At 58.9% G+C, this 49,763-nt stretch carries 42 protein-coding genes, 1 tRNA gene and 2 pseudogenes; 18 read left to right on the top strand and 27 right to left on the bottom strand.

Annotated features, from left to right (window positions below; all coding sequences use genetic code 11):
* Positions 1-115: 115 nt before the first annotated feature.
* Positions 116-314: pseudogene (locus ABRP93_RS07725) on the bottom strand (hypothetical protein).
* On the opposite strand from ABRP93_RS07725, the pseudogene ABRP93_RS07720 reads away from it, so the two are divergent.
* A pseudogene (locus ABRP93_RS07720) lies at positions 262-986 on the top strand (integrase core domain-containing protein). The pseudogenes ABRP93_RS07725 and ABRP93_RS07720 sit on opposite strands and share 53 nt — an antisense overlap.
* Positions 987-1,081: 95 nt before the next feature.
* Here the strand turns inward: ABRP93_RS07720 and ABRP93_RS07715 are convergent.
* Positions 1,082-1,155, bottom strand: a tRNA-Gly gene (locus ABRP93_RS07715).
* A 63-nt stretch (positions 1,156-1,218) separates the two neighbouring features.
* On the opposite strand from ABRP93_RS07715, the gene dcd reads away from it, so the two are divergent.
* Together dcd and ABRP93_RS07705 are read left to right on the top strand one after the other, a co-directional pair.
* Positions 1,219-1,788 carry a dCTP deaminase gene (dcd, locus tag ABRP93_RS07710; RefSeq protein ID WP_034659548.1) on the top strand — a complete coding sequence of 190 codons (570 nt, stop codon included), beginning with the start codon at positions 1,219-1,221 and terminating at the stop codon, positions 1,786-1,788.
* A gap of 36 nt (positions 1,789-1,824) precedes the next feature.
* Positions 1,825-3,147, top strand: coding sequence for a UDP-glucose dehydrogenase family protein (locus ABRP93_RS07705; protein ID WP_349887536.1), 1,323 nt, complete (start codon positions 1,825-1,827; stop codon positions 3,145-3,147).
* On the opposite strand, the gene ABRP93_RS07700 is transcribed toward ABRP93_RS07705, so the two are convergent.
* From ABRP93_RS07700 to ABRP93_RS07660, 9 genes are all read right to left on the bottom strand, one after another.
* Entirely contained in the window at positions 3,144-4,271 is a 1,128-nt protein-coding gene (locus ABRP93_RS07700) for a YibE/F family protein (protein ID WP_349887537.1), read from the bottom strand. The genes ABRP93_RS07705 and ABRP93_RS07700 overlap by 4 nt on opposite strands.
* Positions 4,272-4,526: 255 nt before the next feature.
* The gene (locus ABRP93_RS07695; RefSeq protein WP_349887534.1) at positions 4,527-5,756 is read right to left on the bottom strand and encodes a pyridoxal phosphate-dependent aminotransferase; all 1,230 of its coding nucleotides are present in this window, start codon (positions 5,754-5,756) and stop codon (positions 4,527-4,529) included.
* A 55-nt stretch (positions 5,757-5,811) separates the two neighbouring features.
* Positions 5,812-6,462 (bottom strand): DUF1707 SHOCT-like domain-containing protein, encoded by a 651-nt coding sequence (locus ABRP93_RS07690; RefSeq protein ID WP_349887533.1) that lies wholly within the window; start codon positions 6,460-6,462, stop codon positions 5,812-5,814.
* Positions 6,463-6,537: 75 nt separating this feature from the next.
* Complete coding sequence (locus ABRP93_RS07685; RefSeq protein ID WP_349887531.1) at positions 6,538-7,842, bottom strand: cation:proton antiporter; 1,305 nt, start codon at positions 7,840-7,842, stop codon at positions 6,538-6,540.
* A gap of 34 nt (positions 7,843-7,876) precedes the next feature.
* Positions 7,877-10,753 (bottom strand): (Fe-S)-binding protein, encoded by a 2,877-nt coding sequence (locus ABRP93_RS07680; RefSeq protein ID WP_349887529.1) that lies wholly within the window; start codon positions 10,751-10,753, stop codon positions 7,877-7,879.
* A 106-nt stretch (positions 10,754-10,859) separates the two neighbouring features.
* The gene (locus ABRP93_RS07675) at positions 10,860-11,759 is read right to left on the bottom strand and encodes an oxygenase MpaB family protein (protein ID WP_023024174.1); all 900 of its coding nucleotides are present in this window, start codon (positions 11,757-11,759) and stop codon (positions 10,860-10,862) included.
* On the bottom strand, positions 11,759-12,565 hold the full coding sequence (locus ABRP93_RS07670) for an NAD(P)-binding protein (protein WP_349887528.1): 807 nt from the start codon (positions 12,563-12,565) through the stop codon (positions 11,759-11,761). Before ABRP93_RS07670 ends, ABRP93_RS07675 begins: the two co-directional genes overlap by 1 nt.
* A gap of 167 nt (positions 12,566-12,732) precedes the next feature.
* The gene (locus tag ABRP93_RS07665; protein ID WP_349887527.1) at positions 12,733-14,319 is read right to left on the bottom strand and encodes a succinic semialdehyde dehydrogenase; all 1,587 of its coding nucleotides are present in this window, start codon (positions 14,317-14,319) and stop codon (positions 12,733-12,735) included.
* Positions 14,320-14,396: 77 nt separating this feature from the next.
* On the bottom strand, positions 14,397-15,473 hold the full coding sequence (locus ABRP93_RS07660) for an oxygenase MpaB family protein (protein WP_349887526.1): 1,077 nt from the start codon (positions 15,471-15,473) through the stop codon (positions 14,397-14,399).
* 410 nt (positions 15,474-15,883) lie between these two features.
* On the opposite strand from ABRP93_RS07660, the gene ABRP93_RS07655 reads away from it, so the two are divergent.
* The 3 genes from ABRP93_RS07655 (at position 15,884) to ABRP93_RS07645 (ending at position 17,815) form a co-directional block, all read left to right on the top strand.
* Positions 15,884-16,462 (top strand): DUF6230 family protein, encoded by a 579-nt coding sequence (locus tag ABRP93_RS07655; RefSeq protein WP_023024166.1) that lies wholly within the window; start codon positions 15,884-15,886, stop codon positions 16,460-16,462.
* A complete protein-coding gene (locus ABRP93_RS07650) occupies positions 16,452-17,189 on the top strand; it encodes a DUF6114 domain-containing protein (protein WP_023024164.1) in 738 nt (245 codons plus the stop codon). The genes ABRP93_RS07655 and ABRP93_RS07650 overlap by 11 nt, the downstream gene beginning before the upstream one ends.
* A 98-nt stretch (positions 17,190-17,287) precedes the next feature.
* Positions 17,288-17,815: a hypothetical protein gene (locus ABRP93_RS07645; RefSeq protein ID WP_239269257.1), complete on the top strand. Its 528-nt coding sequence runs from the start codon at positions 17,288-17,290 to the stop codon at positions 17,813-17,815.
* 21 nt (positions 17,816-17,836) lie between these two features.
* Here ABRP93_RS07645 and ABRP93_RS07640 read toward each other — a convergent pair whose 3' ends face one another.
* The 3 genes from ABRP93_RS07640 to ABRP93_RS07630 all read right to left on the bottom strand — a co-directional run bounded on the left by ABRP93_RS07640 (position 17,837) and on the right by ABRP93_RS07630 (position 22,085).
* Positions 17,837-19,801 carry an ABC transporter ATP-binding protein gene (locus ABRP93_RS07640; protein ID WP_023024161.1) on the bottom strand — a complete coding sequence of 655 codons (1,965 nt, stop codon included), beginning with the start codon at positions 19,799-19,801 and terminating at the stop codon, positions 17,837-17,839.
* On the bottom strand, positions 19,801-21,543 hold the full coding sequence (locus ABRP93_RS07635; protein WP_023024159.1) for an ABC transporter ATP-binding protein: 1,743 nt from the start codon (positions 21,541-21,543) through the stop codon (positions 19,801-19,803). The genes ABRP93_RS07640 and ABRP93_RS07635 overlap by 1 nt, the downstream gene beginning before the upstream one ends.
* 125 nt (positions 21,544-21,668) lie before the next feature.
* Positions 21,669-22,085, bottom strand: coding sequence for a hypothetical protein (locus ABRP93_RS07630; RefSeq protein ID WP_023024157.1), 417 nt, complete (start codon positions 22,083-22,085; stop codon positions 21,669-21,671).
* Positions 22,086-22,257: 172 nt separating this feature from the next.
* Between ABRP93_RS07630 and ABRP93_RS07625 the strand changes: the two genes are divergently transcribed.
* From ABRP93_RS07625 to ABRP93_RS07615, 3 genes are read left to right on the top strand one after another with little or no spacing between them, the layout of a single operon-like run.
* The gene (locus ABRP93_RS07625) at positions 22,258-23,043 is read left to right on the top strand and encodes a phosphoadenylyl-sulfate reductase (protein ID WP_023024154.1); all 786 of its coding nucleotides are present in this window, start codon (positions 22,258-22,260) and stop codon (positions 23,041-23,043) included.
* Positions 23,043-23,942, top strand: a complete 900-nt coding sequence (gene cysD / locus ABRP93_RS07620; protein WP_349863419.1) for a sulfate adenylyltransferase subunit CysD — start codon at positions 23,043-23,045, stop codon at positions 23,940-23,942. The genes ABRP93_RS07625 and cysD overlap by 1 nt, the downstream gene beginning before the upstream one ends.
* Positions 23,942-25,225, top strand: a complete 1,284-nt coding sequence (locus ABRP93_RS07615; protein WP_349887524.1) for a sulfate adenylyltransferase subunit 1 — start codon at positions 23,942-23,944, stop codon at positions 25,223-25,225. Before cysD ends, ABRP93_RS07615 begins: the two co-directional genes overlap by 1 nt.
* Before the next feature lie 222 nt (positions 25,226-25,447).
* Here ABRP93_RS07615 and ABRP93_RS07610 read toward each other — a convergent pair whose 3' ends face one another.
* The 3 genes from ABRP93_RS07610 to ABRP93_RS07600 all read right to left on the bottom strand — a co-directional run bounded on the left by ABRP93_RS07610 (position 25,448) and on the right by ABRP93_RS07600 (position 28,060).
* Positions 25,448-26,119 carry an LppP/LprE family lipoprotein gene (locus ABRP93_RS07610; RefSeq protein WP_349887523.1) on the bottom strand — a complete coding sequence of 224 codons (672 nt, stop codon included), beginning with the start codon at positions 26,117-26,119 and terminating at the stop codon, positions 25,448-25,450.
* A 46-nt stretch (positions 26,120-26,165) separates the two neighbouring features.
* Positions 26,166-26,888, bottom strand: coding sequence for a hypothetical protein (locus ABRP93_RS07605; RefSeq protein ID WP_239269250.1), 723 nt, complete (start codon positions 26,886-26,888; stop codon positions 26,166-26,168).
* An 86-nt stretch (positions 26,889-26,974) separates the two neighbouring features.
* Positions 26,975-28,060, bottom strand: coding sequence for a hypothetical protein (locus ABRP93_RS07600; RefSeq protein ID WP_349887521.1), 1,086 nt, complete (start codon positions 28,058-28,060; stop codon positions 26,975-26,977).
* Positions 28,061-28,435: 375 nt separating this feature from the next.
* On the opposite strand from ABRP93_RS07600, the gene ABRP93_RS07595 reads away from it, so the two are divergent.
* From ABRP93_RS07595 to ABRP93_RS07585, 3 genes are all read left to right on the top strand, one after another.
* Entirely contained in the window at positions 28,436-28,696 is a 261-nt protein-coding gene (locus ABRP93_RS07595) for a hypothetical protein (protein ID WP_239269247.1), read from the top strand.
* Between the two features lie 334 nt (positions 28,697-29,030).
* A complete protein-coding gene (locus ABRP93_RS07590) occupies positions 29,031-29,285 on the top strand; it encodes a hypothetical protein (protein ID WP_349863431.1) in 255 nt (84 codons plus the stop codon).
* A gap of 176 nt (positions 29,286-29,461) precedes the next feature.
* Complete coding sequence (locus ABRP93_RS07585; protein WP_349863434.1) at positions 29,462-30,052, top strand: nucleosidase; 591 nt, start codon at positions 29,462-29,464, stop codon at positions 30,050-30,052.
* A 57-nt stretch (positions 30,053-30,109) separates the two neighbouring features.
* Here ABRP93_RS07585 and ABRP93_RS07580 read toward each other — a convergent pair whose 3' ends face one another.
* The 6 genes from ABRP93_RS07580 to ABRP93_RS07555 form a co-directional block, all read right to left on the bottom strand.
* On the bottom strand, positions 30,110-31,570 hold the full coding sequence (locus ABRP93_RS07580) for an AI-2E family transporter (RefSeq protein WP_349887520.1): 1,461 nt from the start codon (positions 31,568-31,570) through the stop codon (positions 30,110-30,112).
* Between the two features lie 145 nt (positions 31,571-31,715).
* A complete protein-coding gene (locus ABRP93_RS07575; protein WP_349887519.1) occupies positions 31,716-35,156 on the bottom strand; it encodes a bifunctional proline dehydrogenase/L-glutamate gamma-semialdehyde dehydrogenase in 3,441 nt (1,146 codons plus the stop codon).
* A 602-nt stretch (positions 35,157-35,758) separates the two neighbouring features.
* Positions 35,759-36,433: a response regulator transcription factor gene (locus tag ABRP93_RS07570; protein ID WP_023024139.1), complete on the bottom strand. Its 675-nt coding sequence runs from the start codon at positions 36,431-36,433 to the stop codon at positions 35,759-35,761.
* Positions 36,418-36,573, bottom strand: coding sequence for a hypothetical protein (locus ABRP93_RS07565; protein WP_023024136.1), 156 nt, complete (start codon positions 36,571-36,573; stop codon positions 36,418-36,420). Before ABRP93_RS07565 ends, ABRP93_RS07570 begins: the two co-directional genes overlap by 16 nt.
* A 91-nt stretch (positions 36,574-36,664) precedes the next feature.
* On the bottom strand, positions 36,665-37,843 hold the full coding sequence (locus tag ABRP93_RS07560; protein WP_232208554.1) for a sensor histidine kinase: 1,179 nt from the start codon (positions 37,841-37,843) through the stop codon (positions 36,665-36,667).
* Positions 37,844-38,048: 205 nt separating this feature from the next.
* Complete coding sequence (locus ABRP93_RS07555; RefSeq protein WP_023024121.1) at positions 38,049-38,234, bottom strand: hypothetical protein; 186 nt, start codon at positions 38,232-38,234, stop codon at positions 38,049-38,051.
* A gap of 460 nt (positions 38,235-38,694) precedes the next feature.
* On the opposite strand from ABRP93_RS07555, the gene dnaK reads away from it, so the two are divergent.
* The 5 genes from dnaK to exaC all read left to right on the top strand — a co-directional run bounded on the left by dnaK (position 38,695) and on the right by exaC (position 45,106).
* Positions 38,695-40,557 (top strand): molecular chaperone DnaK, encoded by a 1,863-nt coding sequence (gene dnaK, locus ABRP93_RS07550; protein WP_126319898.1) that lies wholly within the window; start codon positions 38,695-38,697, stop codon positions 40,555-40,557.
* Entirely contained in the window at positions 40,557-41,279 is a 723-nt protein-coding gene (gene grpE / locus ABRP93_RS07545) for a nucleotide exchange factor GrpE (RefSeq protein ID WP_349887517.1), read from the top strand. The genes dnaK and grpE overlap by 1 nt, the downstream gene beginning before the upstream one ends.
* A gap of 97 nt (positions 41,280-41,376) precedes the next feature.
* A complete protein-coding gene (gene dnaJ / locus ABRP93_RS07540) occupies positions 41,377-42,582 on the top strand; it encodes a molecular chaperone DnaJ (protein WP_349887516.1) in 1,206 nt (401 codons plus the stop codon).
* Positions 42,583-42,602: 20 nt separating this feature from the next.
* Positions 42,603-43,139: a heat shock protein transcriptional repressor HspR gene (locus ABRP93_RS07535; RefSeq protein ID WP_023024110.1), complete on the top strand. Its 537-nt coding sequence runs from the start codon at positions 42,603-42,605 to the stop codon at positions 43,137-43,139.
* A 446-nt stretch (positions 43,140-43,585) separates the two neighbouring features.
* Positions 43,586-45,106: an acetaldehyde dehydrogenase ExaC gene (gene exaC / locus ABRP93_RS07530; RefSeq protein ID WP_349863445.1), complete on the top strand. Its 1,521-nt coding sequence runs from the start codon at positions 43,586-43,588 to the stop codon at positions 45,104-45,106.
* Positions 45,107-45,134: 28 nt separating this feature from the next.
* Here exaC and ABRP93_RS07525 read toward each other — a convergent pair whose 3' ends face one another.
* On the bottom strand, positions 45,135-46,313 hold the full coding sequence (locus ABRP93_RS07525; RefSeq protein WP_349868099.1) for an alpha/beta hydrolase: 1,179 nt from the start codon (positions 46,311-46,313) through the stop codon (positions 45,135-45,137).
* A complete protein-coding gene (locus ABRP93_RS07520; protein WP_034659553.1) occupies positions 46,310-46,573 on the bottom strand; it encodes a hypothetical protein in 264 nt (87 codons plus the stop codon). Before ABRP93_RS07520 ends, ABRP93_RS07525 begins: the two co-directional genes overlap by 4 nt.
* A gap of 91 nt (positions 46,574-46,664) precedes the next feature.
* On the opposite strand from ABRP93_RS07520, the gene ABRP93_RS07515 reads away from it, so the two are divergent.
* Positions 46,665-47,480 carry a carbon-nitrogen hydrolase family protein gene (locus tag ABRP93_RS07515; protein ID WP_284831242.1) on the top strand — a complete coding sequence of 272 codons (816 nt, stop codon included), beginning with the start codon at positions 46,665-46,667 and terminating at the stop codon, positions 47,478-47,480.
* On the opposite strand, the gene ABRP93_RS07510 is transcribed toward ABRP93_RS07515, so the two are convergent.
* Entirely contained in the window at positions 47,477-48,715 is a 1,239-nt protein-coding gene (locus tag ABRP93_RS07510) for an FAD-binding oxidoreductase (RefSeq protein ID WP_349887514.1), read from the bottom strand. The two genes, ABRP93_RS07515 and ABRP93_RS07510, sit on opposite strands and share 4 nt — an antisense overlap.
* Positions 48,716-48,772: 57 nt before the next feature.
* Positions 48,773-49,763: NAD(P)-binding domain-containing protein (locus ABRP93_RS07505; RefSeq protein WP_349887513.1), on the bottom strand; the 991-nt coding region annotated here is incomplete at its 5' end.

The raw sequence follows: 49,763 nt of genomic DNA, 5'->3' as shown, positions 1-49,763 counted from the left end.
ATGGCCGTAGCCTTTCCCGCCCGCTTCGACAAATACCTATAAACCTAGCCCCACACACAAACAACTTGACACGCTCCACACAGGTTCTGGGATGCTCCCGGCACGGCGGGCAGGCTTAAGTCCATTGACGAGCCGTGTGCCATGAAACCCCCAACTTTGGAGCTACTGCCTGGCACGCAGCCTGCATCGACATGTTTTCTGCCAGGATGCGATCCTCCACCAAGCGAACGACGCGGTCCTTGGCATCCTGGTCAAATTTTCTTGGCATGTTCCAGATTTTCCCATCTACTCAAACGGAACAAAACCTGGGACACTTCACAGCACGCGTTTACAGGCACTGCAGTCGCAGAAACGCTCCAACACCTCATCGACACCTACGGGCCACCCGCATCCACACTCACCGACAACGGACTGGTCTTTACGGCACGACTCACAGGTCGAAAAGGAGGCCGCAACGCATTCGAGAAAACCCTCAACCACCACCGCATCCAACAGAAAAATGGTCGTCCAGGCCATCCCCAAACTCAAGGAAAAATCGAGCGCTTCCACCAAACACTCAAAAATGGATCAACGCCCGACCACTCGCTAAAGCCGTCGCTGAACTGCAGACACTCCTCAATGAATTCCGCGACTACTACAACACCACACGCCCCCACAAAGCCCTAGGCCGACGCACCCCACACCAGGCCTATACCACCGGCGCCAAAGCCAACCCAGCCCACAACCCGACACAAGAATGGCGCACAAGAAACGACGTCGTCTGGGACAACGGCAAAACCACCGTGCGCTACGCCGGCAAACTCTTCCACCTAGGCATCGGCCGCAAATGGAAGAGAAAGAAAATCCTCATGGTCATCGCCGACAACCACGTCATCACATCACTAGCCGAAACCGGCGAAGTCATCACCGAACACTACATCGACACCAGCCGCAACTACCAAAAGCCCTACTGGAAACAAGGAGACCCACCCCTAGGCCCAGAATAAGAAGAAACCGGCATCCCAGAACAAAAAGAAACTGAGATGCCGGTTTGTCAACGATGTCGCGACTCACCTGTCAAGCATGTCGCGACTCATGACAATGGAGCCGACGACGGGAATCGAACCCGCGCCAGCAGCTTGGGAAGCTGCAGTTCTACCATTAAACTACGTCGGCACTGCGCTAAATGCGCTTTCCCTACTATACACCTTAGGTAGGGGATTGAGTAGAATCGGGTCCGTGCTTCTTTCAGATCGTGATATTCGTTCCGCCGTTGATTCCGGAGAGCTGGGCATCGAGCCCTTTAATAGTGAGCTTATCCAGCCTTCTTCCGTTGACGTGCGCTTGGATAAGTATTTCCGGGTATTCAATAACTCCCGCTATACGCACATTGACCCCAAAGCGGAGATGCCGGAGCTTACCACCTTGGTGGAAGTAGAAGAGGATCACTCCTTCATTCTCCACCCCGGCGAGTTTGTGCTTGGCGCCACGCTGGAGAAATTCACCCTTCCGGCTGACTTGGCCGGGCGTTTGGAGGGCAAGTCCTCGTTAGGACGGCTAGGTCTCTTGACCCACTCCACCGCGGGCTTTATCGATCCCGGCTTTTCCGGGCACATTACCCTGGAGCTCTCCAATACCGCAAACCTGCCCATTGCGCTGTGGCCGGGAATGAAGGTGGGTCAGCTGGCCATCTTTAAGATGACCTCGCCGGCGGAAAGCCCCTATGGCACGGGTGCGTTGGGATCGAAGTACCAAGGCCAGCGCGGCCCAACGCCATCAAAGTCTTACCTGAACTTCCGCAGGGATTAATCTGGTATTTACATAAAATCTCTAGGATGAGGTTTTATGCGGATGACTGTTATTGGCGCCGGTTACCTGGGTGCCACCCACGCCGCCTGCATGGCGGAATTGGGGCATGAAGTTTTAGGCGTCGATGTAGACGAGGATAAGATCTCCGTCTTGCAATCGGGCAAGGTTCCCTTTTTTGAGCCGGGGCTGCCGGAGGTACTCGAGCGCAATATTGATGCTGGGCGCTTAGGGTTTAGCACGGATTATGACGAGGCCGCGCAATTCGCCAACGTGCACTTTCTCGGCGTGGGAACCCCGCAGCGCCGGGGTTCTTATGCAGCGGATATGACCTACGTTAAGGCCGTTATCACGGACTTGGTGCCCAAGCTGCGCGGGGAGCACGTCATCTTTGGTAAATCTACCGTTCCGGTAGGCACGGCGGCCGAACTACAAGAACTTGCGGATGGTTTGGCGCCCGAGGGAACCCGCGTGGAAATCGCGTGGAACCCGGAATTTTTGCGCGAGGGTTATGCGGTGCATGACACCATCACCCCGGACCGCATCGTGATTGGTACCCGCGAATCAGAATCTCATGCCGAGGAGCTTGCCCGTGAGATCTACGCGCAGCCGTTAGCGCAGGACACGCCCTTCATTGTGACCGATCTGCAGACCGCAGAGCTGGTAAAAGTCTCCGCCAATGCTTTTTTGGCCACCAAGATTTCCTTCATCAATGCGGTCTCTGAGATTTGTGAGATCGCGGGGGCGGACGTGGTGGCGTTGGCGGATGCCATTGGCATAGACAAGCGCATTGGTCGCAAGTTTCTCGGCGCGGGCTTGGGCTTTGGCGGTGGATGCCTGCCCAAGGATATCCGCGCTTTTATGGCGCGTGCCGGTGAGCTCGGCGCTGATCAGGCGCTGACCTTCCTGCGCGAGGTGGATGCGATTAATATGCGCCGGCGCGACCGCATGGTGGATCTGTCTAAAGAAGCCTTCAATGGCTCGCTGTTGGGCCACCGCGTCACCGTGCTGGGCTGTGCCTTTAAGCCGAACTCGGATGATGTGCGGGATTCGCCGGCGCTCTCGGTGGCTGGGTCCTTGTCCTTGGCGGGTGCGGCGGTGACCGTTTATGACCCAGAGGGCATGGACAACGCCAAGAAGGTTTTTCCCACCTTGGACTATGCCGCCGACACGGAAACCGCCTTGCGGGAGGCGGAACTTGTCATCCTGGCTACCGAGTGGGAGCAATTTAAGGAACTGGATCCGAACGAGGCCGGCGAGCTCGTGGATAATAAGCACATTATCGATGGCCGCAATGTGCTGGACGTTGCGGCCTGGTCCAACGCCGGCTGGAAGATACAGGCGCTGGGGCGCACGCTTTAACGGCGGCGCGACGGGACCGTAAACGCGGCAATCAGCGTGGTAATGGGCACCGCGAGGGTCAGCGCCATGGCGCCGACGCCGGAGCGCAGGAGTTCGGTGGCGACGAGATCGCTGCTAAGTATTTGCCCCGCGGGGCGTTCGGCGGCGGTAATGAGCAGGAGCAGGGGCAATGCGGCGCCGGTATAGGTCAAAATGAGGGTATAGACCATCGAGGCAATGTGGTCGCGGCCGACCCTCATGGCGGATAAGAAAAGCTCTAGCGGTGTGGCCGCGGGGTCGGATTCATGCAGCTCGGTGATGGTGGAGGCTTGGGCGATGGCGACATCGGCAAGGCTGCCCAACGCACCCACGACGAAACCGCACAGCAGCACGCCCAGGATGGAAACATTGGGCAAATATAGCAGCAGCTTGAGGTTATCTTCGGAGCTAAAGCCTTGCAGCTGCGAACTATCGATGGCCGCCCAAGCCAAAAACGCGGCGATGGCGAGCGCCGTCAGTGAACCGCCGACCGCAGAGGCGGATTTCCAATTCACGCCGTGAACAAGCGGCACGGCAAGGAGAATGATGGCGGTACAGGCGGCGAGGGCCACCCACAAGGGATTGGTGCCCGCAATGAGTGCTGGGATGAGGAAGCTAAAGACGATGCCAAGGCTCAACCCCAAGCCGATGATCGCGCGCACCCCATGCCACGCCGCGAAAGCAATGATGACGATCGCGATGACCACTCCCCAGAGCAGGAGGCTATTGCTGCGCTGATAATCGGCAAAGGCATACGAGACGGATCCGGTGGGATCGGTGGTCTTGGACAGCACGATATTATCGCCCGGCTGCAATTCTGGGTCGCCCGCGTTGCCGTAGGTGACCAATTGGGTCATCTTTCCCTCGTCCTCGCCGGAGGTGATCTTTACCAGCGCCCGGTCACAGTCCACTTCTTCCTTTTCCGGAATAAGCGGCGGGGTATCGAAGGCCAAGCCGGTCTGCTCCGATTGGCACGCCGAATGATCGGTCTTCTCCACGGTGCCTTCCACCTGCGGGTGGTTCAACGCGTAGGTGGACTCGAACTCCTCCGAGGTGTGCTCAGAGGCAGCACTAGTGGGCCAGAGCAGGACGAGGCCGACCAGCATGGCGATAAGGACCGCACCGATGGCGGTTACTAGCCCAATGCGCCACGGGTGACCGGATACCGAGTGCGCCAACTGACGTGGCTTTAGGCGTTGTAACCTCGACCGGCCCTGCGCGTGCCCGCTGGACTCCGATCGACCCTGCGCTTGCCGATGCCGCGAAGCGGCGCCCCTAGTGGAATTAGAAACCGAGGAATGTCGTCCCATACGGTGTATTGTCAACGATTATTACTGCAATTACCAATCGGCTGCTGGGCTCTATTGGCGGTAGCTGACTAAGAAATTGCCCAAGCGTTCGATGGCGTTTTCTAACTGGGAGGCCCAAGGCAGCGTGACCACGCGGAAGTGATCCGGGTGCGGCCAGTTGAAGCCGGTGCCTTGGACCATGAGGATCTTTTCCGCCTTGAGGATGTCCAACATGAGTTTGGAATCATCGTGAATGTCATAGACATTGGGATCCAAGCGCGGGAAGAGATACAACGCGCCTTTCGGCTTTACTGCGGAGACACCCGGAATTTCGTTGAGTTTGTCATAGGCGATATTGCGCTGGCGCAGCAATCGTCCCCCAGCCCCGGTGAGCTCGAAGATGGATTGGCGGCCGCCCAGCGCCACTTGGATGGCATGTTGCGCGGGAACATTCGGGCACAGGCGGGTACCTGCCAGCAATTCGAGCCCCTCAATGAGCCCGTACGCATGATGCTTCGGACCCGTAATGACCATCCAGCCCGCGCGGTAGCCGCATACTCGGTAGGCCTTGGACAGGCCATTAAAGGTAAAGGTCAAGAGATCTGGGGCCAGCGAGGCGATGGAGATATGCTTCGCATCGTCATAGAGGATGCGGTCATAAATCTCATCGGCCAAGATGAGCAGGTTGTGCTCGCGCGCGATATCCACGATTTGTTGCAGGACCTCGCGCGAGTACACCGCACCGGTTGGGTTATTCGGGTTGATGACCACGATGGCCTTGGTCTTTTCGGTGACCTTGGACTTAATATCCTCGATAGACGGATTCCATTCATCTTCCTCGTCGCAGAGGTAGTGCACTGGGGTGCCACCGGCCAGCGAGGTTGCTGCCGTCCACAGCGGGTAATCCGGCGCCGGGATGAGAATCTCATCGCCATTATTGAGCAACGCCTGGGTGGTCATGGTGATGAGCTCGGATACGCCATTGCCCAAGAAGACATCGTTAATATCAAAAGGTGGGAAGTCCTCGAGCTCATAGCGCGTGACGATGGACCGGCGGGCCGAGCTAATGCCTTTGGACGTGGAATAGCCCTGGGAGGTGGGTAAGGCGCTGATCATATCGCGCATGATGACATCGGGTGCATCGAAACCAAATACGGCAGGGTTGCCGGTATTGAGCTTTAAGATGGTGTGACCATCTAGCTCCATTCTCTCCGCTTCCGCTGAGACCTCACCGCGAATATCGTAGGCGATGCCTTTTAGTTTTTCGGACTGGTCAAAGATGCGGGGTGTGGGAGAAGTCATGGCCATATTGTGCCATCTTTCACAGCGCTAAGAAGGATTGCAGCGCAACTCAGTGCTATTTTTTATTCCACTTGCTGATTTGCTTCTTCGCCATTTCCATAGCTTGACCAGTAATTTCACCGGCCTGCTGGCGGCGCTCGGCCCACATTTTCTTCTCTAATTCTTTTTGGTGCGCCCGCTCGTGAGCCGTCAGTGCACGGATTTCGCGCTGTTGTTGGCGCTCAATTTGCCGCACCGACGGGGCATGCCACGATTGCGGGCCTATCTTGGCCACGTACAACAGGATCCACACGATGGGAATGAGCGCTGCGGCCGCGGCGCCGCCCGCCAGCAGCCACGGGCTATTCATGGTGGCGCTCAGCGCGACAAGAGTAGGCGATGCCGCGAGCAACACCACCGAGCTGGTCAGTGCGGTAGCGAGGCGGGGCTTCTTTGCGGCATTCAAGGCGCGGTCCACATCGCCTTGGGAATAGATTTTTACCTCTTGCGATCCGGTCGCAGGAATATCGCTGAAGACAGGCGCCAGATCCTGTTGGGTTACGGCCTGCATGACGCTATCGGAGCGCTCCTCAAACTCGGTCATAGATAAGCGTCCTTCGCCCACTGCGCGGGCTAGATCTGTAAGGGCATCGTTGCGCTCTGAATCGGATAGACGCAGTGTCCGGTCATAGGGGGAGGGTCCGTAGCTATTAGTCACAGCCACCATGATAGACAAGCTAATTCAAAAAGAATATGCCCTGCCGCGGTGGCAGGGCAGAGCTTTCAGTGCGGTGTAGACAGTTTAGAGTTCCTCTGACTCTTCTTTGTCGTCCGCAGTGGACTTGGCTTTCTTCTTTGGGTCGGATTCATCCACCGTCTTGGAGTCCTTCCTTCCCACTAAGTTGGCCAGGAACGGGAAGATGGCAACAGTCAACGCTCCACCGGCGACGAAGATGGAGGCGGTTTCTTGCTTCATCAATTCGGAATTAACCGCCAGCGATGTCACGGCAACGATGATCGGCAGGCCGGTCGCCGTGTACAAACTGACTTGGAGGCGTTCGCGCACCGTTTCAATTTCGGAGCCGGTGTGGCCCACATTTTCGCGCAGGAATACCGGAAGACCGCGGGTAACAAGAATCAGCGCGGGGATGCCCAGTACCTTCCCCGGATTATTGGCGATGGTATCCCAGTTAATCGTCATGCCGGAGACCACGAAGAAGACCGGGATGAGCATGGAGTGGAAGACCACATCGAGGCGGTGCTCCAGCCGGCGATGGAACTCATCCGGAATGATGCGGTTCAAGATGATGCCAGCGGCGAAGGCTCCCAGCACGATGTCTAGCTCAAAGACCGCCGTGACGGCCATGAGGGTGGCAAGAATAAGGATAATAAGGCGCAGAATGGTCTGGTTGGTGGACCCTGCACCGGAGATAAACGCCGCTTTAACCCACGGAATCGTTGTTGCAATGGCAGCCGGCATGATGGCAACGGCCACGGCGATGCCGATGAACGCGAGCATAATCAGCAGCGTGGTCCACGTGGAGCGTGTACTGAGCAGCAGTGCCATCGCGGTAATGGGGGCGACTTCACCAATAGCGCCGTGAATCATGACCGATTTGCCCACTTTGGTCTCGAGCACGCGGTCCTGTTTCAACATGGGCTGAAGCGTGCCCAGTGCCGTGGATGTCAGTGCCAGCGCCACCACGATGGCACCAGGGACATTATCGACCAAGAAGTACGCGCCGACGCCGCAGGCCACGAGGCAGATAAGCCAGGTGGACAGTGCAGTTCCCGCCTCTTTGGTTTTGAGCGTAGAAATCTCGATTTCAAAACCGGCGAGCAAGAAGAGTGCACCAACACCCAGCTCTTTCAGCATGCTGATGCCGGCATCCTCATGGGCGACATCCAAAAGCGATGGGCCGATGACCATGCCAAAGATGATGAGAAGGGCAACGGCCGGCAACCGGTTGCCCAACATGAACGACACTATGGGCGCCAACAGCGCCGCGAGCATGATCCAGGCAAAGGAAACGAGGCTAGTGGTGTTTTCCGTCGCACCCGCTGCGAGAACAAAAGTATCCGCAGCCCATCCCACATCTAAATGCATGAATCACAGCGTACGCACTCATCCGTGCGCATGCCTACTCGGTATTCGTGTCCTTCGGCGGTGTGGGTGGCTTCGGCGGTTCCGGTGGCTTGGGGGCCTTGGGAGCCTCCGTGCTTGCCGATGGCGCCGGTGGTGCCGGCGGAGTGGACGGCGCGGACGATGCCGGCGGAGCTGGTGGCGCCGCTGCCTCGGGTTTCTTGTCAGTCTGCGGTGGCTTTGGCGCTGCTGGAGCCTGTGGCACCTTGGCAGCTTGCGGAGCCTTTGGCGGCTGTGGAGCTGCAGGTGGCTGTGGCGTAGCTGGTGCTTGCGATGCAGCGGGTGGCTGTGGGGCACTAGGCGGTTGGGGCGCCGCGGGTGCTTTCGCATCTGGAGCAGCCGGCGGAGTCGGGGCACCTGGAGCTGCCGGGGCACTTGGCGCTGCCGGAGCCTTCGGAGCCGCCGGGGCGCTAGGTGCCGAAGAAGAACCCGGAGCGGCAGGAGCAGCAGGGGCCTTGGGAGCCTTCGGCGGCATGGGAGCACCCGGTGAGGTTGGCGCGCTGGGCACGGAAGGGGCACTCGGTGCAGAAGGCGGAGTAGGCGCCGACGGGGCATTAGTGGATTTCGGGGCACGCGGTGCACCTGGTGCGTTGGGTGCCGAAGGAGCCTTGGGGGCCGCCGGGGTAGAAGGAGCCTTTGGCGCGGATGGGGCCGCAGCATTGGGGGCCGCCGGTGCCGAAGGCGCGGCGGGCGTAGCAGGTGGCGCGGTAGCCGTGGGGGTATTGGTGGAGGAGGGGGCATCGGCAGGCGCGGGCGCCTTGGGGGATTCAGCGGTGGTGGTAGCTGAAGCCGTACGGTGGCGCACTGGGGTGCCCAAGAAGGCCTTGGGGCGAGGCTCCGGAAGGGTGCCCTTGTCATCCAGGGAAATGGAGTTGCGCAGCATGGTAGCCACGTCGTTGACTTGGGTGGTGGGGGTAGACTCGGCGGCCAAAGATTTCACACCGCCGGTCATCATGACATTGCAGAACGGGCAGCCGGTGGCGATTTCCTCGGCGCCGGTCTCTAGCGCTTGCTCCGTGCGGAACTCATTGATTCGAGAGCCCAGCTTTTCTTCCATGAACATGCGCGCGCCACCGGCGCCGCAGCAAAAGGCTTCATCGCGGGACTTGTCCATCTCGCGCAACTCCACGCCCGTGGCCTCGAGAAGCTCGCGCGGGGGATCGAAGACCTTATTGTGCCGGCCCAAGAAGCACGGATCGTGGTAGGTGATGGGCTTGCGGTTTTCTGGGGTGCGCGGAACCGGCTGCAGGAGCTTTTCGCGCACCAGGCGGTTGAGTAGCTGCGTGTGGTGGAATACATCGAAATGCCCGTCAAAGTCCGGGTACTCATTGCGGATGGTATTAAAGCAGTGTGGGCAGGTCGTGATGATTTTCCGCTGGCCTTTGGGCACGCCCTCGAAAGCGTTGTTGAGTGTTTCAACGTTTTGCTGCGCCATCATCTGGAACAAGAACTCGTTGCCGGCGCGGCGAGCGGGATCGCCGGTGCAGGTCTCACCGGTAGAAAGCACACCGAACTTGACGCCGGCGGTGTGGAGAAGATCCACCACGGCGCGGGTGGTGCGGCGGCCATTGTCATCATAAGCACCGGCGCAGCCTACCCAGAGGAGGTATTCCATATCGGAGAAGTCCGCGTCATCCTCACCAATGATGGGTACCTCGATGCCATCGGCACGCGCCTCATCAATCCAGGCGCGGCGCTCGGAATTATTGCGGCCCCAAGGGTTGCCCTTGTTCTCTATGTTCTTGAATAGGCCGGTCAGCTCCGATGGGAAATCGGATTCTGCCAAGACCTTGAAGCGGCGCAGATCCGCAATATGGTCGATGTGCTCGATATCGGTGGGGCACTGATCCACGCAGGCACCGCAGTTGGTGCAGGACCATAGGACGTCATCGTCGATGACACCAGCCGTCGAGAGCACATCGAGGCCCTCGTGTGGGTTGTAGTTATCCAGCGCGCCCTGGCGCAAGTCCATCATGACCTTTTTGGGGCTCAGCGGCTTATCGGTATTCCAAGCCGGGCACAGCTCCTGGCAGCGGCCGCACTCGGTGCACGCGGTCGAATCCAGCAGCATTTTCCAGCTGCCAGGGGTGATGTCTTCTTCCAAGTCCGGGGTAGGCAGGGATTTGAGCGCCTTTTCTCCAGAGGTATTGCGCTGGAAAAAGATATTGAAAAACGCCATGAAGCGGTGCCACATGACACCCCACTGGAATTTGCGGGAAATGAAGAAGATGAAAAGGAGCCCGGACAGCAGCTTGATCAAGGCAAAGAAGCTGACCAGTGCCGGGGACTCAGGCAGTGCCTTAGCTAAGTGAATAGTCAAGAAATCCGCGACTGCGGAACCGCCACCAAAGGCCGCGATCTTGGAAGCTTTGACCAAGAGCATGCTGAGGCCCTCGATGAAAACGATGGCCTCCACCCAGCGGGCCGCTGCCGTTTGGGAGTTGAAAAAGCGGCTGCCGCGCTCGGTATCGCCCAGTTTTAGGCGCACGCCGATGAGGAAGCAAATGCCCAGCACCGTGCCGATGCCGAGCACTTCTTCCACGAAGTGATACACCGGCCAGGTGCTTAAGCCCGGCCACCCTTTATCCGGGGCGAAAGTTTGAATATAGGCCTCAAACCACACCAGGATGCCGAATAAGAAGCCCACCATGACCGCCCAGTGGGCGGCATTGACCAATGGTTTTCCCTTGAAGTGGGTGTGGCCGAAGACCTCTGCCAGCACGCGCCCGACGCGCTTTACGGGGCTATTGGTGCGCTCTAGTTGGGTTGGTCCGCCGGAGCGGATGAACTTAATGAGCGCGCCTATGCGGGCGAAAAAGTATAGCCACACCGGAATCGATGTGGCTATAGCAATCCAACCGGACACGGTTGTCATTCGTGCTCCTTCACTACTAATGCTCCACGTTGTTATCTACCTTAAGGCCTCAAGGTGCAATCGTGGGAGTCAGTATTCAGTAACTATGAGTGAAGGGGTAAAGGCCTTAGTAGTGGAAGCCGCCTTCAGCTTCCGCCTTCTCAAAGGCGCGGGTAGCAATAGGAACCATGCGTGCCTTACGCGGGAGGACGGAGAAGACGCCACGGACGGCGCGGGAGAAGATCTTGAGCTTGCGCTCATCCTTCTTGGTCCACTCCCAGCCAAGCTTGTTGCGCAGCTTGTCCGGAATCATGCCGATTGCAACCCACAACAGCAGGCGGGATGCGTAAGGTGCAATGGGCTTCCACAGCCAGTTGGGCACCTTCGGATCCGGGCTGTCGAGGGTAAGGCCGTTGATGATGCGAGAGCGCTCGATGGTTTCGCTGATATCGAGGGTATCGATCATGTTGTCCACGTACTCTTCAAACTCAGCGTACGTCTTTGGCGCATCGTCGGGCTCTGCAACCTCGTAGAAGGTGTACCAGGTACGGGTCTCCTGGAAGAGCTGCTCGCGCTCCTCTGGGGTCAAAGGATCCATGAAGTTGCCGGCCAACTGGTACGGCATAGCAGCGAAGGTAGCGTGTGCCCAGTAGTAAACATCCGGGTTCAGCGGGTGGTAGCGGCTTCCATCTGGGTGGGTGCCCTTGATGTCCTTGTGGAAGTCACGAATCATGACGCCAACTTCTGGGCCTTCATAGATCGTGCGGATGATCGGGAAGGCGGAGCGAACCAAGCGTGCAACCTCGTTATCAAAAACGTTGGAGTGCTGCACCAAGGACCGGCTGACGTCACGCTGGGCAATCTGCAAAAGACCAGCAGACAGTGCGACGAATGCGGAGCGCCAGTCACCAAAGCGCTGCCACAGGATGGAATCCGGGCCCAGCTCAGGCAGGTTATCGGTGTTATTATCTGCAGTCTGGGTGTGCTTGTCGTTTACAGTGCTTTCAGGATTGCTCAGAGTAGTCATTATGCCTCCTTAAGGGCAGTAGCGGACTTTTGTTGTTTCTGGCGTTCGGACGAGGCGGACTCAGGGGCGTAGTTGGATGCTCGCTTGAAATCATGGGCCGGTGCATCGAACCCTGCGAGCACTTCGCGGATTCCGCGTACGGTACCGGGCTGAACCAACCACTTATCGTGCTTGACGGTTAGTTCGCCTGGTCCACGAATCTCGAGCTGGCGGACGTAACGGCGGCAGTGATCGGCGCGGGCTTCGATGACAGCCAGTGGGCGACGCTTGAGGTAAGAGTCACGCGGGGTGGGGCCGTCAACAAAGAGGGCATTAGGCAGCCCGAATACCTCTACGCCGTGGTGGAGGTACATGTCATCGACGCTGGCCTTTGACCGTCCTGGAACGGAAATCCACGGGGACTCCTCGCCGGTGGCGCGAATCAACACATCGAAAGCTTGGGTTTCCTGACCAGAATCACCGAGGTAGGAGATTTCCCATTTGCCCTCTGCTCGGTCGAACTCGGCACCAGTAACGGCGGTGGAACCGCGGAACTCGGCGCCACTGGTAGCAACAGCCTCTTCAAGGTGGCGTACTACAGAAGCTGGCGAGCCATCAGTTTTAGTGAGACGGAGGTACGGGGTACGGAAGTGGTACTTCCGGGAAACCTCAGTGGCCTCAGCGGAATTGAAGTGACCACCGATGTGTGGTTCTTGTTCAAAAAGAACGGTGTCGAATCCAGAGAATGCGCATTCAGAAGCCGCGGCGCATCCGGCTACTCCGGCACCAACCACTGCGACGGTCGGTCGGCGGTATGGCTTGAACATACTGTTCCTTTCGAGTTTCACAGGGCGCTTACTGGCCGCTGTGTGTTTGTGCAATTTATGTATTCAGCAGAACACATTTCTGAGTATGTTGTGATCGTACACACATGCCTGCTAAATGTGAAGTGAGTTACTGAATTTAAGCGGTGACTGCTTATGCTGCGCAGTGCTTAGGGGAGGAAACGCAAGGCCTTTCCTAAGCGCAATGCAGAGCTCAGCAGGGTGCCGTAGTACTTATTGGGAAGCCAGCTTGGCCCACGCATCGGCATGATCCTTTGCGAGGAGATATTCTTCGCTTCCGTATATTTGGTCAGACCCTCGTGGCCATGGCGGCGGCCAACACCGGACTCCTTGACACCACCCAGCGGGGTAGAAATCGAGGCCCACGTAGAGGCGTAACCGTCATTGATGGTCACGCTGCCTGCTTCAATTTTCTCAGCGATGCCCTGTGCGGTCTCGGGCTGTCCGAATACAGAGGAGTTCAGGCCGTAGGGCAATTTATTTGCCTGCTCGATGGCCTCTTCGACATCGCGCACGCGTTGCACATAGACCACGGGGCCAAAGACCTCTTGCTCTGCAAGCTCGGTGCCTTCTCCCAAATCAGTGAGAACCGTGGGCTCAAAGTGGTAGGGGCCAATATCCGGGCGGGGCTTGCCGCCGGTAATAACGGTGGCGCCCTTATCCACCGCATCGTCGACAAAGTGCTGCACCACATCTAGTTGGTTTTGGCCGATGAGTGAACCCATCGTGTAGTCCCAGTTCAAACCGGAACCAAGCTTGATGGACTCGGTTGCCCGGCGGAATGCGATGATAAATTCATCGAATATGGCATCGGGAACGTAGATGCGCTCAATCGACACGCACAGCTGGCCCGAATTGGAAAAGCAGGCGGTAGCGATGGTGTCAATATGCTTGTCGATGTCCGCATCCGGCGCGATGATCATTGGGTTCTTGCCACCCAGTTCTGCGGAGTATCCAACGAGGCGCTCGCCTACGGTGGTACCCAAAATCTTGCCGGTCTTGGTAGAACCGGTAAACATCAGGTAATCGCAGCGTTCTGAGATGGCGGAGCCGACGACTCGACCGGAGCCGGTAACGATCTGCAGCAGATCCTTCGGCAGTCCTGCTTCCCTCAAGAGGTAGAGGGAAATCAGGTTAGAAAATGGAGTGGATCCATCGGGCTTGGCCACTACGCCATTGCCAGCAAGTAGCGCCGCAACGGCATCGGAAATGCCCAGTGCTAATGGGTAGTTCCATGGGCTGATTTGCCCCACAACGCCCTTAGGAACCCGCTGCAGGTGAGTTTTGGTGATGAGTGGAAATGCGCCCGGCTGCTTCTGAGTGGCCAATAACTTTGGCGCATTATTTGAGTAATAACGCGCGTTATTTAGCACATCGAGTACCTCATCAAAGGCGGCCGTGCGGTCCTTGCCGGTTTCCAATTGGATGAAATCCGCCAGCAGCTCGCGGTGTTTAGCCACGAGGTGGTGGAAGCGCTTCATTACCTTTACGCGCTGCTTAACGTCGGTATCGGCCCAGGCCTTTTGGGCCTGACGCGAACGGCGGAAGGCCTCATCTACGTCGTCTTCGGAACCTACTCCAACCCATCCCAATTCTTCTTCAAATAAGGGGGAGTGGACCGCTTGGCGTTCGCCTTTATCCAGCGAACCAGTGGAGTAGTTAGTGGTGAGATGTTGTAGCTCAGTTAGTAAATGCTGTGGCAAGGGCCGTTCTTGTAGACGGCGTGGTAAAGACATGTAATGCACGCTCCAGAAAGATCAATGAAAAGGTTCGTGAGCTAAAAGCTCACGAACAATTGGGAAGCCGGTGTGTTTTAGAACGGGCAGCCGGCTGCACGGCGTGCGGCTACTGCATCATCGGAATCCGGCTTGTCGGTAGATTCCGCGGTGGCAGCAGAGTCCTTAGCCTGGGCGGCGTTGTAGCCTTGGATCTTCTTCGGCTCCTTGTACTTGCCCTCAATCATGCCGTTCTTGATCATCAAGGAACGACCAGGCTCCATGTAGCGCTTGTCCTCAGGGAGGTGGTCCATGATGAAGCGAACGGACTTGGCGATGCGGTCGAAGCGCTTCTGGTCGCGCTTGGTCCACTTCAGCTCCAAGATGTCGCGGTATTTCTGCGGCAGGGTGGCCACAGTCAACCAGATGGCGCTGCGCATAATGGGCTTCCAGATAACCTTCCATACTGCCTCTGGAACGCCTTCCGGAGCCTTGACCGGCTCTACGCGTGCGGTGCGCAGTGCGAAGTCAACGGTCTGGTTGCGCTCGAGCACGGTATCTGCCATGTCATCCATGTACTTGATCAAGTCATCGTAGTTATCGATGACCGGACGCTCAGACATGCCGTACTTATCCCACCAAGTCACGCCCTCACGGACGATTTGGTCGCGCTCTTCCTTGGTGAACGGGGTACCGAAGAGATCTTGGGCGTAGATAACGCGGTAAACGAAGGTGGCGTGTGCCCAGTAGTAGGTCTCCGGGTTCAGGGAGTGGTAACGCTCGCCATTTTGCAGCGTGCCCTTAATGGTGACGTGGTAGTCGCGGATGCGCTCACCGATGTCCCCATCATCGTAGATGGACTCAATAATCTGCGGCGTAGAGCGCTGCAGGCGAGCGAAAGGCTCGTCGAAGAACTTCGAGTGGTCCAAAAGGGACTGACCAATCGCTGGGTGCATATTCTGCAAAATACCGGTGTAACCGCGCAGCAGCTGCAGGCGGTTATCCGAGCCCCACTTCCACAACAGGGAATCCGGACCCAAAGGAGCGCGGCGCAGTTCGCGCTTTTCTTCCTTCTTGTCCTGGGCGTTTACTTCTTCCGCGCCGGACTGAGGGGAATCAATGTGGGTATTTTCTTCGTTTGCCTGTGCATTTTCGGGTTTCAGTGAGTTGGACAATTCGACCCTCCTTAGTCGATAAAATCTGATGGTTGTGTAGCGTAACACACACCGGTGCGCACCTATTACATGGCGCACAAATTTGGGGGTGCAACGATGTGCGCTGCAGGTTTAGTGGGGGATCGGAAGTTGACAACGGCAGGGGGTGCGATAATCTTCATTAAACATATGACTTGGGCTACACCGTTGCGGGCGTATTTAATTGCACCCCTATTTGTGTGACGTGTCTCAGGTAGTGTTAACGTGTGTTCAAGCTCATTCAATCAGTGGATTGCGTAGGTCTATTTCTCATCGTCGGCTTGTATATCTCTGGCCGCGGTAAAGAGTGGGCTGAAAATTCACAGTAGACGGGGGATGCCGCTAAAACAGGCAGCTACCCCGCCTTTTCAATTCCACAGAAAGGTTCCTTCATGGGCAGGATTAGTATTCCAAAGTTTGCAACCGCACTGGTTGCCGGGCTTGCAGCTTTTGGTGTAACAGGTTTTGCGGTAGCCCAAGGTGGCTTGACCGCTAATATCGCACTTTCAGGAACCTTCTTTAAGGTGAACATGAGCCACCTAGAGGGCGAAGGATTGTCGATCTTCGTTGATAGGGACAAGATGGGAGAAGAAACCATCCCCGCCGCGCGCTTGAAGTTTGAGCACGCAGTGGCTTCCAACTTGTGCCTGTCCGCCAATCTTCCTGATGTCCCAGGGATTGGCGAGACCACCTTCGCCCTCCGCGCGAATGGTGATGACAGTGTGGAGGTAGAAAACCTCTTGGTTGGTGCTACCGACATTAAGGGTCAGCTCGATCTGACGAACGCCAACGTGGGTGTTGACGCCAGCCAGGTCAATGACAAGGCAGATCCAGGTTCGTGGGGATTGTACGCGCAGAAGGTGACCCTGAGCGCGGATGATATTCGTACGACCTCGGTGGGAGCAGAAAGGCTCGCTGCCTCTGGTGTGAATGTGACGGTGAAGAGGGGAAGCAACAACAATGGCTGCTAAGTCTTCTGATGATGAGACTTTGCGCATGCCTGCGGTGAACGAAACCGGTACCGATAACGGCGAAGCTGCACGCAGCGCCCAAGACTCCGCCCATGAGCCAGCCGAGAAAACCGCTGGCGGTGCGGAGGTAAAGGCCGACGACACAGCTAACGCTGGTGCTGCAGCCACGGCCGCGGCGGAAAGCGATGGAGACAATACATCGCAGTCGGTCGCGGATGCGGTCAAAAGCGCTGGTGAATCGCAGGACTCCGCAGCGAATAACAAAAATGACAAAGCCGTGACCCGAGTGGCCCCTAAAGAGAGTTGGTGGAAGCGGTTCAAACACTGGCGCAAGCGTCGTCCGTTCGCGGGTGGCTTGTTGCTCATTTTGTCCGGCATCGCCATCGCCGCGCCGGCCTATATTACTGTGCGCATTTCTGATCTGCTGGTCATGATCTCCACGGTCTCGGGCGTTTCGACGCTTCTAATTGGTGCGGCACTTATCATGTTCGGCCTTGGATCTTGGTTTAGGCAGGAGACCTCGTCTTACCTGGGTGTGTTAGCCATCTTGGTAGCGATCATCGCGCTTCCCACCACGAACCTGGGCGGCTTCGTAATAGGCAGCCTTTTGGGCATTATCGGTGGTGCTCTCTCATTTGCTTGGCAGCCACAGGATCGCCAGAAGTCTCCTAAGAAGCACAAGAAGAAGAAAAAGTCCCAGGCCAAAGAACTGGCGGTTTCAGCATGAAGCTATTCAGGCTGAGCTCACTACCGCGTCGTCGCTCCGCTCGTGTGGTAAAAGGTAGTGCGCTCGCGGTGCTCTGCGCTTTTACAGCGGTGTGTGCGGTGAACCAACCTGAGGAGACCCGTGCGCAGGAAGGCTTGGCCTTAGCGCAATCTGAACTCAGCACGGTGACTGCTGATAACGTCACCCTGACTGGAAACGTAAGCGCCTCGCTCATTACTGTGCCTACCGCACAGGGTGAACAACGAGCGCTGAAACTCGTAGGTGATAAGTTGGCCGCGCGAAACCTCGCGTTGACCCTGCCCGCCGCTATGGGACAGGGCAAGCTAACTACCGGTGATGTGGAGACCACCGTCACGGACGGTCCGGTCACCGTGCTGACCACTGGACTGCAGACAACGCCCGCGGTGGTGGATCACCCCACCATTCCGGTAAACGTCGATTTATCCAACGGCGATCTCAACGCGGTACTTGATCAATTGGGCGTTCCTGACCCGCACGTGGTGCCCGATGCTCCTATCCCGAACGTTCTGATGGAGCACATTTCGCTGCAAGATGTCACTATGGAGCTGGTCAACCTGCAGGGCGCTAATTTGCACGCCCCGCAGGTCCAGCTCAACGTGCAGTAACCACGCAGCGGCTCCCTGCCTTTAAGCCTTTTTGAACTGCGATTGGTGCAGACGCCAATAAGCGCCTTGGGCACGCAGCAGTTCTTCGTGCGAGCCTTGCTCGACGATGCCCCCGTTTTCTATCACCAAGATCAGATCCGCATCCCGGATGGTGGACAAGCGGTGGGCGATGACGAAGGAGGTGCGCTCAGCGCGCAGGGCATTCATAGCCTCCTGGACGAGCACCTCGGTGCGGGTATCCACGGACGAGGTGGCCTCATCCAAGATCAGCAATGCGGGTTGGGCCAAAAAGGCACGAGCGATGGTAATGAGCTGGCGCTCGCCCGCGGAGATGGCGCCGCCATCTTGGTCGATGACGGTGTCATAGCCTTCCGGCAGGGAGTGCACGAAGCGATCGACGTAGGTGGCCTTGGCCGCGGCGATGACCTCATCATCTGTGGCATCGAGCCGGCCGTAGCGGATATTGTCCATGATGGTGCCCTCAAAGAGGACGGCATCTTGTAGCACCATGCCCACTTGGGAGCGCAGGGCGGTGCGGGGCATGTGGGCGGTATCGTGGCCATCGATAAGAATGCGCCCAGAATCGATGTCATAAAAGCGCATGAGCAGATTGACCATGGTGGTCTTGCCCGCGCCGGTGGGGCCTACGATCGCCGCGGTTTGGCCTGGCTCCACGCGCAGATTGAGCCCGGTAATAAGTTCTTTCTCCGGCGAATAGGAAAAGTTAACGTCCTGAAACTCCACGCGGCCGCGGGCGCGGCCAGTTAGTTCATCGCTGGTGGTCTCCAATGATTGCTCTTCTGCATCGAGGAACTCGAAGACGCGCTCGGCAGAGGCCACGCCGGATTGCACCTGTTGCATCATGCCGCCCAATTGGCCCAGCGGTTGGTTAAATTCGCGGGAGTACTGGATAAAAGCGGTGGCCTGGCCCAGGGTCATCTGTCCGTGTGCCACGCGCAGGCCGCCGAGCACGGCGATAGCCACATAAGACAAGTAGGACACGAATTGCATGATGGGCATCATGATGCCGGAGAGGAATTGTGCCAGCGCGGAGGAGCGGAAGAGCTCGTCATTGCGCTCATCAAATTGGCGCGTCATATCCTCCGTGCGGCCAAAGACGATGCCCAGATCATGGCCGGAGAAGGACTCTTCTACCTGGCCATTGAGCTGGCCGGTAGCGCGCCACTGGGTTTTGAATTGGCGTTGCGAGCGTCCGCCAATGACCCCGATGATCAGCGCGGTTAGCGGCAGCGCCAAGAGCGCCACTAGGGCGAGCTGCCAAGAGATGCTAAACATCATCACGGTGATGCCCAGGATCATCAGGATGTTATAAAACAGCTGGGAGAGCGCTTGCTGGAGGGCCTGTTGCACATTGTCGATGTCATTGGTGGTGCGCGAGAGGATATCGCCGCGCTGGTGGGAATCGAAGTAATTTAACGGCAGTGCGTGCACCTTGGCCTCCACGCGCTGGCGCAGCTCGTAGACCGTGTCGATGGTCAGGCGGTTTAAGATGAGCCCCTGCCAGAGCTGGAAGCCGGCAGAGATGATATACATCGCGATCACCGCGATGATAAGCGTGCCCAAGCGGGTAAAGTCGATGCCCTCGCCGGGAGTGAAATCCATGCCTGAGGCCATATCGGCCACCTGATCCTGGCCCTGGGCACGCATGCCGTCGATGGCTTGCTGCGCCGAGATGTCAGTCGGCAGCTCGCGAGAGATAACGCCGGAGAAAATGACGTCCATGGCATCGCCCAAGACCTTGGGTGCGAAGACCGCGAGGAAGACGCAGACGACATTCATCGCTGCCACTACCGCTAGCAGCCGTTTATAGGGCATGAGAAGTAGTAGCAAGCGCTTGGCAGAGGGCCAGAAATTCTTGGCTTGGCGGGGCGCGGAACCGGACCATTCATCGGCGGCGACCTTGGCCTCAAGCTCCTGGAGCTCGGCGTCCTCAGCGGAGGAGTTGTGGGTGGTGTCCTTGGCCATTAGTGCTCTCCTCCAGTTACTCCAGCGGTTTCTTGTGATTCAACGATTTCCTGGTACACGCCCGAAGATTTCAGCAACTCAGTGTGGGTACCGCGGGCGACAATCCGTCCTTTATCGATGACCAAAATCTGATCGGCATCCTGGATGGAGGCCACGCGCTGGGCGACGATGATGGTGGTGACGGCCTCGCCGCGCTGAGCAAAAGACTTGTGCATGGCGGCGCGCACATTGGCATCCGTAACCACATCCAGCGCGGAGAAAGAATCATCGAAGAGATAAATGCGCGGCTGGGCTACGAGCATGCGGGCGATGGATAGGCGTTGGCGCTGCCCGCCCGATACATTGGTACCGCCCTGTGCGATAGGCATGTCCAAGTCATCGACGAAGTCCGCCTGCGCCACGCGAAGCGCCTCCCATAATTCATCATCGGTGGCCTCGGGGCGGCCCAACCGCAGGTTGGAGGCCACCGTGCCGCTAAAGAGGTAGGCCTTTTGCGGCACCAGCGAGACGCGGCTGACGATGTCGGGGCGGGAGAGGGAGGTGGTCGGGGTGGCATCGATAAGCACCTCGCCCTCGCTCGGGACGTACAGGCGCGGGATGAGGGAAAGCAGCGTGGTCTTGCCCGAGCCGGTGGAACCAATGATCGCGGTGGTGGTGCCGGGAGTGGCGGTAAAGGAAATATCCTCTAGCACTGGGGCATCCGCGCCGGCATAGGAGAAGCTGACATTGCGAAATTCCACGGTGCCGGAATTGGTCGCCGGGGTGACGGTATCTTTCGGCGGGGTAATGGATGGCTCGTGGCTTAAGACCCCGGTGATGCGGCGGGCGCATACGAGGGAGCGCGGGAGCATCATCGCCATAAACGTGCCCATCATGACGGCGGCGAGGATTTGCAGCAGGTACTGGAGGAAGGCGGTGAGCCCGCCGACATCGACAAGCTCGGCATCCACGCGCTGGCCACCAAACCACAGCACTGCGCCCGTGGCCACGTTCAAGATGACGGTGATAATCGGGAACATGAGGACAAAAAGCTGGCCGATTTTCAGCGAAAGCTGGGTAATATCCTTATTGGCCTTGGTAAAGCGCTCAGTTTCATAAGCCTCGCGCACAAAGGCGCGCACGACGCGGATGCCGGTGATTTGCTCGCGCAAGGTGCCGTTGATGGTGTCCAATTTGTCCTGCATAGAACGAAAAAGCGGCATAAGCCGCGCGATGAGGACGGAGATGGTGCCGAGCAACACCGCGACAGAAACCCAGACCAACCAGGACAGTCCGGCGTCCTCGCGGATAGCCATGATGATGCCACCGATGGACATAATGGGTGCTGTGACCATGAAGTTCAGCATCATCATGTAGACCATCTGCACCTGCTGCACGTCATTGGTGCCTCGGGTAATAAGCGTGGGCGTGCCGAACTCGCTCATATCTTCTGCGGAGAAGGTGGTGACCTTGCGGAAGACCTCGCTGCGCAGATCCCGGCCCACACCCATAGCGGTGCGGCTTCCGCACCACACCGCGCCGATGGCGGTAATGACTTGGACAAAGGCCACGATGAGCATGATTCCGCCGGTGCGCCAGATATAGTCGATATCGCCTTTAGATACGCCGTCATCAATGATCTTGGCGTTCAACGACGGCAGATACAGGGTCGCCGCGGTGGACAGCGCCTGCAGGATAAGTACCGCTATGACGTAGAGCGTATAAGGCGCCGAGCGGGTGAAGAGGATTCGGACTAGATCCATAAACCTGCGCTTCTTTCGGGATCGATAGGGGTTAACCGCGCAAGTATATCTGGTTGGCGCACGCGGGTCGAACGATATTTATTTTTTGGTACCTGCCCGTTCGGTACCTGCCCGCAAGGCCGAATCTAGACCAAGACGTGTGCCAGCTGTGCCTGAGCGATGACGCTGGTCCAGTCCTCAAAATCCGTGATTGGCGTGCACAGTCCCTCCCACGTGGTGACGGGAATACCACGGGCCTTTAACTCCATGACGATGAGCTCGCGGTCACCGTGGGCGGCCAACTGGTGGACCTCGTTATGGGTGATATCGCCGTCTACTCCCACGCGCACGTTTCCCAGCAGGCGCAGCCGCGGAGTAGTACCCGGTGCGCACTCGTGCGGCACGGCCTCCTCGAGCACCCCGGCAAGCCCCGCAAACCGACGAAGTAGACCGAACGGTGCAGTTTTTTCTGAGATGAGGTCTACGCACATGCCGGCGCTCAGGAGCCTTTCCGTGGCGGATAAGGCGGCAGGACCTTCTCCAATGATGGCAACACGCTGCATAAAAGTTCCTCCCCAGGCGAATCCAGTCGGTCCGAGATAGACTACATTGTCTATAAATCTAGTCCGCTCGGTTCAGAAATAAAACATTTTATTCTTTCCTTCGGCCAAGCTCAGCGCCGTTTCCGGAAAAACGTGCTGCGTGAGCTACCGGGGTTGCCTAGTGTGTGAGCTCATGAACCCAACGACGAACTTGCTGGATGGCGGAAAGCCCTTCCGCGATCCCCACATCTCGCCCGAAGGCACGCGCGATACCGCGCCGCTTTCCACTGACGTGGCCGCGCGCAATGAACAGCTAGTGGAAAAGTGGGCGGATAAGCTCGCCTACGAATCCGCAGAAAACATCACCGAGTGGGCCGCCGAGCACGCCCCTGGCCGGCTTGCGGCCACCATGTCCATGGAAAATACCGTGCTGGCAGAGCTCTCCCACCGCGCCGGGCTCGCAGCGGATCTCCTCTTCATTGATACCGGCTGGCACTTTCCAGAAACCCTCCAAGTGGCCGAAGAGGTGGATAAGCGCTACCCGGATCTCCCCCTTGTCCGCGTGCTGCCGCTGCTGAGCCCCGAAGAACAAGACGAGGTCTACGGCCCGCGCCTGTACGCGCGCGATACTGCCGCGTATAACCGCATGCGCAAGGTGGAGCCGTTGAACATGGCCATGGACCCTTATGCCGGATGGGTCACGGGCCTGCGCCGGGCCGATTCCGAGCACCGCGCCCACGCCCCGGCGCTCAGCCTGGACCGCACTGGGCGGTTAAAGATTTCGCCGATTATCACTTGGAACTTGGACGATACCGATCAGTACATCGCAGATAATGACCTCATCATCCACCCGCTGACCCTGCAGGGATACCGGTCCATCGGCGATGCGCCGTTGACCTTTCCGGTCGGCGACGGTGAGGACGCCCGCTCCGGGCGAGTATTTGGAGATGGCAAGACAGAATGCGGGTTACACGAATAATGAGCACACTTTCCCCACACCTACAAGACCTAGAAAATGAATCCATCCACATCCTGCGCGAGGTGGCCGGGCAATTCGATAAGGTAGGCATCCTCTTTTCCGGCGGCAAGGACTCCGTCGTCGTCTTCGAACTGGCCCGCCGCGCCTTCGCCCCGGCCACGGTGCCATTTGAATTGCTCCACGTGGATACCGGCCATAACTTCCCCGAGGTCATCAAATTCCGCGATGACTTGGTCGCAGAATCCGGTGCCCGCCTCCACGTCGCCCACGTTCAAGACTGGATCGATAGCGGCGAGCTGCAGGAACGGCCCGATGGAACGCGCAACCCGCTGCAGTCGGTGCCGCTGGTAGAGACCATCGCCAAGCGCGAGTACGACGCCGTGCTGGGTGGGGCCCGCCGCGATGAGGAGCGCGCCCGCGCCAAGGAACGCATCTTTTCCATCCGCGATTCCTTCGGTGGCTGGGACCCGCGCCGCCAGCGCCCCGAGCTGTGGGACCTGTACAACGGCGGCAAGATGGCCGGCGAAAACGTGCGCGTCTTTCCCATTTCTAACTGGACCGAATCCGATATTTGGGAATACATCGGCGCGCGCGGGCTCGAGCTGCCGCCCATTTATTACTCGCACCAGCGCGAGGTCTTCAACCGCGGCGGCATGTGGCTTTCGCCAGGTGAATGGGGCGGGCCGAAAGGCGATGAGCAGCTAGAGACCCGCACCGTGCGCTACCGCACCGTCGGCGATATGTCCTGCACCGGTGCCGTCGACTCCACCGCATCCAGCCCCGATGAGGTGCTCGCGGAAATCTCCATTTCCACCCTGTCTGAGCGCGGCGCCACCCGCGCCGATGACAAACTTTCCGAATCCGCCATGGAAGACCGCAAGAAGGAAGGCTACTTCTGATGACGACTACCCTCGAGCCGAATGTCGGCGCCCTCAAACAGCGCGATACCCTGCGCTTATGCACCGCTGGCTCCGTTGATGACGGCAAATCCACCTTCGTCGGCCGCTTGCTCTATGACACCAAGTCCGTGCTCGCGGATCAGGTCGAGTCCATGGAGCGCTCTTCCTCCGATCGCGGTTTCGATGGCATGGACCTGTCCCTGCTTGTCGATGGCCTGCGTGCCGAGCGCGAGCAAGGCATCACCATCGACGTGGCCTACCGCTACTTCGCCACCGATAAGCGCACCTTCATCCTCGCCGATACCCCAGGCCACGTGCAGTACACCCGCAATACGGTCACCGGTATGTCCACCTCGCAGGTAGTGGTGCTGCTTATCGATGCCCGCCACGGCGTTGTCGAACAAACCCGCCGCCACCTCAACGTGGCCGCGCTTTTGGGCGTGCGCCACGTTGTCCTCGCGGTCAACAAGATCGACCTCGTGGACTATGACGAGCAGGTCTTCCGCGATATCGAGGCCGAATTCCATAAGATTGCGCAGCGCCTGGACATTACTGATACCACCGTCGTGCCCATTTCCGCGCTCAAGGGCGATAACGTGGTCGAGCGCTCTACCACCATGGACTGGTACACCGGCCCCACGGTCCTCGAGGTCCTTGAGACCATTCCCGTCGCTACTGGCCGCGCCGATGAGCTGGACTTTCGCTTTCCCATCCAGTACGTCATCCGCGAGCACGCCACCGATTACCGCGGCTACGCTGGCCGCGTGAAAGCCGGGTCCATCGCCGTGGGCGACGAGGTGCACCTCCCCGAAGGCCGCACCAGCACCGTCACCCAGATCGATACCGCCGATGGTCCTGCCTCCTTGGCCGCCGCCGGTGATTCTGTGACGCTGCTGCTTGCCGATGACGTCGATCTCACCCGCGGCGATCTCCTCGCCGGCGCTCAGCGTCCCCCGGCCACCCGGGAATTCGATGCCACGGTGGTAGGACTTACCGAAAAAGACCTGAAACCTGGCCAGATGGTAAAGCTGCGCTACGGATCCTCCTTGGTCAAGGCCCGCATCGCTGCCCTTGCCCGCACCTTGGATCTCGATGGCGTAACTGATGAGGATGATCCCGAGGCCGTTGTCATGAACGATATCGCCCACATCACCATTCAGACCCAGGCCGAACTGCCCGTGGAGGATTACGCCGCCCGCGGTGCCGTGGGTAACTTCCTGCTCATTGATCAATCCTCCGGCAATACCCTGGCCGCCGGCTTCGTAGGCCACCGACTGCGCTAGTCGTTTTTCGCGCCACTCTCACTTTAGCCGCTGTCGCTCATGTCGCTGCGCGTCATATTGAGGCCTGTGCACCGAGCAACAGCGGCGAAGTTGGGCCCAGCACAGCGGGCCCTTCGATGGCTAGGTGCACGTAGCAGGGGAGTGCAGCCACCAGCGCGAACCTAGCAAGATTTGCCACAAAACGGTTGAAAATTCAGCGAAACGTGCTTGTTTTACATTGACCTATCGTGTTGGTGGAACATCACCCGACATGATGACCTTCTGCTCGCTCTCATCCCAGCGGAATCCCGCATTGGTTGTACCCGAGCGGTTGGCATTGCTTTCACCTTTGCGAGGCCAGTGATAGGTCACCGCGATTTCGGAATCGTTTACGCGTTCAACCGTGGGAGCGAAGCCGTAGGGTTCTGCTGTTGCGGTCCCTAAGTACTCACCGTGGTTGAACAGCATGATGTGGTAGGGAGAAGAACTTGTTCCTCCCTCGATCATCAGGGTTTCCCACGATAGGGAAGCGCAAGGGTCGTAGCCTGAGGAATCGATTAGCTCCCAACCGATGGTGTACCACGGCGCAACTTGGGAAACGCTGTCTTGGAACGCTGTCTGGGCGCTTTGCGTACCGCAGGTTTGGTCGGATTTGCTTGCAGAAGAATTCTCGTCACCTAGTTGGGACGCTTGGCTTTCCTCTTCTTCATCCATCACTACGTTGGGCGGCACTGGCTTGGAAGTAGTTTCTTCTCTTGGGGAAGAATCTTTCCTCGAGGTTTCCTGCTCTGCGTCGTCATCTTTTTCTGGTGAGGTGGACCTCGAAGCAGTCTCATACTGGAGGTGTTGACCATCAGCGTTGGTGGAATTATCGTCACAGCCAGCCAGAGCAAGGGACACGTTTGCGAGGATCATTGCTGCTCCGATGGCCAGTACTCGGCCATGGAAAGGCCTATGCGAGTTAGGCATTCTCAATTGCCCGTCGTCCCATAGTCTTGCGAATCGACCACACGAACTCCCAAAGAATCAACATGAGCGGAGTGGTTACGAGCGTTTTGATCAGTGAGGCGCTGAAGCCTGCGGTCTTAGACTCCAGCTCCGAGGAATCAAAGACGAGGTCCAGGGCGGTGACGTCACTAGCTTCGCCGGCAAGGGACAAGCCTCGGATTCCGGCAATAAGCCACATGAGGAGCAGTATGCCCCATAACACGCACCACATGATGGATTGACAACGTTGGCGGTCTGGCTCGACAGAGAACGCTACATTACTAAAGTCGACGGTGAATTGTTTATTAGCGACGTTGAAGCTTGAATTGCTGCTGGATTGATGATTCGTTGCCTGCGGCTTCCAGTCTTGTTGTTGCGCCGAGTGTTGAGGAGCGTATCCAGGCACCGGGGAATTGGAAGCAGGATTCTCTTGCGGTGCAGTGTCGGACGGGAGAGCAGCGATGTAGCGGATGCGCGCGATATCTACTTCGGCCCCAGTGGCATCAGCCAACTCGTTATCGTATTGCTTGCGCCGGTTGTCCGCGGAAAAGATTTGTCGCGCAGTATTCAGTTCGTCGCGTGCTGCGGTGTCCGCAGGATCTACGTGGGCAAGCTTGTTGTCAATCTCTGCGATGAGATCGGTGGAATCGGCCGAAGCATCGAGGGAGAGAGAGTCGTAGAGGTTGTAGTGGGGCATAGAGAGTTCCTTTCTAGTGTTAGATCCAGGGTCGTACGGAGAAGAGAGTGAGAGATCAGGAAGAGAGTATTTACGTAAAGAGGGAACTAGCAGGGGTCGGAGAAGTCGGCGTTATTATTCAGTGAACGAGCATTGCCACCGTATTGCGCTTTTAGCTCGCACACTTTCTCCACGCTATGGCCTGCGTCGAAGTAGATAGCATAGACGTCGTTGCCGTTTACTTGACTACGAAGAGAGCTGCAAGCGCCGCCGTAAAGAATTTTCGATCCCGGGTACTTGTCCTGTACGCGGGAGGTCTCGCTAAACGGTTCGCCACTTGAGATGAGCACGGACTCAGCGATGAGGATGTATCGGCCGTCGCACTTTCCGTCCCAATCTCCGGCCCAGGCGAATTCATCTTCGGCCCCGGATCTGTTGGTGGTTTCCTTAGCGCTTTCGGCTTTGGCGTTAGCATTGTCGTCGCACAGCAAAACCTCATCAAGCAAGCGGCGTGGGGCACCAGCGTCTTCAAGTTTGGACTGGTCGTAGCATCCCATATCGGATTGCGGCACCGATCCATCTGTTTTGTAAATGTGCCACGCATTGTCGGTCCAATAGAACAAGGCGAGGTTCCCGGTGCCGTCTTCACCTGCAAAAAGCCAAGAGTCATCGCAGTACATCTTTACTGGGGAGCGCAAATCGCTAAGTTTGTCGTCTGCGTAATTATTGCACTTCTCGTATTTGGTCAGCTCTTGTGCTTTAGCATCATTTTCTTCTCTGGGGGATTCTTTTCCTCGTCCTTTTTTGGAATTATCCTCATGTTTGTCGGACTCGGCTCCCTTCTCAGAGTGGGAGTCATCTTTAGCCTCAGAGCTAGTCGCCAATGCAGGTTCATTTGGATCATCTGCATCATTTGTATCGTTCCTATCAACGAATGCCCAAGCTAGACCGCCAACCAGAGCGAGAACCGCTAGCACAGAGATGACTAGGAACACGATGCGTCTATTTTTACTGGAGGACTTAGGGTGTTCAAAGTTCTCGTCTGTAGATGATGCTGCAGTAGTCGAGGCTGTAGAGGAATTAGGTGAGGGCGTACCCCAAGCTTGTTCCTTGCGCGGCAAGGGGCGCATACCTTCAGTAGAAGGATCCGAGGAGGGGTGATCCGGCTGGCCCCAAGCATTGTTGTCGTTCAAAAGCTGGACTCCTCCATAAGCAATTTAAGAGCGGAATACGAGAGAGATTGGACAATCTAACGATTAATCCATGATGTACTAGTGACATACAATTTGCAGAAATTGTTTCAATTAAACTTTAATCTAGGCATTTAGCTCCATTCAAGTTACTTTCGCATAAAACGAACGACATAAGTACGACATCTGTGCGGTCAAGAGTTGAAGCTAGAGGGAGTAAGTCGCCCCCAAAACCGTTGAATAAAAGGGCCTAGCAACAGCTGAAGGCTGTGCTTTAGTGCGAGAGCTTGAGCAAACGAGGGACTTGCAGTCGGGAATAGTAAGCCGGCTCCTTCCTGGCCAGCTTAACCCCAAGTGTGACCTAAATTTGAATCCTCTATGAGGAACGAGAAAGAAGCACCTGTGGCACTGGAGCGAAATCGCAATGCGTCCGAATTTCACACAGCTCGCAAACGAGTGAGCGTGCCCCGAGACCTTATCAGGCGATTAGGCGGTGCGTTGGCCTATGGCGCAATCGAAGCTTTCGGACCAGATGCCCAATCAGAATTGAGCAAAGTCTTTGATTTGGGTGACGTTATTGACCTCATCTTGCTATGTCAGCTGCCGGAAATGGAGATCGCGCCGGGAGTGGAGCAGTAGGTGGAGAGAGACTACGCCAAGAAGCTGCTGGGGCGAATCAGTGCGGGGGCTACGCATTAGGAGACTTATGACCGCCAGCTGCGTGCGACTGTGGTGCGGGTATCGCGTGGGGCGTTCGCCTGTGGACCTTGCCGGGCGTCAGCGCCTTCCCAAGGATGTGGAAAGGGCATTCCCAGAGTCGTTTTCCATTGCGATATCACCAGTCCCTACACCATTGCCGGAGGAGGTGTGGCTGGGGATGTACGTGGCCAATGCGACGCGGCTCGGAGAGCTAAACACTCAGGTAGAAGGTGCCGGGTTGGATGAGAACTGACAGCAAGGGTTGCGGCTGGGGATGAGCCTGGCCGCAACCTACCGCCAAGTCTGGAGTTCCGTGCGCGGCCAGTGGCACGTGAGCCCGCAGACGCGCTATATCGTGCTCTCGTGCTTTGGCTATTGCCCCTTTGTCTGCCGCGTGGCCGAGGGCAGTTGGCGCCGCGATTCCTTCGATGAGAGCCACGGTCGTTTCAAGGTCACGGAAAGGTATTTGATAGATGTGGATCGCGAACGCTTCATTCACCTTGACAGCCCAGATCCGGGTGGTGCTTAGTTGCCCACGGCACGGGAGGCGGCGGAGGCGACGACGGAGGAAGACCTCGCCGTCGCAAGTACGCTTACTGGCCGAATCATCGCCGTGGGCGCCGGGCATAAAAATATTACGATTCGCCTGCACCAAAGGAACCACACGTTGAACTTTGATTAGGGCGAGCAGGTATTCTCGCAGACATGGAGAATCTCAACGGACGCACACTTTTCGTCGCCGCCGTGGACGCCGAAGCTGCGCACATTCCAGACGGCGAAGCGCTGCTCATTACCGGAATCGGCACGGTTCCAGCCGCGATTTCCCTGACGGAGGTATTGGCAGAGGCTCGCGCAAACGATGCTTTGCCTGAACGCGTGGTCAATATCGGAACGGCGGGTGCGCTTGTCGATGGCATGGATGGCGTCTTCGAGATCAATAAAGTGACCAAGCACGATTTTAAGCTAGAAGTGCTGACCGATATCAGCCGTTACCTCCTGCCAGAATTCATCGAGCTGGAGACCTCCGGCGAGCTTCCGGCGCGCGGGCTGGCCACCGGTGACATGTTTGTCTCTACTACCGCATTGCGCAATGAGCTGGTGAAAAAATCCCAGCTATGCGATATGGAGGGCTATTCTATTGCCGCTGCCTGCCAGCGCTTTGGTGTGCCCTGCACACTGCTGAAGCAGGTCTCCGATTCCGCTAATGAGGAATCGATGGGCACCTGGGCTGGCGTCTTGGACCGCAGCGCCCGCCAGCTGGCCGCTGCCGCAGCCGATTTAGGCTTCTTGCGCTAGCCGATGCCTCCGTTTCCTTCCTCGCCGTTTCGCACGGCGGAGGAAGAGCGGGGCTTTTTAGGTTAGCGGGCTCATGGCCGCGAAAAGCTGCTTTACCTTTTCGCGAGGAGACTCTTCGAGGGGGCTGTCGCTGTCGCCTTCTTCGCCGGTGCGCTTGTCCTCGGGGTCTGTATTGTCCGCGTCCTCAGCTTCTTCGTCTTTGGACGTGGACTTAGAACCTGTGACGATTTCGATGTCCTCGGGGGAAACCTCGCCGGCGCGCAGCGCGGCCATCTCTGCGTGGTAGCGCAGGACAACAGTAATGGTCGCGGCGACTGGCACGGCAAGGAAAGCACCAACGATGCCGGCCAGGGTGGAGCCCACGGTGATGGAGAGCAAAACGATGGCCGCGTGCAGGCCCATGGCCCTGGACTGCAGGATGGGCTGGAGGACATTGCTTTCTACCTGCTGGACAATGATGATTAGCGCCAGAGCGAGCAGCGCATTGGTCAGCCCGTTGGAGACCAAGGCGATAATGACGGCCAAGGCGCCGGCGGTGACAGCACCGATGATGGGGATAAAGCCCGCGAAGAATGTGATGACGGCGATGGCCAGTGCCAGTGGGACCTGGAGGACCCAGAGGCCGAGGCCGATAAAGACGGCATCGACAAGCGCGACTAGGGCTTGGGCCTGAATGAAGCCAGACAACGTCTTCCACACGCGGGAAGTAAGTTCCGTGATGTGCCAGGCAGCGGAGTTACCGGTGTATTTGCGCAGCCAGGGCAGGAATCTATCGCCGTCTTTAATGATGAAGAAGGTGATAAAGAGCATGATGACGGTGGCTACCGCAATGGAGCTGGCCATGGAGAAACCGGAAAGCACGCCGGTGGCGATGGTGGAAGCCTGGCCCTTGGCAAAGGACACGATGTCCTCGAGGACCGACTGCAGTTGGTCCACCTCAATATCCAGTGGGGAATCATTGACCATCTTGGTCAGCTGCATAATGCCGGCTTCGGCTTCATTGATAAGCACTTTGGACTGCGCGGTGACCATGGGCGCCATGGCGGCAAAGATGCCGCCGAAAATAACCACCAAACCCAAAAGCGTTGTGACCGCTGCCAGGGTGCGGGGAAAGCCCTTGGAGCGCAGGTAGGCGCTAACTGGATAAAGCACCGTCGAGACCAAGATGGCGAGGATAACCGGCAGCAGACCCACCCAAATAAAGCGCAGCAGGAAACCCGCCAGGCCCAATCCTGCGACGATGAGGATAAAGCACACCGAAATCTTGGCCATGCTGCGGAAGTCCTTGGCCAGCACGGCGGATTTATTATCGCGATCGGCGGGATCGGCGGTGGCTACCTCAGCGCCCAATTGGGATTCATCGGGGGAGACCAGCGGCGCGACAAAGGGGTTCTTTGCGTCAGCCTTGCGGTTGACGGAGTTTTGCTCGAGCGTCGACGGATACTGCGCGCCCTGCGCCGAGTTCTGGCCCGGGTGCTGCTCGGTGCCGCTGGAAGAGTGGTTATCTGGCGTAGTCATTCATCTACTATGCCACACGAAACCACCTAGAGATAGCGCGGGAAAAGCAGAGAAAAAGGTAGCGCCCCACCCAATTCCCAGCAGAAAAAGGGCGGGAGAAGGTGGGGCGCTTAGTCACTGTGCCGCGGCGACGGCAACTGGCGTATTAGTCGCGCAGGTTGCCCACGTTGCGGATGATGCCGAAGCGGTGCATGGTCACGGAGACTGCCTGCTCGAGGAGGTAAGGCATGAGCTCACGGCGGCCATCGGCAAGCACGGGCTGGTCCAGCACCACGGAGTTGGAGCGCACCGCTGCCTCGTAAACGGAATCCGGCACGGTGCCCAGGGCGCGCACGCGGGAGGACTCGTCATTGGCCACGGCGGCGGCGAAGGAGCCATCAGAAATGGACTTCACGTCGAAGCCGAGCTCCTGCAGCTGGCCGGCAACCTCTGGGGCGGCGGAGATTTCCGTCTCGGTGCCGGTAATCCCGGAAGCCAGTACCTGGCGGGCGACATCGCGCAGCTTGTAGCCCTCACCCACGCGGATACGCAGCTTGGTTAGCAGCGGGCGGTAGCGGAAGCGGTTGGCTTCCGCGACCAACGCAGTGCGGTCGTGGGTGCGGCCGAATTCCTCGAGCCATGCAATCCGGTCCAGCTCGGCGGCGCGCCAGAGCCATTCCAGATCGTCCTGGCTGAGCTCATCAGAAAGCTCATCGCGCAGGCGCTGCAGAATCTTCACGCTGGCTGGGGCGATATCCACGTCGCGCGGCTTGAGCTCGCCATCGGTCCAGGTACCCATCTGGGCCACGTAGTTCGGGCCGCCGGCCTTGGCGCCCGGTCCCATGACGGATTTCTTCCAGCCACCGAAGGACTGGCGCTGGACAATCGCGCCGGTAATGCCGCGGTTGACGTAGGCGTTGCCCACCTCAACGTTGTCGATCCAGTACTCGATTTCCTTGTCATCCAGGGAGTGGATGCCGCCGGTCAGGCCATAGCCGGTGCTGTTTTGCCAAGCGATGGCCTCTTCCAAGGTATCGGCGTACATGATGCCAAGGATGGGGCCGAAGCACTCGTTCTTGTGGTACCAAGAGCCCGGTTGGACATTATCGCGAATGCCCGGGGACCACAGGGTGCCTTCCTCGTTGAGCTTCTCTGGCTTCAGCAGCCACTTCTCGCCCGGCTCCAGCTGGGTCAGGCCGCGCAGCAGCTTCTCGCTCGGCTTTTCAGCCAGGCCGTTCATCGTGGTGGTGATGTCATAGCCCGGGCCAGGCTTCAGGGTCTTGACGGAATCCAGCAGCTGCTCGCGCAGGCGCTTGGACTTGCCCGCAGCGCCAACGAAAATCACCAGCGAGGCTGCCGAACACTTCTGGCCGGAGTGACCGAAGGCGGAGTTGTACAGGTCCTGGATAGCCAGGTCCGGGTCGGCGGCCGGGGTGATGACCAGCGCGTTCTTGCCGGAGGTCTCCGCCATCAGGTTCATCTTGGGCTTCCAGGAGCGGAAGAGCGCGCCGGTATCGGATGCGCCGGTCAAGATGATGTTGTCCACGTCATCGTGGGAGAGCAGGGCCTTGCCGGCATCGCCTTCATCAGTAAGCACCAGCTGCACCAGATCCGGGTCCAAGCCTTCTGCTTCGAGTGCGGTACGGAAGGCCTCAACCACCATCTTGCCGCAGTGGACTACCTGGGGAGCAGGCTTGACGATGACCGCCGAGCCCGCAGCCAAGGAGGCCGCAATGCCGCCGGTAGGAATGGCGATGGGGAAGTTCCACGGTGGGGTCACCACGGTGACGGTGTGCGGGTGGAACTCGGAGTGTGCCTCTTCCAAGAAGCGCGCGGACTGCCCGTAGTAGGTGCAGAAGTCAATGGCTTCCGAGACCTCCGGGTCAGTCTGGGTGACCGTCTTATTTGCCTCGTAGGCTGCCACGGAGATGAAGTCCCCGCGCTTGGCTGCCAGCTGGTCCGCGACGGCGTCCAGGGCTGCGGCGCGCTCTGCGGCGGGGCGCTTGCCCCATTCGGTGCCCAATTCCTTGGCGCGGGCGACGTAGCTTTCAACAGCGGAGGGGTCGGTGACCTCTTGGACGCCGTGCTCACCGGGGTCATTCGCAAGCGCACGCTTGGCCCAGGTGCGGTTCGGGGTAATTGCCGGGTCCGTATCGGGCTCGTTCCTGAAGCGCCCGGAATCCGGCGCCTGGCGCCCGGAATCCTCGAGGCGGTTTTGGGTGCGGCGCGATCCAGCGAAGGTATCCCAGCGCTTGGCAACGGCCTTGCGGAACGTCTCTTCCTGGCTTGCCAGCGGTTCTTCGCCCGGGGCAAAGAGGGCGTAGAGGAAGTTCTGCGGCGCGGAGTTCTCCTCCAAGCGGCGCACCAGGTAGGACACGGCGACGTCAAAGTCATCTGCGTGGACCACCGGGGTGTAGAGGATCTGGCGGCCCTCGTAGACCTTGCGCACCGCTGCCTGCTGCGCCGGGGACATGCCCTGCAGCATCTCAGAATCCAGCATGTGCAGCACACCGCGCTTTACACCCAGCTCATAAGCCATGGCGGCGGTGTACAGGTTGTGGCTGGCCACACCAATGCGGATGCAGTCCGCGAATTCCTCCTGGAGGATGTAATCCAGCAGGCGGTAGTAGTTAGCGTCAACGTCCAGCTTGTTGGTGTAGGTAGCCAGCGGCCAGTCGTGGACTTCGCTTTCTGTGGTCTCCATGGACAGGTTGGCGCCCTTTACAATGCGCACCTTGACCTTGGCGCCGCCCTCTGCCACGCGCTGCTTGGCAAATTCCGCGATGTCCTGGAGGGCGTCGAAGGTATCGGGCAGGTAGGCCTGCAACACGATGCCGGATTCCAGGTTCTTGAACTCCGGCTCGCTCAAAAGGCTCTTGAACAGGCGCAGCGTCAGGTGGAGGTCGTGGTATTCCTCCATGTCCATGTTGATAAAGACCTGTGGGTTGCGGCGTGCGGCTTCCTGGTAGAGCGGGCGCAGGCGGTCCTTCAGGCGCTCCACGGAACTGCCGATGTCCCAGTTATTCAGCTGCGCCACCATCGAGGACGCCTTGACGGATACGTAGGTCACGCGCGGGTTCTTGATGAGCTCCAGCGTGCGGCGCGCGCGGGACATTGCTTCCTCTTCACCGAGCACGGCCTCACCCAGGAGGTTGAGGTTCAATTGCTCGCCGGAGGCAGCGGCCTTTTCCAGGGTGTCATTGAGTGCGTCCGATTCCGCGTCCAGCACCAGGTGGCCAATCATCTTGCGCATGTACAGGCGCGCTACCGGCATGACCAGGTTAGGCAGGATCGGGCCGAAGAAACCGCCGGCGCCGACGAGCGCGCCATTGATGCTGCCCAGGAAGGACGGATCGTACTGGGAAGAAATGTCCTTCAGCGCCTTGGCCGCGACCTTGTCATCTTCGGGGCGCATGACGCGGTCAACGAAGTCCATGGTGAACTTCACGCCATTGTCATCGCGCAACAGCTCCGCGAGTTGCTCGGTGGCCTTGTCCTTTTCATCTGCGGTGGAATCGAGCCAGCCCTGTGCGCGCTTAATGGCGGCGGGCAGTACGGCCTCAACATCATCGGATAGTGGCGTGCGGGTGTATGCGGGAGAAGTCATGTGGAATTCAACCTCTTTTTCGAAACGTGTACTTCCAGGTTGGTGGCCAACCCACACCGCGGTGTGGCCTTTGTGCTGTGCCTTTTAGCGCCGGTGGCAGAAAGTGGCTGGTAAGTCTTTGGAAATTGGAAAGCATGCGGGCTAATAGGACGCCGCATACGCGGCAGGGAGTGGAACACGCGGAGTGCGCGCGCCGCTGCTCGGTGGTTTAAACCAAGCGAATCAACAAGCCATAGTGCTACCGGTATTGGGGACCGGGGGCCTGTCGCTATGGCGGCGAACGCGTGCCAAGTTGGTGTTCAACACTCACCTGCTTTCTACACTGTGGCGATGTGGAGCTAGGGGACAGAAAAGAAAGCTCAGAAGTGATTTTCTATTCCGGTTCTAGCGTGGGCATCACCGGCCGAATGAAGCCGATTGATGCGCGGGAAATGCTATGTAGTTGTGTGTGAAATCAATTATAGGGTTGCCGATATAGTGATGCTAGTCTCGTTAGCAAAATCGGCTGTGGGGGTAAAAAGATAAAAAATAAAATCCCAGCATGTGGGGTTTAGAGGGGGTGGGGCCACGATTAAGGGCAGGCGCCATTCGCTGTTATGCAGCTATTTGCCGTACCCCGCTTTTAGCGCTTTGACCGCTAGCTCGAGACGAGACTTGGCGTGAAATTCGGTTAACAGGCTAGAAACGTATTTTTTTACCGTTCCCGGAGCATAGTGGGTGCTTTTTGCGATCTCTTCGTTGGATTTTCCCTCGCACACCAAATCGAGAATCTGCGCTTGAGCGGGTGAAATATGGTGCTCAGAGGCGGAAATCGCAGACGGAGATTGAGTGTCGTTGTCGCTCCATCCTGGCATTTGCTGGAATAAGCGCGTTAAAGGTTGGGGAGCTACGACCGTGCCACCGCGGACGGCCTCGCGCACCGTGTCCAAAATATAGGCCGGTTTCGAGCTCTTCAGGATATAGGCTGCCGCCTTATTGGACAGGACTTCCCTTAGGGTCTCGTCATTATCCATTGCGGTCATAGCAATGAATACCGGTGGATTAGGTAGCTCATTAAGCTTGCGCAGTAGCGTTGTGCCGTCCATCTCCGGCATATGAATATCCGCGATGACGGCATCGACATCGTGGCGTTCTAGCTGCTGTAATGCGGCTTTCCCATTTTCTGCGACGGCGACGATCTCCATATCTTCGGCCGCCGCGAAATAGTGGCCGAGTGCCTCGATGACCAGTGGATCATCATCGACTAGGAGCAGCGAAGTTTTTATTTGAAGCACCATGGGGCTGGGCAGCCAAAGACGAGCTCTGCCGAAGACTCGTACTTATTGTTTTGTGGGAGATCGCCTGGGGTGAGATCTGCCCCAAAGAGAGAAGCGGACAACATGAGGGGCGTGAGAAAGCTAGCGAGGGCAGCCTGCATGGCACGACTCCTTTATATAAAAACCGGATTTATAAGAAACATACGTAAGTGTAGTAAAGGAATAGTGGCGCTGCCAGCGAAGGTGGCTGAACTAACGTTGTTTATGCGCAGACGGGGGCAGTGCGAGCGTGAGCTCCCAGTGATCATCGACGCGACCGGCCTCAAGCCGGGCATCGATAGTTGCCGCGAGTCGCGTCATCGAATTAATGCCTATACCGGAGGAAGTCTCCGGTGTGGTGCTCGTTGGCTTGGCAATAGGGTTACGGATAGTAAGGATCGTCCATCCCAAATGTGGTTGGGCCGATACGGTAATTTCTGCCCCGGGTGGTGAGTACTTGACGGCGTTGAGGCAAGCCTCCCTGGTGATGGCTTCGACCGAGTCAAGAACGGAGGGGGAAAACTGGGGGCAAAAATCTTCTCCGCTTACCTTAATAATTGGAGTGCGGTTGAGCTTAGATAGCTGTCCTTCTTCCCAGGCCAGTACCTGCGCAAAGTTTGTAGGATGTGGTTCTTGTTTAAAACTCAATTCATCGTTGATTCCGTCAATATTGGAACGCAAGACTTTAGTTAAAGCGCGTATTTCAGACATCGACGAGCGCATTGCATCGCTTAATTCATCGAGGCGGCGGCTGAGCTCCGGTGTACTGGCGTATTCCAAACTGAGCGCTTCTAGCTGCATGGTATTGACGGTAAGGCTGGAAATTACCGAGTTGTGCAGGGTTTCAGCTAGGTCAGATTGTCGGCGCTTAACATCGTTATTCCACTCCACCATGGCGGTTTTATAGCGCCGTGCGGAATGAGCGAGTGAGCTGCCGATGAAGGTGCTAATGACCAAGAAAATTCCCCAGACCAGTGCGGGTGTTGGATCGAGGACTAGCCGCAACGTACCAGGATCTACCAGGCCTACCAGCCAAAACACTGCGCAGAGAAGGATTGACTGCCACTTGGTGCTGCGAAAAGCGAATACGGCAAGGAATACCGGGGCTAAGAAAACGGAACTGGCGTAGGGGATTCCCACGGTAAGAATGGCGATAATCCAAATTGCCAGAAAACCCACTGCCATTGTCTTCGGGTACCGATAGGCAGCAGTCGTGATAGCCGTCAAAATTACCCCGACTATTGCCGCTGAAAGTTGGTGTTTAGTTGGGGTGAGAAATGCGGCGAAAAGCGTAAGTGCCAAGCAAATGATGGCGATCAGCGCTGCGGTGCGCTGTAGGGTCATCGCCGCGCGAAGGCGGTGGCGAAAGGGAAGTGGCGGGGTGAAAGTCAAGGTGGAATGCGCTTCTTTGGTGCTCAGACTGAATAGTTGCGAAAGGGCTTGTGGCGTCTCGCACCTAGCTTAAGGCCTGGAAGCGCGAAACCAGCAAATGAAAACAACTAAACCCCGCACCTTCCGGTGCGAGGTTTAAAACCTGCGTGGAAAAGTGCGGGGGTTTAGTCGGTCTTCATGAAGGAGTGTAAACGCGAAGGTTTACTTAAGCATTAGCTGCGGTTTCGGTAGCAGCGTCAGCGTTGTCCTTGGAGGACAGGCCCTCGATTACGGAGGACAGGTCCACGGAGTCGGAGTTGGACTCGGAGGACAGCTCAGCAGCGCCCTTGATGGCCTTGAAGATTGCCTCGAAATCGAGGGAGGAGCTGAGGTTTACGAGGGTGTCGAGCATTGGACGTTTCCTTTCGAATTGGCGGAGTGAAACTACAAATCAATCTCTCTGGGTAGCAACCAGTGGCTGCTGTGGTTTCCAGTATGTGCGAGTTAAATACGCCTGCCAAGCCTCTTTTGGATCCTTTGTGAGGTAACTTTTGGCCACCTTTTTATGGCCCTTTGGTGAGCTTTTGGGTATGGCAGAGTTTGTTTCTAAAAGGTGATTCGCTCTTTCCTGACGTGGAAGAGAGGAGCAAGATTTAGGGCTGAGAGCTGGGAAAATAGCATAATTTTTAAGGAGAGTTGAGCCGGCGGGAATAAGATTTTAGTCTTAGTGGTTATAAAGATTGAGTGACACGGGCTCAAGAATTTATGAACGAGTTCGCAACTTCTGTTAGAGTAGCGCACGGACGCAACGAGAAGTTGAGTCACTGACAATCAACTTTATTAACTGCACTCGATAAAAAGGAGAATGAATCATGGGACGCGCAGTAGGTATTGACCTTGGTACGACGAACTCCGTCGTTTCCGTACTGGAAGGTGGCGAGTCCACCGTTATTGCTAACTCCGAAGGCTCCCGCACCACGCCTTCCGTTGTAGCCTTTGCTAAGAACGGCGAAATCTTGGTTGGTCAGTCCGCCAAGAACCAGGCCGTGACCAACGTGGACCGCACCATCCGCTCCGTCAAGCGCCACATTGGTACTGACTGGACCGTCAACATCGATGACAAGGACTACACCTCCCAGGAGATTTCCGCTCGCACGCTGATGAAGCTCAAGCGCGATGCAGAGTCCTACTTGGGTGAGGATGTTACGGACGCCGTTATTACCGTTCCTGCATACTTCGAGGACGCACAGCGTCAGGCCACCAAGGAAGCTGGCCAGATTGCCGGCCTGAACGTCCTGCGCATCGTCAACGAGCCCACCGCGGCTGCGCTTGCATACGGCCTAGAAAAGGGCGAGCAAGAGCAGACCATCCTGGTCTTTGACTTGGGTGGCGGCACCTTCGACGTATCCTTGCTGGAAATCGGCGATGGCGTCGTTGAGGTTATGGCCACCGCAGGTGACAACACCTTGGGCGGCGATGACTGGGACCAGCGCATCGTTGACTGGTTGGTTGACCGCTTCAAGAGCTCCCAGGGTGTTGACCTGACCAAGGACAAGCGCGCCGTACAGCGTCTGCGCGAGGCTGCAGAGAAGGCCAAGATTGAGCTGTCCTCTTCCCAGCAGGCCAACATCAACCTGCCTTACATCACCGTTGACTCCGACAAGAACCCACTGTTCCTGGATGAGACCCTGACCCGCACCGAGTTCCAGAAGATCACCCAGGATCTGCTGGACCGCACCAAGGCTCCGTTCAACCAGGTCATCAAGGATGCTGACCTTTCCGTCGGCGATATTGACCACGTTGTGCTGGTCGGCGGTTCCACCCGTATGCCGGCCGTATCTGACCTGGTCAAGGAGCTGACCAGCAAGGACCCGAACAAGGGCGTTAACCCGGACGAGGTCGTTGCAGTGGGTGCTGCCCTCCAGGCAGGTGTGCTGCGCGGTGAGGTTAAGGACGTGCTGCTTCTCGATGTCACCCCGCTCTCCCTCGGCATTGAAACCAAGGGCGGCGTGATGACCAAGCTCATCGAGCGCAACACCACCATCCCGACCAAGAAGTCCGAGACCTTCACCACCGCAGAAGACAACCAGCCTTCCGTGCAGATTCAGGTCTTCCAGGGTGAGCGCGAGATGGCTACCGCCAATAAGCTGCTTGGCTCCTTCGAGCTCGGCGGCATCGCACCGGCACCTCGCGGCGTGCCCCAGATTGAGGTCACCTTCGACATCGACGCCAACGGCATCGTCCACGTGACCGCCAAGGACAAGGGCACCGGCAAGGAAAACACCATCAAGATCCAGGAAGGCTCTGGCCTTTCCCAGGAAGAGATCGACCGTATGGTTAAGGACGCCGAGCAGCACGCTGAGGAAGACAAGAAGCGTCGCGAGGAGCAGGAGCTGCGCAATAACGCAGAGTCCACCTCCTACCAGACCCGCAAGTTCTTGGAGGACAACGAGGACAAGGTCTCTGAGGACACCAAGACCAAGGTCACCGAGGCTGCTGACGCCGTAGACGAGGCGCTGAAGGGCGATGACCTCGATGCCATCAAGTCCGCAGTAGAGAAGCTGTCCACCGAATCCCAGGAGATGGGCAAGCAGATCTACGAGGCACAGGCTGCAGAGGGCGGCGCCGAGGGTGCTGCCGATGCCGGCGCCGCACAGGGTGACCCAAACGTGGTCGACGCTGAAGTTGTGGACGAAGACGAGAACTCCGACGACAACAAGGATGGCGACAAGTAATGACTCAGGACAGCGGAATGCCGCAAAACCCAGGCGACCCGGAAAACACGGATCCGGAGGCTACCTCGGCTGACCGCGCTGAGGCTGCCGCCGAAAAGGCCGAGGAAGCACAGGCTGCGAACGACGCGCAGGCCGATGCCTCCGAAGAAGCCAAGTTGGATCCCACCGTTGATGCAGACCTCGAAGACGCGCTGGCTGATGTCAACGCCGATGAGGTTGAAGCCGAGGCGGAGGGCGATGAGCCCACCTCCACCGGTGCTGCCACCAATGATGTGGAAGCGCAGTTGGCAGAACGCACGGAAGACCTCCAGCGTCTGAATGCGGAATACACCAACTACCGCCGCCGCACCGAGCGTGACCGCCAATCCGTTATCGAGACTGCAAAGGCAAAGGTCATTAGTGATTTGCTGCCGGTTCTTGATGACCTCGATTTGGCCAAGCAGCACGGTGACCTGGAGGGCCCGCTCAAGGCAGTTGCGGATAAGCTCCGCAAGGGCCTAGAGCAGCACAACCTCACCGCCTTTGGTGAAGAGGGTGAACCCTTCGACCCAGAGATGCACGAGGCCGTGCAGGATTTGTCCTCCGGCGATGAGCAGGTGCTCGGCACCGTGCTGCGCCAGGGCTACCGCGTAGGCGAGAGGCTGGTGCGCAACGCGCTGGTTATCATCGCGGACCCCGGTGAGGATTCCGGCAGTTCGGAAGGCACCGAACAAGCCGATTAATCCGGGAAAGGGCGCCTTGGGAACTGACTGATTCAATTTCCCCTGGCGCCCTTTTTACTAACTACAACCGATTCTTCTTGAAAGGAGGAGATGCCCAGTGAGCGCTAAACCCGAATGGGCAGACAAAGATTATTATGCGGATCTGGGGGTCTCCTCGTCCGCAGACCAAAGCGAGATCAAGCGCGCGTACCGCAAGCTTGCCCGCGAAAACCACCCCGATACCCACCCCGATGACCCCGCGGCAGCGGACCGGTTCAAGCGGGTTGCGGAAGCATACGATGTGCTTTCTGATGCTTCCGAACGTAAGGAATACGACCAGTTCAAGGCCATGCTGCGCAACGGCGGTGGCTTCGGACAGAACGGAGGCGCCGGCTTTCCCGGCGGGTTTCGATCCACGAACATGGGTGGACAAGGTGCGCAAGACTTCGACCTCTCGGACCTCTTCGGAGGAGCCACTGGAGGATCGTCTCAAGGCGGCGGTTTTGGGGATATCTTCGGTAGCGTTTTCAACCGCAGCGGTAGTGCTGGCCACTCAGCTAAACCGTCGCGGGGGGCCGACGTCGAAACGGAAATAACCCTCGACTTCCGTGAGGCTGCCAAGGGGACCACCATCCCGCTGGCCTTAAGCGGAAACGCGCCGTGCACCACGTGCCACGGCTCGGGTTCTTCCTCCGGCAAGACCTCAACGTGCGGTACCTGCAATGGCTCCGGGTACACCTCGGAAAACCGCGGTGCGTTCGGTTTTTCCGCCCCGTGCAAGGACTGTGATGGCACGGGCCGCCGCATCACGGATCCGTGCCCAGACTGCAACGGCACCGGAACGGTGCACCGCACCCGGAATATTACGGTCCGCATCCCTGCCGGCGTGATTGACGGTCAAAAGGTCCGCATCGCCGGCCAAGGCGAGGCTGGCCCGAATGGCACCCCGGCCGGTGACCTCTTCGTTGCGGTCACCGTCAAGCCCGACAAGGTCTTTACCCGCGACGGCGACGATATCCACATCACCGTCCCCGTCTCGTTTGCCGAGCTCGCCCTTGGTGACACCATCACGGTTCCCACCTTGGACAGCCCGGTCCGCGTGAAGATCCCCGCCGGTACCCCGGATGGCCGTACCCTGCGCGTGCGTGGGCGTGGCATTGCCAAGCGCGCCGGCAAGGCTGGCGACCTCTTGGTGAGCGTGCAGGTCACCGTGCCTTCCAAGCTCGATGCAGCGGCCTCCAGCGCCCTGCGCACCTATGCACAAGCCGAAAGGGATTCTGGCTTTAATCCCCGCGCAGGTTGGGCCGGCGCGGAGAGCAATTAAGGCAGGAGGTGCATTGCACAATGAGTACTGGAAAGGCAGAAGGTTCCGGCACCGCCGTTTACGTCATTTCCGTGGCTGCCGAGCTTTCCGGGATGCACGCCCAAACCCTGCGCACCTATGACCGCATGGGTTTGGTCTCCCCGGCCCGCACCCGCGGCGGCGGCCGCCGTTATTCGGATCGTGATATTGAATTGCTCCGCAAGATTCAGGCGCTTTCGCAAGACGATGGCGTCAATCTCGCCGGCATCAAATCCATCATCGAGTTAACCGAAGAACGCGACCAGCTAGAGGCCGAACGCGATGCGCTTGCCGATGAAGTCCGTGCCCTCCGTGATCAGCTCGCCGCCGGGCAGCGCGCGGGAGCACAGCACCCCCAAGCGCAGGGGCAGCGCACCCGCGGCGCCCAAGGCCCGCAAGGCTCGCAGGTCCCGGGGCGTTCCCAACGCAGCGGTGAGCTCGTCCACGTCCCGCGGTCTACCTCCGTGGTGATGTGGAGCCCGCGCACCGCGCGCGACCGCAAGCGCAATCGCCGAAACAACGGTGGCCAAACCACCTAATCCGTCCTGCGGACGAGAAACCTCAACTTAAACCCTCCATACCTTTGCCACGGCATAGCGCCTGCACAGGTCTGGAGGGTTTATCTTTGCCCAAGAGTTCCTCGCTCTCTCGGTGCATTCGCGGAGCTCTCTCGGTACTCTCCTCTCGGGCCCCATCGGCCCCACCTTCCCGCGCCTTCTTTTCCGGCCCCATCGGCTCCTACCGTTCCTGCGCCCTCTCGCACCTCGCTAAACCCTCGACTCGGCGGTGGTGCACCCGTACAACCGGACTTTACGCTGTGAAGAAATGTTAATTTCCCACCCCTATTTAGTGCGAAATGCGAAAAATTGCATTATTATGACGAGGAAAGCAGGTGAAATACAACACAGACAAACACCTGTAGTGGCACGGGCCATACCCAACAATGGTCACAGTCGAAATTTCTACACGAGAGGACACCACCATCATGACTTTGTACGCAGCACCCGGAACCGAAGGGGCCATCGTCAACTACCGCGACCGCTATGACAACTACATCGGCGGTAAGTGGGTTCCGCCAGTCGATGGCGAATACATGGACAACATCAGCCCCGTGACCGGTGAGGTATTTTGTCAGGTGGCCCGCGGCAAGGAAGCCGATGTCAATGCGGCCATCGATGCTGCGGAAAAGGCCTTCGCCACCTTTGGCAAGACCACTCCAGCAGAGCGCGCGCTCTTGTTGCACCGCATCGCGGACCGGATTGAAGAGAACCTGGAAAAGATCGCCGTCGCGGAAACCTGGGAGAACGGCAAGGCCGTCCGCGAGACCTTGGCCGCCGATATCCCGCTGGCCGTTGACCACTTCCGCTACTTCGCGGGCGCCATCCGCGCACAAGAGGGCCGTCTGTCCCAGATCAACGAAGACACCGTGGCCTACCACTTCCACGAGCCGCTCGGCGTGGTTGGCCAAATCATCCCGTGGAACTTCCCGCTGCTCATGGCCTCTTGGAAGATTGCACCGGCCCTGGCTGCGGGTAACTGCATCGTGCTCAAGCCTGCGGAGCAAACGCCAGCATCCATCCTCTTGCTCATGGACATCATCGGAGACCTCCTCCCAGATGGCGTACTCAATATCGTCAACGGCGTGGGCGAGGAGGCCGGTGCGGCACTGTCGGGTTCGGACCGCATTGCCAAAATCGCATTTACCGGTTCCACCCCGGTGGGCAAGCTCATCAATAAGGCCGCCGCGGACAAGGTCATCCCGGTCACCCTGGAGCTCGGCGGTAAATCGCCGTCCATCTTCTTTAAGGACATCATGGATGAAGATGACTCTTACCTGGAAAAGTGCGTCGAAGGCTTCGTCATGTTCGCCCTTAACCAGGGCGAGGTCTGCACCTGTCCATCGCGTGCGTTGGTCCATGAGGATATTGCCGATAAGTTCTTGGAGCTTGCCATCGAGCGCGTCAAGAAGATCAAGATTGGCCACCCGTTGGATACCGAAACCATGATGGGTGCCCAGGCCTCCCAGGAGCAGATGGACAAGATTACCGAGTACCTCAAGATCGGCCCGGAAGAAGGCGCGGAAACGCTCATCGGCGGCCACGTGAACAAGGTGGAGGGTCTCGAAAACGGTTACTACATCGAGCCCACGGTATTTAAGGGCAGCAACGAGATGCGCATCTTCCAAGAGGAAATCTTCGGGCCCGTGCTCTCAGTGGCAACCTTCAAGGACTACGATGAGGCCATCGAGATCGCGAATACCACCAACTTCGGCCTCGGCGCCGGCGTGTGGTCGCGCCAGCAAAACATCTGCTACCGCGCCGGGCGCGATATTCAGGCCGGCCGCGTGTGGGTCAACCACTACCACGACTACCCAGCACACAGCGCCTTCGGTGGCTACAAGGAATCAGGCTTGGGCCGCGAGAATCACTTGATGATGCTCGGCCACTATCAGGAAACCAAGAACATGCTGGTCTCGTATTCGGACGCCCCCGCAGGCCTGTTCTAAACCCACAACTGGCGTTCCCCAACCTGCGCTAATCCGTCCTCGATTCCCCAGCAGCCACCGTGCCCAGCCCGTGCAGGAACTGTGGGTCCTCCCAATAGGACCCGTGGTCCCCGGGCAGGCCATCCGCGCCGGGGAGGGGAGTGGCACCAAAGGACTGGACGGTGGGATCCGGTCCGTGGATCCCGCTCAGTGGCCCCGTCGCGATAGCGATGGGGTCATTGTCATTGGTCGCCGCCCACACGGTGCCGTGCAGCTCGCGGGCATGCTGAGCACTCGTACCGGGGCTTCCCACCAGCACAATATCGGAGGCGATTTCCTCCTCGCGCGCCGCGTATCCAGTCACGACGGAGCCATAGGAATAACCCACCACCGTTCGCTTTGCACCTGGATACCGCTTGCCGATGCCCCGCTGAAACCGCACCAACTCCTGCCCCGCCGCACGCGCGGGATCGGCGTGCACGGCGCGCGGCAAGCTCGACGGGGCCTGGTAGCCCAACCACACGGCGGCCGGCCCACCGCTTGCGGTGGCAATATTGCGGCCGCGGTCCACGGCGCGCTGCCAGGTGGTGGGGTCGGAGGAATGCACGCCTTCAACGAACGTGGTCACAGACGCTGGTTCCGTGCGAAAACCCTCCGGATCCACCAGCGCCACCAGTCGGCCGGGGCTGGTTTCGACGATGCGCATATCGGGGTTATCCGCGGCCAGCTGCGCCACGCGGTCGCTGGCTTGGGCGAGGTTGATCTCGTGGATGGTATCGAGGGGGAGATCGGCAAAATCCTCGAGCCGCCGCGGCGGTTCCACCCCGGCGGGCGTGCAGAGGGCGTCGATTTCTTGGGAGCAGAGCCAATCGAGGGCATCGCCAAGCGCACGTACCTCCCGCAGTAGCACGCCGCCGGCCAGTGCGGCGGGCCCAGAAAACTCATCGACCTTGCCCAAAAAGGAAATGATCCGCGCCTCCACCCCCTCGCGCCAGGCCTGCAGGTCCGCGTGCCGGTCAAGCACCTCGATGACCTGCTCCATCTGCCCAAGGGGGCTACTCAGCCACTCGGTCGCCTCCGCTAACCCGGATCGCGCCGCCACGCCCGCGGGCCCACCCAGCGATAGCGAGTGCCAATCGTGGTGCGAGTCCACATAGTGAGTGTGCAGGCCAGAGCGATCCGCGGCGAGCTGCGCGGCGCTGTGGCGCAGGGCAGTCGATAAATTCATCGCGCCCTCCTCAAGCTCGCAGCGAGCGAGGAATCGAGCGCGCCGCTGCGGTCCAGGAAGACGTGGAGGCTGCGCAGGCGCTCGGAAACGGTGGCATCGCTAAGCTGCTGCGTCTCAGACCACTGCGCCACCGCGCGCTGCAGGGCGGCAGACGTCCGGGAAGCCACGCTTAAGCGTGCCCCCGGCATAGCCGCCGCCGGCCGCGCCCTCAACGTGCGTACATGTGCGGGAAGGTATTCAGGAATATCTACATAACTCATGGCCTTAAGCGTGGCCGCTGCGGGCTGTGGCCGCGAGGGCAAAACCGCCAACCTGTGGATAACTAGGTGACGCTGCACTAAGTTGGGATTTATGAAAGTAGCAGCAGTGCAATTGACCTCCACCGGCAGCATCGAGGAAAACCAAGAACTCGCCCTGGATAAAATCCGCGAGGCCGCGGCGGCGGGCGCGCGCCTTATCGTGCTGCCCGAGGCCACCTCGCAGAACTTCCGCTCGGGCCGCCTGGACGAGCAGGCGCAGAACCTCGAAGGTCCGTTCGCCACCGCGATTCAGGAAGCGGCGGAGGAATTGGAGGTCACCGTCGTCGTCGGCATGTTCTGCCCAGCCGATACCATCGAGCGTGAGGACAAGACCATCAACCGCGTATCCAATACCGCGCTCGTCGCAGGCCCGGGCGTGCTGGGTGGCTACGAGAAAATCCACACCTACGATGCCTTTGACTACCGCGAATCCGATACGGTGCAGCCTGGGGAATCCTTGGTGACCTTCGACGTCGATGACCTCACCGTCGGCGTCGTGGTCTGCTACGATATCCGTTTCCCAGAGCAGTTCAAGGACTTGGCGCGCGAGGGCGCGCAGCTCATCGTTGTCCCCACCAGCTGGGCGGATGGCCCCGGCAAGCTAGAGCAGTGGCGCCTGCTCACGGCCGCGCGGGCGCTGGATTCCACCAGCTATATCCTCGCCGCGGGCCAATCCCGGCCAGGCGGCAACGCGGAGGCCGGATCCCCCTCGGGCCCGACCGGCATCGGGCACTCCACCATCGTCGATCCCAACGGTGTGCGCGTGGCCGAGGCCGGCTACGAAGACGAAATTCTCTACGCCGATATCGATCCGCACGAAGTAGCGAAGACGCGCCGCTCCCTGCCGGTGCTAGAACTTAACGACTAAGACTGCGCCGCATAATCCTCCGGCAGCCACTCCCTGTCGCGGCCCCAGCTGTGGCTTAAGATCCACTGCTTGCCGATGCCCCTTTTCTCCAACCCCTTCCTCCCTTCCGCCACCTCTTCAGCGCTGCCGAAGAGGGCGAAGTAGGTGGGCGTGCCTGTGGATAACTCGACCTCGTTGACTACTACATCGGTCGGGTCGGGGGAGAGGGTGTGGGTGGCGGCATCGGCAAGCGGCCGTGCGCCCAGCAGCCACGGGTCGTTTTCCTGCCGGATGATGCGGCGCAGGCTGAGATCGGGGTAGAGTGCCGCAAGGTTCTGCTGGAAATGCGTGTCATAGTGCGCGCCGGGGCTATCCGCAACGGCGAAAATCTGTAGGGACAAGTTCTTCGCGAGGCCCTCCTTGCCCGCATCCGCGGCCTGGCGCGCCGCCAGCGCCAAGCACCGCGCCGCCGCCCAGCCCGTGCCATAGGCCACGATGACCAGCCTGCCCCCGCGCAGCTCGCGCAGGTCCTGCCAGATGGACCCGGTGGGCCGGCCCAAAGTCCACCAATCGCCCGGCTTGGTATGCGCAAGCGACCGCGAGGCCTCGCCCACCGCGGCGACGTGGAAGACCAGCTGGCCGGTGGCATCGCTGGGCTGGGCTGGGGTGAGCATGCGCCATTGGCCGGGAAGGTACTGGGTGGTGACGGGGAAATACTGCCCCGGCTCGAAGGCTGCGGGCATTCCCGCCTCGACGCGAATGACCGCGGTTTCGCGCGTCGGCCGCTCCACCGCAACCACCTGCCCCGAATACGCCGGCGCCTCCCCAGCCAGGTCCGCCTCGCGCGCCGCGGTCGCCATCTCCGCGCAGACCTCGTGGATGACGGCGCAGGCGAAGTCGTACTGGTACCGCGTCAGCGCCAATACCCGCAGGCCTTTGATGAGCGCCTCCTCGAACCGCGCGTACACCTCGGCCGGGAAGCCGTGCCTGCGGTGATCGCGGCCGAGCTGCGCAATCTTCTCCCGGACGCCCTCGGACAGCGCAGCCCCAACCCCGGATCCAACCCCCGTGCCGGCCTTGCTGGGCTCCGCATGTTCAATCACCCACGCCAATGCGTGCACCATGGACCGGTGGGTGTCCTGCATAGAAAGGGAAAAGACCTGCCGCGCCTCCGGCACCATGAGGAAAAACTGGTCATGTACCGCATCGCGGTAGTCGTCTGCATACTTCCGGAAGTGCTCGCCCAATTCCCACATGCTTTCCCATCCTAGTGTGCTTGCCTGCCTTTTATCGTGCGCATTTTCGTCCTCGGGCTACAGTCCCAGCACCTTGATAACTTCACGCGCCGCCAAGCGCCCCGCGCGCGTCGCCCCCACCGTCGAGGCGGTCGATCCATAGCCGGCGAGGAAAACCCGCGGGTTCGCGACAGGCGAGACCTCGTTGCGCATAACAATCCCGCCCTTGCGCGAGCGCAAGCGCAACGGTGCCAGGTGGTCCAGCACCGGGCGGAAACCGGTATTCCAAAAGATGACGTCCACCGCCAAGTGCATGCCCGCCGGATACGGCTGCCATGCCGCCACGCTTTCCGATGCCCCCGCCACCTCACCGCTCGCAGACTCGCCAAACCGCACGCCGGTCGCATCGATGGCTTCGAACATGCCGCGCGAGACCAGAACGCCGCGCTCGACCGCATCCAGGTATTCCTGCCAGGGCGGAATCCCGGTGGTCGAGACCACCGAGGCTGGAGGATTTCCGCTAAAGACCCGCTCGCGGACCTTCTTTTCCACATCCAAGCCCCACTGCTTATCAAACTCCGTATCCGTAAAATCCGGTGCTCGCCGCGTGGCCCAAGTGGTTTGCGCGATGCCTTCAAGCTCCAATAAGAACTGCACCGCGGATAGCCCACCGCCAACGACCAACACGTGCTGGCCTGCAAAATCCTCCGCCGCCGAATAATCCTTAGTGTGCAGTTGGCGCCCGCCGAAACTGCCGATGCCCGGAATATAAGGAATATACGGCCTATCCCACGTGCCAGTGGCGTTCACGATGGTGTCCGCGGAAAACTGCTCGCCGGACTCCAACGTCACGAGGAATGCGCCGCGCGACTCGTCTGGGTTCTCTGTTGCGCGCTCATCGCGCGGGCCGAGCGCGCCGTGGAGATTGCGCGCGCTGTGCGTGCCGGGCAGGGGGCGGACGCTGCGGACGCGCGCCGGGCGGTAGGGCCGCAGTTGGAACTTGTCCTCGTAGGCGCCGTAGTAGTCGGCGACTACGTGGGAGGCGGGGGAGGAGGCATCGGCCTGTCTC

The organism is Corynebacterium sp. KPL2850, assembly GCF_040225855.1.
Classification (GTDB): domain Bacteria; phylum Actinomycetota; class Actinomycetes; order Mycobacteriales; family Mycobacteriaceae; genus Corynebacterium.
Note: the sequence above shows the minus strand (reverse complement) of the source record. Positions and strands in the feature narration are given on the sequence as shown.

Excerpts from the sequence above, each read along its gene's own strand:
- ABRP93_RS07705 (WP_349887536.1), top strand. The coding sequence starts at position 1,825 with ATGCGGATGACTGTTATTGGCGCCGGTTACCTGGGTGCCACCCACGCC.
- ABRP93_RS07700 (WP_349887537.1), bottom strand. The coding sequence starts at position 4,271 with ATGCTGGTCGGCCTCGTCCTGCTCTGGCCCACTAGTGCTGCCTCTGAG.
- ABRP93_RS07695 (WP_349887534.1), bottom strand. The coding sequence starts at position 5,756 with ATGACTTCTCCCACACCCCGCATCTTTGACCAGTCCGAAAAACTAAAA.
- ABRP93_RS07690 (WP_349887533.1), bottom strand. The coding sequence starts at position 6,462 with ATGGTGGCTGTGACTAATAGCTACGGACCCTCCCCCTATGACCGGACA.
- ABRP93_RS07685 (WP_349887531.1), bottom strand. The coding sequence starts at position 7,842 with ATGCATTTAGATGTGGGATGGGCTGCGGATACTTTTGTTCTCGCAGCG.
- ABRP93_RS07680 (WP_349887529.1), bottom strand. The coding sequence starts at position 10,753 with ATGACAACCGTGTCCGGTTGGATTGCTATAGCCACATCGATTCCGGTG.
- ABRP93_RS07675 (WP_023024174.1), bottom strand. The coding sequence starts at position 11,759 with ATGACTACTCTGAGCAATCCTGAAAGCACTGTAAACGACAAGCACACC.
- ABRP93_RS07670 (WP_349887528.1), bottom strand. The coding sequence starts at position 12,565 with ATGTTCAAGCCATACCGCCGACCGACCGTCGCAGTGGTTGGTGCCGGA.
- ABRP93_RS07665 (WP_349887527.1), bottom strand. The coding sequence starts at position 14,319 with ATGTCTTTACCACGCCGTCTACAAGAACGGCCCTTGCCACAGCATTTA.
- ABRP93_RS07655 (WP_023024166.1), top strand. The coding sequence starts at position 15,884 with ATGGGCAGGATTAGTATTCCAAAGTTTGCAACCGCACTGGTTGCCGGG.
- ABRP93_RS07650 (WP_023024164.1), top strand. The coding sequence starts at position 16,452 with ATGGCTGCTAAGTCTTCTGATGATGAGACTTTGCGCATGCCTGCGGTG.
- ABRP93_RS07640 (WP_023024161.1), bottom strand. The coding sequence starts at position 19,801 with ATGGCCAAGGACACCACCCACAACTCCTCCGCTGAGGACGCCGAGCTC.
- ABRP93_RS07635 (WP_023024159.1), bottom strand. The coding sequence starts at position 21,543 with ATGGATCTAGTCCGAATCCTCTTCACCCGCTCGGCGCCTTATACGCTC.
- ABRP93_RS07630 (WP_023024157.1), bottom strand. The coding sequence starts at position 22,085 with ATGCAGCGTGTTGCCATCATTGGAGAAGGTCCTGCCGCCTTATCCGCC.
- ABRP93_RS07625 (WP_023024154.1), top strand. The coding sequence starts at position 22,258 with ATGAACCCAACGACGAACTTGCTGGATGGCGGAAAGCCCTTCCGCGAT.
- cysD (WP_349863419.1), top strand. The coding sequence starts at position 23,043 with ATGAGCACACTTTCCCCACACCTACAAGACCTAGAAAATGAATCCATC.
- ABRP93_RS07615 (WP_349887524.1), top strand. The coding sequence starts at position 23,942 with ATGACGACTACCCTCGAGCCGAATGTCGGCGCCCTCAAACAGCGCGAT.
- ABRP93_RS07610 (WP_349887523.1), bottom strand. The coding sequence starts at position 26,119 with ATGATCCTCGCAAACGTGTCCCTTGCTCTGGCTGGCTGTGACGATAAT.
- ABRP93_RS07605 (WP_239269250.1), bottom strand. The coding sequence starts at position 26,888 with ATGCCCCACTACAACCTCTACGACTCTCTCTCCCTCGATGCTTCGGCC.
- ABRP93_RS07595 (WP_239269247.1), top strand. The coding sequence starts at position 28,436 with ATGAGGAACGAGAAAGAAGCACCTGTGGCACTGGAGCGAAATCGCAAT.
- ABRP93_RS07590 (WP_349863431.1), top strand. The coding sequence starts at position 29,031 with ATGAGCCTGGCCGCAACCTACCGCCAAGTCTGGAGTTCCGTGCGCGGC.
- ABRP93_RS07585 (WP_349863434.1), top strand. The coding sequence starts at position 29,462 with ATGGAGAATCTCAACGGACGCACACTTTTCGTCGCCGCCGTGGACGCC.
- ABRP93_RS07580 (WP_349887520.1), bottom strand. The coding sequence starts at position 31,570 with ATGACTACGCCAGATAACCACTCTTCCAGCGGCACCGAGCAGCACCCG.
- ABRP93_RS07575 (WP_349887519.1), bottom strand. The coding sequence starts at position 35,156 with ATGACTTCTCCCGCATACACCCGCACGCCACTATCCGATGATGTTGAG.
- ABRP93_RS07570 (WP_023024139.1), bottom strand. The coding sequence starts at position 36,433 with ATGGTGCTTCAAATAAAAACTTCGCTGCTCCTAGTCGATGATGATCCA.
- ABRP93_RS07565 (WP_023024136.1), bottom strand. The coding sequence starts at position 36,573 with ATGCAGGCTGCCCTCGCTAGCTTTCTCACGCCCCTCATGTTGTCCGCT.
- ABRP93_RS07555 (WP_023024121.1), bottom strand. The coding sequence starts at position 38,234 with ATGCTCGACACCCTCGTAAACCTCAGCTCCTCCCTCGATTTCGAGGCA.
- dnaK (WP_126319898.1), top strand. The coding sequence starts at position 38,695 with ATGGGACGCGCAGTAGGTATTGACCTTGGTACGACGAACTCCGTCGTT.
- grpE (WP_349887517.1), top strand. The coding sequence starts at position 40,557 with ATGACTCAGGACAGCGGAATGCCGCAAAACCCAGGCGACCCGGAAAAC.
- ABRP93_RS07535 (WP_023024110.1), top strand. The coding sequence starts at position 42,603 with ATGAGTACTGGAAAGGCAGAAGGTTCCGGCACCGCCGTTTACGTCATT.
- exaC (WP_349863445.1), top strand. The coding sequence starts at position 43,586 with ATGACTTTGTACGCAGCACCCGGAACCGAAGGGGCCATCGTCAACTAC.
- ABRP93_RS07525 (WP_349868099.1), bottom strand. The coding sequence starts at position 46,313 with ATGAATTTATCGACTGCCCTGCGCCACAGCGCCGCGCAGCTCGCCGCG.
- ABRP93_RS07520 (WP_034659553.1), bottom strand. The coding sequence starts at position 46,573 with ATGAGTTATGTAGATATTCCTGAATACCTTCCCGCACATGTACGCACG.
- ABRP93_RS07515 (WP_284831242.1), top strand. The coding sequence starts at position 46,665 with ATGAAAGTAGCAGCAGTGCAATTGACCTCCACCGGCAGCATCGAGGAA.
- ABRP93_RS07510 (WP_349887514.1), bottom strand. The coding sequence starts at position 48,715 with ATGTGGGAATTGGGCGAGCACTTCCGGAAGTATGCAGACGACTACCGC.